The following is a 57,671-nucleotide window of genomic DNA, read 5'->3' as shown; positions in this document are numbered from 1 at the left end:
GTATCGTTCCATCTGAAGGACTACGAGTGCATGGGGATGAGAGCCCGATAGAGTTAGTGACATTGCGAGTTTCCTTCTATGTCCGTTATGATAGGTGTAACTAATTATGGGAGTGAGTGAGAAGATGGGGAAAAGCGTATCTACGCAGCAATCACTGGAACAATTGAAAGCGTTCTATTGGAAGCATATGAAGGAGCAGCTGCTCCCGTTCTGGCTGGAGCGAGGCATCGATGAAGAATTCGGCGGCTTCTTTACCTGCTTCGACAATAGCGGCAGCACGCTCGTCAGTACGGACAAGTATACGTGGTCGCAGGGGAGGATGGTATGGCTGCTTGCCAAGCTGTCGAGTATGGACGGCTTTGCGCCGGAGGAGCGCGATCGGCTGCTGGCATTAAGCGGCGAAGGCGCACGCTTCATGATGCGGCATGCCATTATGGGGGATGGCTGCTGCACATTCGTCACGGACCGCGAAGGGAATGCGAAGCGCCTGTCGTCGGATCACGACTACGCCGCCAGCATCTACGCGGATTGCTTCGTGCTGCTTGGCTTGTCCCGCTATGCGCGGGAGAGTGGCGATGCGGAGTCGCTGCATGCGGCGAAGAAGCTCTATGCTTCGATCCGCTCGCGGATTGCTTCGGGGACATATCGCACGGAGCCATATCCCATTCCGGCAGGGTATCGCACGCACGGCATTCCCATGATTATGCTGAACGTGTCGCATGAGCTTGCGGAAGCTCTCCAGGCGGCGGAAGAGGCTGGAATCGCTGAAGGCGGCCAAGAGGAGTGTGCTGACGGGTGCTGTGGGAATGAAGCCGTCAGTGGGGGAGAAGTTGTCAGTGTGGGAGAAGCCAGCAGTGGGGGAAATGGTGATGCCCTTGCCATACATGCTGCTGACATCCATGCCTCCGAAGTGAGGGAAGCGGCGCGTGCTTATATGATGGAGATTATGGATGATTTTGTGACGGATGACGGTACGCTGCTGGAGATGATCCCTATAGGAGGATCGGCAGGAAGTGTAGGAGAGGTCATTGGCGGAGATTCGCATAGTGGGGAGACGCTGCTTGACCGCTACGTGAATCCCGGTCATACGATTGAGGATATGTGGTTCGTCATGGAGCTGGCACGCCAGTTGGGGGACGATGCGACCATCCGGAAAGCGGTGCGCGTACTGAAGCGTGCGCTGGAGCTGGGCTGGGACGTGGAATACGGAGGCATCCTGCTGTTCGTAGATCGCGATGGCGGACAGCCGAAGGGCAGCATGGAAGGGATCGCCGATGACGCCATGGCGAAGAAGGTGTCGAACGACTGGGGAAGCAAGCTGTGGTGGCCTCATTCCGAGGCGCTGTATTCGACGGTGCTGGGCTACAAGCTGACGGGCGATGAGGAGCTGCTGGTCTGGTATGAGCGCGTGCATGCGTATACATTCCGCACCTTCCCCAATTCCGATAGCAGCGTTGGCGAATGGATACAGATTCGGGACCGGGAGGGGAATCCGCAGTCGAAGACAGTGGCGCTTCCCGTGAAGGACCCGTTCCACATCATCAGGAATTTGATCCAGTTGGTGGAGGAGCTATAATGGTGAGGGGCTATGTGATCATTTTGAGCGATAGCGCACACTTTTCATGGTTGAACAGGTGGCTACGTGACCAATATGAGCGATAGGAAGTTGCTTTGGGGCGTGCGAAGCTCGATTGGTGGGGTTGGAAGAGAAGATAGATGTAGCGTATGCTACATACACAGAAGCGAAGATAGCGGGCAGGCGAGACGCCCCTTGATATGGAGAGGAAGAAAGCTATGGCTGAGACGTTTGCGGGAAAGTATACAGAGGCTTTTTTGCGCCAGTTCGCAGATAAGGTGAAGGGGCGTTATGCTGCGTTCGATGAGGAGCAGTTCATGCGTCTCATACAAGATGAACACTGGGAGCAGGAGCAGCTGAAGCAGCGTATTCGGCACATTAGCGTAGCGCTGCATGAGACTTTGCCCCAGTCTTATCGGGAAGCATTGGACGTACTTGGAGACATCGCTCCGCAGTGCAGGGGAGTAGAGTATCTCTTCTTCCCGGACTTCGTAGAAATGTACGGGCTGGACGACTGGGAGGTCTCCATCGCGGCATTGGCGCGGTTCACGCCTTATTCCAGCTCGGAGTTCGCTGTCAGACCGTTCATTCTCGCCGATCCCGACAGGATGATGAAGCAGATGCTGGAGTGGACAAGCCATTCCGACCATCATGTCAGGCGGCTGGCGAGCGAGGGGTGTCGGCCGAGATTGCCTTGGGCGATGGCGCTTCATCCGTTCAAGGTCGATCCGTCACCGGTACTGCCTGTCCTGGAGCGTCTGAAGGAAGACGAGTCGGACTATGTGAGGAAGAGCGTGGCGAATAACTTGAACGATATCGCCAAGGATCATCCCGAGGTCGTGAAGGATATCGCACGGAGGTGGCATAGCAAGCATGCCGGGACGGACTGGATTCTGAAGCATGGCTGTCGCGGGCTGCTGCGGAAGGCAGACCCTGACATCCTGTTCCTGTTCGGCTTTCCGGACAAGCCGGAGGTGACGGTAACGGAGTTGTCCATCAGTGAACCGACTGTCGAGATCGGGGACACGCTGAACTTTACATTTGCTATACGTTCAACGAACGATTCCCATCCCCAGCGGCTAAGAATCGAGTATGCGATAGACTTCATGAAGGCGAACGGCAAGACGTCGCGGAAGCTGTTCAAAGTGGCGGAGCGGGACATCGATAGCACGGAGCTGCAATACACCAGAGCGCACAGCTTCAAAGACTTGACGACACGCAAGCATTATCCCGGCAAGCATCGGCTCTCTATCGTAATTAACGGTGTCGAGCTGAGGGGGGAGGACTTCTGCGTGAATGATCGTTAATCTACGCTGCAAGATTGAACTTAACTTTTGTTGAGAACGCAACGCTTAGAGATGAGTCGGTCATGGTCATTGCGCAGCGTTGGTGCAGTGGTCGGTGGCGGCGCTGTGGGCGTGGGCGCAGCGGATGTCGCAGTAACGTTGGTGGCGGTGAGCTTGGTGAGGCGGGCGTCTGTGAAGCGGGTGTCGCAGTGACGTTGGTGGCGGTGAGCGTTGGTAAAGCGTGCGTCGCAGTGGACGATGGTGCAGTGGTCGGTGGCGTCGCAGTGGACATTGGTGAAGCGTACGTCGGTGTTGAGGCTGGAGTGTTAAATGGAATTAGTGTATTTGTTTCAGTTTAATCGTCGTTGTCGCATGTTGGTAATGGAAAAAGTACATTTAATTCGAAGCAATAGCACACTATCTCATCAAACGGTCAAATTAGTATCAAGAAATCCATTTGATTGCGCCAGTTTGGTGGATATTGGTAAATTAAAGTCATGAAATCCATTTAGAGTTACAGTTAGGGTTAGAATTAGAATTAGAATTAGAATTAGAGTTACAGTTACAGTTAGGGTTCGAGCCAGATGTGCTAGTGCTAGGTGTAGTGAGCAGCAAATAAAGCCTCCGGAACCATTGTGTGTCGATGGTGCCGGAGGCTTTACACTGTCAGTCGATGGTTCCGGAGAGTTCTGAAGACTCTAGTTTATTTCGTAATATCGATAAACCCTTCGCCGAAGACGTCGCGGACGTCGTGGATGGTGATGAACGCATCTTTGTCGATTTCTTTCACGATTTTTTTCAGTGCGGATACTTCCTGCTTGCTTATGACGATGTACAGAATGTTCTTGGCTTCCTTCGTATAATAGCCGTGACCGGAGAATACGGTAACCCCTCGATCCATCTGCACGATGACGCGACTTGCAATATCGTCGTGACGCCGCGATATAATGTTGACGGCTTTCTTCGTATTCAATCCTTCGATAAGGAAGTCCATCACCTTCGTTCCGACATACAGCATAAGAATCGTAATCATGAGCTTCTCCGCCCCGATGATGAAGAAGGAAGAGAAGGCGACGATCAGATCGAAGAAGAGCAGCGCGTAGCTGATGTTCCAGTCCAAATATTTGTGCGCGATCCGGGCGAGAATGGTCGTGCCGGCTGTCGTGCCGCCTACGCGGATAATGAGGCCGATACCGACACCGGCGAAGATGCCGCCGAATATCGCGTTGACGATGAGCTCATTGGAATCGATGCTCCAGCTTTTTGTCAGATGCAGGAAGATCGAGTTGAATATAACGGCCAGAATCGTATAAGCAACTGTAGATCGGTCAAGGAAGCGATAGCCGACGGTGAGCAGAATCGCATTGATGATGAAGTTCATGAGGCCCGGCGACCACTGGAACACATAATACAATATAATGGTGACGCCGACGACGCCGCCTTCGCCGAGTTCATTGGGAATGACGAACAAATTGATGGACAATGCGAAGATGAGTGCGCCAATCATAATCATCACGATATCCAATAGTCTTTTCTTCATAGAAACGTGTACACCTCGACCTTGTCTGTATCTTGTTCATACATAATACATACTATTGCTAGGATAGCTCTCTGTGCAGAAGAAAATACCCAAGCTCTCAAAACTTGGGCATCGACGCCATTCATGTCACCGATAGCCATGCAAGCATCCTCATTGTACACGATTAGCAATTGAGGGTGAAGAGGAGCCTGCTACTGCTTTAACGCAGCGCACAGCTAATCGCGTGAACCGCGGAATTGCATGGGCGACATGCCGGTCGCTGAAATACTGACACCCCCCTGGTTAAAGTCATGTCGTCCGAGGGATAGCTCATATATGCCGCTATCTGTTCCGGACTCGTCTGATTCTGCCGGAGGAGCGGGAGCTGAAGCTGATCGTCGGGATGCTACAGCGCCGCAGTCCGCGGGCGAACCGGGAAGCTTCTATTATTATACGGGCGTATTGTTCCATATCTAACGTTGGGGGCGGAGTCGCGACAGCTGCTATTCCGTCTCGCCACTTTCGACAACCTTCTGCCAAAAAAGATTACAATATAATACAGTTATGGGATACTAGAAATATATATCTAAAGTCCTATATAACAATTGTTTATCATGAAGAAAGTCACGTTTTCTCTTTTTTTCTTCCAATTCCGCCTATATTAAGCGGTAGTAGCGTTTGCGATAGAGTCATAAATGGCCTATACAAATTATTTATGTAATCGTTTTCTTGCTAACTTTTACCTTTACATTGCTGTAAAAGGTGGATATATTTATAAGGAATCTGTCGAATATCTGAAAAAAGGATGTCTATCGACATCTCCTGTGGTAGAATGAAGTCGAACGCACATGTAGAACTTGTACGAAGCCGGGATGTGATTGATATGATCGATATACATACGCATATACTACCTGGAATCGATGATGGCGCGTCCACGTTCGATGACACCTTGCAGATGGCGCAAGCGGCCTATCGGGAAGGGATATCTACCATTATTGCAACACCCCATCATGCCAATGGCAAATATATGAATCTAGCAGACGATGTCCGTAAGCTGACAGCCGAGACGAATGAACGGTTGCGCGATGCGGGCGTTCCTGTTTCCATTGCTTGCGGTCAGGAGATTCGCGTGCACGACGATCTGCTGGATGCCTGGCATCGAGCCGAGCTGCTGACGCTTGCGGATTCCGCCTATCTGCTGCTGGAGATGCCTTCGTCCCGCGTTCCATCCGGCATGGAGGAGCTTGTGCATGAGCTTCATATTATGGGCGTACGTCCCATCATCGCCCATCCGGAGCGCAATGCGGATATCGTCCGCTCTCCGGAAGCCCTGGCTGAGCTGGTCGATGTCGGCGCTTATGCGCAAGTGACGACGCATTCGCTGCTGGGCGGGTTCGGCAAGAAGATCGAGCATGCCTCATGGACGCTGATGAAGCGGGGGCTGATTCATCTGTTGTCATCGGATGCCCACCATGTGGAGCGCCGGGGCTTCCGAATGCAGGAAGCTTACGAGGCGGTGGAAGCGCGCATGGGCAGGGAATGGGTGGATTACCTGCAGGACAATGCCCGTCAGGTGATGGAGAATGGCGCGATAGCGGCTCCTCCCGCATATGCCGCCAAGGGGGCGGCGAAGCGGTTGTGGTCCAGACTGTTCGGATAGTTGAACGTTCCATCCGGTTGTTCCAGTCATTCGCCGCAAGGCGAGTGCAATTATACAACAATATTAATAGAGGTGAGAGAAAGTGACATTAAGAAGAAAAATCGCGGCATCTACGATCGCGGCAAGCCTTGCAGTAACAGCTTTCGCCGGTATTCCGCTGAGCAATAAAGGTCTGGCGGAGAAGCTTGGCGCAAGCGCAGTCGTGTATGCGGCAGACGCATTCCCGAGTTCAGATGTCATCAATAAGGTGAAAACACTTCGCGAAGCGCTTATCGCTACTGGCGGCCTGGACGAAGTGAATGCGCTGCGCACAGCCATTCAAGGCTTGAGCATTGCAGATCGCCAGACAATCGCAGGACCCATTATCAATAAGTTGGTATCGGAATTTACCGGTACTGAGCAAACAGATCTGAAAGTAAGCTTAAGCAATCTGTTGGTCGACGCAATAGGCATTACATATGACGCAGATCTTACGAAGCTTGAAGAGTTGCGTACGAATTACCATGACGATCTGCAGAAAATCGCTACAGCTGCAGAAGTTGATGATTTGACGGTTGACGATATTGTAGCCTACTTCCTGAAAGTGCAAGATGAAGTAGTGGATGTCGTCAGCTCCAAGTCGTTGTTGGAACTGAAGCAGCTGCTGAGCGATGCGGATGGATTCAATGCCATCATGGAGGAAGCGCTGGCTTCCATTACCGGATCGTATGATATTGAAGACATCTTCCTGTACTATGGTGTGACAACCGAAGATGTGAGAGATGCAATGAATGCTTTGAAGGATGCAGTATCTGACGCTGACTTGTTCGAGGATGCAGCGCTGGCGCTGTATGGCGCGTACGCTTATATCTACGAGAACAGCAAGGTTCCGCCAATCGGTGGCGGCGGCGGAGTTGCTCCTGGTGTAGTAGAAGAGCTTGTGAAAGAGCTTGAAGGACTGAAAGACAAGCTGGCGAATGCTACTGACGAGGAGAAAGCCGAGCTGATCGCCGATGCGGTGAAGAAGTCGCAAGAAGTGATCGGGAAGGCTACAACGTTGAAGAATCTGACTGCGAAGATCGTAGACGGCCTGAAAGTGTACGAGCTGGATGCGAAAGAAACTGTGAAGATTCTGGAGAACGTGAAGAAGGTTGCGGATCAACTGAAAGAATCCACTGGCGTCGAGCTTGAGCCGGTTAGCCTGAACGTCGAGCTTGGCGAAGTGAGCGAGAACGGCGTAAGTGTATCTCTTGTGAAGGAGATCCTGGAAGCAGCTGCCGGTACAATCGTGAGCGGCGTCAATGTTACGGTGAACGGCCTCGGCGTGACCATTCCGTTCGGTGGCACATTCAGCGACGATCTTGATCTGAGCATCAACTGGTCCGAAGCGGAAGACGGTATGGTAGGCGGACTTCCTGCCGCATCTGCCATCTACGACTTCAACCTGTCGGTAGGTGGAAAGGACACAACGGAATTCAGCCACCCCATCATTCTGGATCTGCCAATCGGCACAACTGCTTCCTTAGATGAAGAGCTGCTTACTGTTGCGAAGGTACTTGAGGATGGTACGCTTGAGATCCATGGCGGACGCCTGACGGGCGCACGCATTGTCGAGAACCGTCCGACCTTCTCCTCTTATGTCGTAGTGGAGAATAAGGTATCGTTCGAAGACGTCGCGCGCGTCGAGGCATGGGCAGGACGCTCCATTCAAGTAATGGCGGCGAAGGGAGCAATCATCGGCAAGTCCGAGGGCAAGTTCGCGCCGGACGACAAGGTTACTCGCGCCGAGTTCGCGAAGATGCTTGTTCGCGCCCTTGATCTGGAGAGCAACACGGCGAAGGAAGGCTTCAACGACGTATCCGCTGACGACTGGTTCGCGTCTTACGTTGCTGCGGCAGTCGAGAAGGGCGTCATTAACGGTCGTTCCGAGACCAGATTCGCACCTGAAGCTACCATTACCCGCGCCGAGATGGCTACTATGATCGCTCGCGCACTGGGCGCCGACAATTCTATCGATGTAGACGCTGCTCTGGCAGACTTCTCCGATGCGGATGAGATTCTGGACACACTGAAGGCCGGCGTTGCATACGCAGCGGCTAACGGCATTGTGGAAGGCAAGGGTGCCGGCAAGTTCGCTCCTAACGACAATGCTACCCGCGCACAAGCGGCAGTTATCATTCATCGCGCACTGAACAAGTAATTATTAGTACGCCTAAGCTAATAATACTTCCGACAAAATCTTCCTCTCATGCAGATGGGAGGAAGATTTTTTGTTAGGTGATGTAGATATTTGGAGAAAATTAGGTTACTATGTTTAAGGGTGTAGTGCCCCGGGCCTATAACTTAATGTTTAGTCTTGCTAACTGGAGGAATAATCAGTGTCTAATGAACTAGAATTGCGGCATTATTTGACTATAATCCGTAAGAGATTAGTTTTTATTCTACTATTTGTTGTGTTATGCTCGGCTGCTGCGGCCATCTATAGCATCTACTTCAAGGACAAAATGTACGAAGCCTCTACGAAGATTATCGTCAACCAGACGGCTTCGCAGCTTGCAACAGGCCAGCTTGATATTAATCAAATCAACTCCAATATCAAGATGATCGAGACATACAAGGAGATTATCAAGACGCCTGCCATACTGGATAAGGTGGCCAGCCAGTACCCTCAGTTGGAACTGACAACAGAGCAGTTGGCGTCCAAGATCCGTGTCAGCTCTGTCAATAACACGCAAGTGATGACACTTGTTGTTCAAGATATACAATATCGCAAGGCGGCTGAGACGGTGAACGCCGTATCGCTCATTTTCCGGGAGGAGATTCAGAAAATATTCAAGGTGGAGAATGTGTCGATATTGAACAGTGCGAACCCGGATGCGAATCCAGGCGCGGTATCGCCTAATGTGCCGCTGAACATTGCCATTGCATTCGTCGTGTCGCTCATGCTGGCCGTCGGTGTCGTGTTCTTGCTTGAATATCTTGATGATACGATCAAGACGGAAGCGGATGTGCTGGAATATCTCGGTCAGCCTACTCTGGCCATGATTTCGAAGATGAATACAGAGGAGGCCAAAGCAAGCAGCAAGCAGGCATCCAATCAAACGTACAAGGCAGGTGAATTCGAGCGTGTCACGATTGAAAAGTAAACGCCAGCTTATTACGCTCCTCAATCCGCGATCGCCCATATCGGAAGCCTATCGTTCGCTGCGCACCAATATCGACTTCTCATCCATTGACGAGAAGCTGCAGACGATAATGGTTACCTCCGCAGGACCGGGCGAAGGGAAGTCGACGACGATCACGAATCTCGCCGTCACCTATGCCCAATCCGACAGGAAGGTCGTCCTGATCGATGCCGATCTGCGCAAGCCTACTGCACATCGTACATTCGCCCTGTCCAATCGCTGGGGACTGTCCTCCGCTATTGCGCAGCAATGCACCATCGAAGAGTCGATTCAGATGACGACGATTCCGAATCTGGACGTCATCACATCGGGGGATATCCCTCCTAACCCTTCGGAGATGATGAACTCCAAGCGAATGACGGCCATGCTGGAGCAGCTGCGCTCGATATACGACATCGTGCTGATCGATACGCCTCCGCTGCTGGCGGTGACAGACGCCCAGATTGTCGCGACGAAGTGCGACGGCGTCATCATGGTCGTCGATCAAGGCAAGGTGAAGCGTGACATTGCGAAGAAGGCGATACAGAATCTGGAGAACGTCAATGCCAGAATTCTCGGCGTCGTATTGAACAACGTCAAGCGCAAGTCGAGTGAAGAGGCTTACTACTATTATTACGGGAATCAGGAGTAACAGTGTGTCGAGGTTATGCTCGTAGAGTATATGGAGGGAACAATGGAATGAGCTATCGGATTAGGATGTTGATTTTACTGGCGCTGGATATCGCGATTATATGGGTGGCTATCGGAGTCTCCTATATGTTCCGCTTTAACGGCGACATCCCTCCTGGCTACGAGTGGAAGATGTATATATTCGCGCTTGTATCTACGGTTGTATCAGGATTCTGTCTGGCCTTCTACCGGATGTACAAGCGAAGCTGGCAGCATGCCAGCATCGGCGAGATTGTGGAGCTGTGCAAGGCGATACTGATCGGCTCCGTCTTGTCTTATCTCGTCACATGGCTGCTGTGCGGCGAGAGGGTGCCGCTGTCCATCGCGACACGCACAATGGAGATTATGCTGCTGTTAATGGGCGGGTCCAGATTCGTATGGCGGCTTATACGGGTCAACCGGTACAAGAAGTCGGAGGTTGCGACGAATATGCTGGTCGTAGGTGCCGGGGACTGCGGAGCGCTTATTGCCAAGGAAATAATGACGAGCGAGCGCTTCAAGGGCAGCCGGCTGATCGGCTTCGTCGACGATGACCCTTATAAGCTGAATATGCGGGTAGCCGGTCATCCTGTCATGGGAGACAGAAGCTGCATTGATGCTATTGTCAAGAAATACGATATTCATGATATTGTCATCGCCATGCCGTCTGCAAGACGGGCTGAGGTGAAGGATGTCATTAACATCTGCAAGCTGACCAGCGCCAAGGTGAAGATCATCCCCGCCATTAACGATCTCATTACGGGCGAGCTGGCGGTGGAGAAGCTGCGCAGCGTAGAAGTGGAAGACTTGTTAGGCCGCGATCCGGTACGAATCGATATGCAAGGCGTGCTGGACTATGTGAGCCATAAGGTGGTGCTCGTCACAGGGGCGGGAGGCTCGATCGGATCGGAGCTATGCCGGCAGATCGCTTCATTCCAGCCGGAGAAGCTGCTGCTGCTCGGTCACGGCGAGAACAGCATCTATACGATTGAGATGGAGCTGAGAGAGAAATTCCCCGATACCTGTCTGGAGACAGTGATCGCAGACATACAAGACCGCGAGCGGATGGCAGAGGTATTCCAGCGCTTCCGGCCGCAGGTCGTCTTCCATGCCGCCGCTCACAAGCATGTGCCGCTTATGGAGCGCAATCCGAGCGAGGCGCTGAAGAACAACGTATTCGGTACGAAGAATGTAGCCGATTGCGCGAATCAATACGGGGCGGAGAGATTCGTCATGATCTCCTCCGACAAGGCCGTCAATCCTACCTCTGTCATGGGCGCGACGAAGCGCATCGCAGAGATGTACATACAGACGATTAATGAATCGAGCAACACCCAATTCGTGGCGGTCCGCTTCGGGAACGTACTGGGCAGCCGCGGCAGTGTCATCCCGCGCTTCCGGCAGCAGATCGCGGCAGGCGGGCCTGTCACCGTCACGCATCCCGATATGGTTCGCTACTTCATGACGATCCCGGAGGCGGTGCAACTCGTTATACAGGCCGGTGCATTCGCACAGGGCGGCGAGATCTTCATCCTGGACATGGGCAAGCCCGTCCGGATCAAGGATCTGGCGCAAGATCTGATTCGCTTGTCCGGCTACGAGCCCGATGTCGATATCGAGATCAAGTATACCGGCATGCGGGAAGGCGAGAAGCTGTTCGAGGAGCTGCTTACGGAAGTGGAAGCGACGACTGCGACCCAGCATGAGCGGATCTTCGTCGGCCAGCCGAGCGAGATTAGCCGGTCGGATCTGGATATGCAGTTCCGGCGGCTGGAGAAGGTGCTGGGCGAAGACCAGGCGTCCGTCCGCAGCGTCATTGAACGCATCGTTCCATTCTATTCGCAGGTGTCCTGATTCAATCTGAGCATATGGAGGCCATTACAATGCGTAAGACTAAGTGGAAAAAGATTATCCTATGGACAGCATCCATCGTCATCCTTCTCGGTATAGGCGGTCTATTCGCAGCGAATTACGCTGTGGATAGGCTTCTTGCTTCATTATCGGACAGTTTAGGGGAAGAATTAATAGCAGATAATGCTAATCCGAACGATTCTTCCGAAAATAATGGCACTACATCCCAACAACCATCAGATGACAAACAAACATTACCAGATGATCCTGAACAAATTCTAAACAATGACAAAGATTCAGCAACAGATGCTGATGGGAATCCATCCTCTTCCAATAACGGAGAAGAGGACAAATACAATCCTGAGATCAGCACGGATAAGGCGAAGGATGTGCAGGAGAAAATCACCGTCAATGAGAAGGCGAAGTTGACGGCTGTCTTTCTGAAAGAGCTAAGCATGGATGATCTGAAGGCTCTTCAGGAGCTGGCTAGTGGCGGGTTGTCGAAGGAAGAGAAGAAAGAGGCAAGGAACTTGATTTTAGAGAAGCTCTCTCCTGAACAATACGATGATTTAATCGAAATCGCCAAGAAGTATGGATTGAGCCAAGGAAAGAGTTATGAAGAGGTATCAAAAGATAAATAGTTTTAATAAGGTAAGTGAAGAAAAACAGGATGGAGGACGAGAAATGAAGGTCAGAAAAGCCATTATTCCTGCTGCGGGGCTTGGAACCAGATTCCTTCCCGCAACGAAGGCGATGCCGAAGGAAATGCTCCCGATCGTAGATAAGCCGACCATTCAATACATTGTAGAAGAAGCCGTTGAGTCCGGCATAGAGGATATCATTATCGTGACTGGTAAGGGCAAACGTGCAATCGAAGATCACTTCGATAACTCTTTCGAGTTGGAGCAAAATTTGCTGGAAAAGGGAAAAATTGATCTGCTGAACGAAGTTCAGAAGTCCTCCAAGATGGTCGATATACATTATATAAGACAAAAGGAAGCGAAGGGGCTGGGGCACGCGATATGGTGTGCCCGGAAGTTTATTGGGAATGAACCGTTCGCTGTATTGTTGGGCGATGATATTGTGCAAGCCGAAAAGCCTTGCTTGAAGCAGATGATTGAGCAATATGATCGGTACAAATCGTCCATCATTGGCGTTCAGAGTGTGGAGGAAGATGAAGTATCACGATATGGTATCGTTGATGGCCAAGCTATTCATGATCGGTTATATAACGTTAAGAATTTAGTCGAAAAGCCCAGCCAGGAAGATGCTCCATCGAACGTAGCTATTTTAGGTAGATACATTCTTAGTCCTTCAATCTTCGACATCTTAGAAAAACAAAAACCAGGCGCAGGCGGGGAAATTCAACTCACTGATGCGATAGCTCAATTGAACAACACTGAAGCGGTTTACGCTTATGAATTTGAAGGAACAAGATATGACGTTGGTGAGAAGATAGGGTTTATTAAAACACAGCTGGAATTTGCCCTTCAGCGTGACGATTTGAGAGATGAACTGATGGAGTACCTAAGAGGTGTAGTTGAATCAAAAAACTAACATGTAGGTGATAACATGAAGTTTTACAAGGGTGTTAAGTTTATAGTTGATATTTTATTATCATTTGTAGCAATCGTGGTCCTATCTCCAATTATGATGATTATAGCACTCTTAATAAAATTTGATTCTAAAGGTCCAGTATTCTTTAAACAAAAACGAGTGGGAAAAAATAAAAAGCATTTCTATATTTTAAAATTCCGAACTATGCGTACTGATGCGCCTAAAGATACTCCTACACACATGCTGCAAAATCCTACAGCATTTATCACAAGATTAGGTCAGTTCCTGCGAAAGTCAAGTCTTGATGAATTGCCTCAAATTATCAATATTTTAAAAGGTGAAATGAGTATTATTGGACCACGTCCAGCCCTCTGGAACCAATACGACTTAATTGAAGAGCGTGACAAATATGGTGCCAATGATATTTATCCAGGCCTGACTGGTTGGGCACAAATTAATGGACGAGATGAACTTCCTGTTAAAGTTAAAGCAAAGTTGGATGGGGAGTATGTGGAGAAGCTTGGAGTAAGGATGGATTTTAGGTGTTTCCTTTTCACTCTTGTTAGTGTTTTAAAAAGAGAAGGTATTGTTGAGGGTGGAACTAGGGCTTCAAGAAAGGAAGCTACAGTATCAAATATAATGGACTGACTAATGAATTAAGACAATTATGAGTGAAGAACCGAAGTCATACAGAACTTGTGCCAATTGTTTATAGATGACCTTAAAAAGCATCTCGAGAATGAGAACGAAACTGAACTGACAACATTCACTACTAAACGGTACAAGTGTAATGTGTGAGTTGGGGCTTGTTTATCTAACCTGCCCCACTTCTGTGCAATCGCAACAAAAAATATAATGCATCGCATCTACCTATATTTGCTTCGAGGCTTGACCATCGTGCGGTCTAATCATATATTTGGTTGTTGGGTAGGGTACATTCGTTTACGACAAGATTGGATGTATCTTGTTGTTGTTATAAATCAGTAGTCTCGTTATAACTTAGCCTTGGTAAACTGGATAACAGTTTCGTTTATACCACAGCATTAAGTAATAAGAAGTCTTTCTCATAACTATGTACAACTATACGGGATTGTACGAAATCTGTAGTGCTACAATTATTCAATCTGTGGCTTATCAGACTTCAGCTTTTATGTACAGGTGAATCTTATATTCTCAAAATGGTGGGCGTTAATGTTCTTATGTTGTTATCTTTATACTAATCGTGGCCTTATCTTTAAGCCTAAGAAAGTTATAATAATGTCTTGACTTCATTTGCCAATAGAAAAAGATAATTATCGGTAACGTATAGGAGATAAAATAGCATGAATGAAACCATTGAAGAACAGCATTATGTAATTGGATCGGATAAAACAAATAATATACCAAACCCTATTGTGAGCGTGATTATTTCAACATTCAGAAGAAAAGAAACATTAAAAAAAGCCATGTTATCCTTAGTTGACCAATCATATGCTGAAATAGAAGTTATTGTAGTTGATGATAATGCAAATGATAACTGGAACAGGGAAGTAGTGAAGATTATTCAAAAAGTGAGGCCACTACTAGACTTTGAATTAATTTATATAAAAAATGAAGAAAACAAAGGCTCTGCAATGACTAGAAATATCGGAATAAGTAAAGCAAGTGGAGAGTACATTACATTTCTTGATGATGACGATATATACTTGCCTGATAAAGTGAAAAATCAAGTTATGCACATGATAGAAAGTAAATCAGATTACTCTATAACCGATATATACTTGTATAATGAAGCGGATAAATTGCTTGAGAAACGTTATAGAAAATATCTTAAATTTTTCTCTGAAGATCATCTGTTTAAATATCATCTTAAGTATCATATGACAGGAACTGATGTAATGATGTTTAAAAAGCAATATTTGAAGATAATTGGAGGATTTCCGCACATAAATATAGGTGATGAGTTCTATCTAATGCAGAAAGCCATTGAGGGTGGTGGAAAATTCAGCTATCTCCCAGTGTGTGATGTTAAAGCATATGTTCACACAAAGTATGAAGGATTGTCAAGCGGAGAGAGTAAAATTTCAGGAGAAAATGATCTGTATGAGCATAAAAAAAAATATTTTGATGTATTATCATCGTATGATAAAAGATATATTAAGATGAGGCATTATGCTGTTTTAGCGTTCGTTGAGTTAAGGCGGAAACGTCTGTTTATTTTCTTAAAATATGGGTTTAAATCATTGCTTTCTTCTCCCACTGATTGTTTAATGTTATTAATAAAAAGAAGATGATATCTTGATAATTTATGAATCTTATGGAGGAGAATTATGAGTCCATTAAAAATAGGAACGTGCGCCTATTATGGTGATGCAACGACTGTTCCAAATGGTCAAACTATACGATCAATTAATGTAACACAAGCTATTATTGAACATTCAAAACAAAGTTCAGTGATTCAGATGAGCTATCATCAATGGAGAAAACAACCGTTAAAAACGCTTATAAATTTCATAAATCTAGAAAAACAGAGTAACGCATTAATTTTATTTCCTGATGCTAATGCAGTTAAATTCATAGTTCCAATTGCTGTGCTATTTAAAACAGTTTTAAAAACAAAGGTTTATTATAATGTAATCGGCGGTTGGTTACCGAACTTTTTAAATCAGAACAAGTATTTTGTGGGAATTTTAAAAAGATTAGATGGAGTCTTCGTACAAACAAACTATCTAAAGAATGAACTTAACAAAAAAGGAATCAAAAATGTTTATGTTTTTCCCAACTTTAAAGCAATAGAAATTCTAAAAAAAGAAGAGTTAGATCCTAATATTACCAAACCCTTGAAGATATGCTTTATTTCTAGAGTTACTTCACAAAAAGGGATTGGAGATTTAATATCCGTGATTAAAGAAATTAATAAAGAAAAGGAAAAGTATCATTTAGATATATATGGTCCAGTTGATAATGAATACAAAGAAGAGTTTGATAGAATAAGGGGAAATTTTCCTAGCTATATAATGTATAAAGGCGTAGCAGATACAAATAATGTCGGAAATATCCTTAAAAATTATTTTATGCAAATATTTCCCACTAGATATAGAACTGAAGGATTTCCAGGTTCAATCCTAGACTCATTTTGCTCAGGTGTTCCTGTATTAGCATCCCGATGGGATTCTTACTCAGATGTAATTAATGATGGGGTAGACGGATTGACATACGAGTTTGGTAACGTAAGTGATTTGAAAATTAAACTTGAAGAAATTTATGGAAGTCCTGAAGTAATCTTACAGATGAAGACAAATTGTATTTTAAAAGCTGAAAATTTCAAACCAGAAAATATAATAAGAATTATGTTAGATGTAATTGAAAATGATGAAATTATCTAGGGGGTTAATATATGAATTTATATAAGGACATAGTAAAAAAAAAAGAGAAGATATCGCTTGTAGGACTAGGTTATGTGGGTATGCCAATCGCGGTTGCATTTGCTAAGAAAGTAGATGTAGTTGGTTTTGATGTAAATAAACAAAAAATTGAACTTTATAAAAACGGTATTGATCCAACAAATGAAGTGGGAAATGAAGGGATTAAAAGCACAACTGTTGATTTCACTTCAGATGAGACGAGACTTAGAGAGGCGAAATTTCATATCGTGGCAGTACCTACACCTGTAAAAGATGATCATACACCTAATTTATCACCGTTAGAATCCGCAAGCTGTACTTTAGGTAGAAACTTAACAAAAGGCTCAGTAGTTGTCTTTGAATCAACTGTTTATCCAGGAGTAACGGAGGATATTTGTATTCCGATATTGGAAAAAGAATCCAGCCTTAAATGTGGTGTGGATTTTAAAGTTGGTTATTCACCAGAAAGAATTAATCCTGGAGATAAAGTTCATAGACTAGAGACTATTATTAAGGTTGTAGCAGGCCAAGATGAAGAAACATTAGATGTTATATCGAAAGTATATGAATTAGTTGTTGAAGCTGGTGTTTATAAAGCAGCAAGTATTAAAGTGGCCGAGGCTGCAAAGGTTATAGAGAATTCTCAACGTGATATTAATATTGCTTTTATGAATGAACTTTCTATAATATTCAATAAATTGGGCATTGATACAAAGGAAGTATTAGAAGCTGCTCGGACGAAATGGAACTTTCTTAACTTTTCTCCAGGTCTGGTAGGTGGTCACTGTATAGGGGTTGATCCTTACTACCTAACATATAGAGCAGAGCAAATGGGCTACCATTCTCAAATAATTCTTTCAGGAAGAAAAATAAATGATGATATGGGGAAATATATTGCTGAAAGTGCAGTAAAAAAAATGATTAAAGCAAATAAGCAAATTAATGGTGCCAAGGTGGCTATATTTGGTGTTACATTTAAAGAGAACTGTCCGGATGTTAGAAATACAAAAGTAGTAGATTTAATAAGAGAATTAGAGGAGTATGGAGTAGACGTCAAAGTAGTCGACCCTACAGCGAATAAAAGAGATCTATGGAGTGAATACAGAATTAATCTCTCTGAAATAGAAGATATAAAAGAAATGGATGCAGTAATCTTTGCAGTTCCACACAAAGAGTTTAAAACTATACAATTTGAAGATGTGAGAATGATGTTTGGACCAAATAAAAATGCAATCCCAGAAGTTATGAATGAAGTAGCCACTACATCCGAGTTTAAGTTATATTCCGATAATAGGAATGATTGTGTATTGATGGATCTCAAAGGGTTATTTGATAAAAAAGAAGCGGAAGATAATGGATTTGTGTATTGGAGGCTATAAAAAGATGGGATATGAATATTTAAAGTTTCCAGAGGGGTCAAAATTCTTAGTGACTGGATCGGCAGGTTTTATTGGGTCAAATTTGGTAGAAGCAATACTCAAATTAGGTTATCAAGTTAGAGGGCTGGACAATTTCTCAACTGGGAAAAAAGAGAATGTACAAGACTTTTTAGATATTCCCAATTATGAATTTATTGAGGGAGATATTCGTAATCTTGACACCTGTATGAAGGCGTGTGAGGGTGTCGATTATGTTTTGAATCAGGCAGCATGGGGCAGTGTTCCAAGAAGTTTTGAGATGCCATTGTTTTATGAAGAAGTAAATATAAAAGGGACCTTAAATATGATGGAGGCAGCGAAGCAAAACAATGTGAAGAAATTTGTTTATGCTTCAAGTTCATCAGTTTATGGTGATGAGCCTAATCTTCCGAAAAAGGAAGGAAGAGAGGGGAATGTATTATCACCTTATGCTCTAACCAAAAAAGTAAATGAAGAATATGCGAAACTCTACACAAAAATGTATGGGCTTGATACTTATGGAATGCGTTATTTTAATGTATTTGGTAGAAGACAAAATCCGAATGGTGCCTATGCAGCGGTTATTCCAAAATTTATAAAGCAATTGCTAAATAATGAGGTCCCAACGATTAATGGCGATGGGAATCAGAGTAGAGACTTTACTTATATTGAGAATGTTATAGAAGCAAACTTAAAGGCTTGTAATGCATCGCATGAAGCAGCAGGACAAGCTTATAATATTGCTTTTGGTGGAAGAGAGTCTTTAATCGATATCTATATACAGTTAATGAATGCATTAGGAAAAGATATTCAACCAAATTTTGGGCCTGATCGTAAAGGTGATATTAAACATAGTAATGCTGATATTAGTAAAGCTAAAGCATTGCTAGGGTATAATCCTGATTGGAGTTTTGAGAGAGGAATTGTAGCAGCAACTGAGTGGTATAAGGAGAATTTATCTTGAATATAGACTATATAAGATCAATAATATGTTGAGTTTTTTAAATCAAGTAATTTCAATTTAGTTTAAAGCTCAATTTTATATAACAATTCATTAGATTGTGATGGTGTTTTAATGAAAAGGAAAATTGGATTACTAATTCCTAATTTACTTCATGGAGGGGCTGAAAGAGTATTGGCCCAGTTATCCTATATCTTTTCTGAGGACAATGAAGTCTACGTTATCTTATTCGATGGTGAGAGAATTAGCTATGATTATGAAGGGCAACTAATAAATCTTGATTGTCCCTCCAATATAACTAAATTAGGAAAGATAAGCAATGTATTTAAAAGGGTATACAGACTTAATAAAATGAAAAAAGAGCTTAAGTTAGACTTAGTAATTAGTTTCTTGAGGAGTGCCAATATTGTAAACTACCTTTCTAGTAACTTAGGGAAGAAGATAATTTCTTGTAGGGGATATACTGAGTTTAAAGAATCAAATAAAATGTATGCAAAGATGTTGAAAAAATTAGATGGAATTATATTTCCATCAGAAACGATGAGTCAAGAGTTTTTAGAACAAAACAGCTTGAGCAAAGAAAAAGTCTTTACTTTGTATAACCCATTAAATATCGAAAAAATTAAAGATTTAAAAGATCATCCGGTATCTGATGAACTATATGAGTTTCTAAGAAGTCATAGAACTATATGTACTCTTGGTTCGTTTAAAAAAGATAAAGGGCAATGGCACTTATTAAAAGCCTTATCCTTGTTGAAGCAAAAAAATTCAGATATTGGCTTGGTTTTTATTGGAGATCAAGGTGAATTAGAAACTGAAATTAAGAAGATGGCAGCCGAAAGTGGGTTTGCAGAAGATATTATTTTTGTGGGTTATCAGAATAATCCGTATAAAATTCTTTCAAAATGTGATGTATTTGTACTACCTTCAGTACATGAGGGGTTTCCTAATGCTCTAATTGAGGCTATGTCCTGCAATATTCCTCTAATATCAACAGATTGTAAGTCCGGACCAAGAGAGATACTACATGTTAACTTTAATAGTTTAAGTATTTTGGATGCTGCAGAACAAGTAGACTTTGGAGTATTAGTGCCGGTATTAAGCAATACTGTGGATTTTAATTATAAAAATATAAGTAAAGAACATAATATACTAGCAAGATCCATAAATGAAGTATTATCAAACAACATAAAATTCGATAAAGAAGTCCTATTAAAAAGAGCCAATAAGTTCAGTACAACTGTTTTTAAGGAAAGCATATATAATATAATAAATATTGTTTTAAAGAATAACAAAACAATAAGGAATGAGTAAAAGATGGCTCTATACTTATTTAATTTAGTCCTAGTTCCATTCTGGAGTTTCTTTGGTTATGGAATAAATGATCATGTCCGTAGAAACCAAATTATATCTTGGATTTTATTTTCGCAGTTATTCATTTTTATGGCGTTCAGATCTCCATATATCTCGTATGATACTCAAAAATATCTTGATATCTTTTATAATGTGAAAAATATTGATTTTTTAGATTATAAATCACTATTAAGTGTTACAACATTTGAAATTGGTTATTCATACATCAATAAATTGCTATCATACGTAAGCTTAAGTAGTTTTTGGTATATTTCTGTTATGTCACTTCTTACATTATATCTAATTAAAAAGAGTATTGATAAGAACTCTAAAATTATTTGGTTAAGTTATTACCTATTAATTAGTTTAGGCTTTTATACTAGTTTTTTTTCCATGATTAGACAAGGTTTAGCTATGGCGCTTATCATGTATAGTTATAATTTTTTGTCAAAGGATACAAGATATAAATTTGTTTTCATAGTAATAATAGCTTTTTTTATACATCAGACAGCCGCTATTTTTTTTATTATGTATTTAATCATTGATAAAAAAATAAGCAATAAGACAATAGTATTTTCATTCATAAGCATGCCTATAGTTTACGTGTTTGGAAGTGATATCTTAAATTTTTTATTTCAGAACACTAAATATAGCACTCGTTTAGAGCGAGCACTATCTGGTGAAGGGCAATTGCTCTTGTTAATTTATATAGTAATATTCATTGCGGCTATACTTTTAAAAAAACAGGTGGTAGAAAAAGATAAAAATGATAATACTCTTTACTACCTTGCGGTTTTCTCTATAATATGTCAACTACTCGCGCTGAATTTTTCACTTTTTAGCCGTGTTGGATTATATTTTAGTATTTTTCAAATTTTATTGATTCCAAATGCTTTATCTAGTATAAATAATAAAATGCTTAGAATTATTTCTATTTATTTTGTGATACTAACTACCCCCTTGCTATTGTACGTTAATTTGGAAAAAAATCTAGGTGGAATAGTGCCGTATTTGTTTTTATGGCAGTAATAGATGAATTAACAAAATAAAGTAATGACTTTATAGAGATTTTATAAGTTGGAGGGAAAGACTATGTTCGAAAGGTATGATTTTCTAGGTGCAAATTATCCAAGTTATAGGAGAAGCGAGGGAGGGATGACCCTTCATAATAAGATAGTTAATTCCTATAATGATAATTATAATAATGAAATTGATGCAGTATCAATTATGGAGTACATTAATTATGGTTGGGTATTAGGTGACAGAACCATGATTAAGGGAGTATACAGAGTTCCTTGGTTATCTAAACCTAGTGAAATAAGAGGTTGGCATCATGCTTCTATTAATAAAACTATAATAGATGATAATGAGGATCCTACAAATAGAATAATAGAAAAAACACTAAATGAATTAAGGGATTTTACTGCTCACAAAAAAATAATTGGTATTTTACTTTCCGGAGGAATGGATAGTAGAGTATGTGCTGCAATGTTAAACAAGTTAGTAAAAATTGGAGACTATTGTGGTAGTATTGTAGGTATTACTTGGGGAGTTGATGGTTGCAGAGATGTTGAATATTCAAAACGTATATGTAAAACTTATGGATGGGAAAATTTGAGACTTCCTATTAATGCAGAACTATTATTTAAAAACATTCAATATTCTGTAGATACAGGCGCAATGGTTTCACCGATCCATTTTCATAACATGGATGGGGTAAGGAAGTTGGAAGGAATTGACGGAATAATTGCCGCAAGTTATGGTGATAGCATGGGAAGAGCAGAATACTCAGGAAAACATGTTTCAAAACTTAAAGATTTATCACAAATTAGTCAACATAACCATTACAATATTATGAATGACAATGTATTTCAACAAACAAAGGCTTTTGCAAAAGAGGATATAAGAGAGTACTTTTATAGAAAAGAAAGATGGGAAGATTATATCGAATTAGATTATCAAGCATTTTACATGAGGAATAAATTGCAAGTTTGCCTAAATTATATCGAAGACAAAATACCACTCCATCAATTATTTACTTCACCAGATGTCTATTCATATGTTCTATCGCTAAATCATCAACTAAGGGGAGATAAATTATATGAAAATATTCTAAAGCGCATAGCACCAGAACTCCTTTTAATTCCGTGGTCTAGAACAGGAATTACATATGGGACAAAGAATAAAAATCCTGATCAATTAGCAAAGAACTTTCATGAATATCATTTATGGATTCGAAAGGATTTAAGAGAGGAAATAGAAAAACTAGTTTTCTCGAACGAAGTGGACAAACTAAAAGTATTTAATATGGAGAAATTAAAGATTCTATTCAATGTATACCCTAGATATAGTGGGAATTATGTTGTACCATTAGATGAAATTTTCATTTGGATTGCTTCAATTTCAAAATTAAGTAAACAGTATAATGTATCATTTGATGAAAAAATTAAACATACTTGTGATAAACCTATGAATTTTAAGTCAAAAGTGATATTTGAAACAGAGTTTAAAATAAAAGAAAATTACAAAAAACTATATAGAAGAATTGGTCATATATACAAAAAAATACTATAGTAAGTTGTTAATTATAAAAAGGCAGGGGAATGTATGGATACAGAAAGAAGCTTTATGTTCACCATTCTTACAGCAACCTATAATAGAGCTAATACTCTTGAAAGATTATATGAGAGTATATTATTGCAAAATTATAGAGATTTTGAGTGGCTAATTATTGATGATGGTTCTAAAGATAATACTGAAATAGTAATTAGAGAGATTATGGAGAAAGCCCCGTTTAAAATAAGATATTATTACAAAGAAAACGGAGGAAAACATACAGCCCTGAATTACGCATATAATTTATTGAATAGTACGTATGTAATCATAATGGACTCTGATGATGAAATGGCTCCAGGAGTTTTATGGAGAATGGGAGAAATATGGAAAGAGATTCCTAAAGAAGAGTATGAACGATATTCAGATATATCGGGAAGGTGTATTGATTCTAAGACTAAGAAAATTGTAGGGAGACCTTACCCAAATAATATAAATAAATTGCTAGGGAATAAGAAGAAAAGAACAATCGTAAGAGCAGCTGGGGAAAAATCTACATGTAGAAAAACAGATATTCTTGTGCAATATCCTTTTCCAGAATTTGACGATACCAAATTTGTGGTAGAAAGTATAGTATGGCAAGCGATTCACAAAAATTATGATCAATATTGCGTCAATGATATATTTAGAGTATACCACCAAGATCTACCTGATAGTTTGAGCACAGGGAATATGCATTCAAAGCAAAGAAGTACAAGTTGGTATTATATGTCTCAATATTACATTAATGATAATATTGAGGCTTTTCTATACAACCCAAAAAAAGTTCTATTTCACTTTATTAATATTTCTAGATGTGCTATTTTATCTAGGAAGAAATATCCAGAAGTAATTAAATCGTTGAATAAAACATACAAAAAGATTTTTGTAACGTTCGGATATCTTATCTCTTGGTCGTGGATTCTAATATTTGCCAGGGAGAGGTACAAAAATGTAATTAACAGTGATATAGAAAGAAGAGGATAGTTTGCAAAGGCTTAAAAAAATATCAGCCCCATTACAAGCTTCATTTTGGTTTGTAATAGCATCATTTTTGAATAAAGGCGTAAGCATGCTAACTACCCCCCTTTATACAAGATTAATGTCCCCGACTGATTACGGAATAGTATCGTTATATAATACTTGGAGTGGTGTATTTAGTGTAATAATAACATTATCAATTGCAGCAAATGCATTTCACAAAGGTATGGTTAAATTTAAAGATAATCGCGATACATTTATTTCATCTATGATTGGTCTAACCGCAGTGCTTGTTATTATCGGACTTATTATTTTTAAGATAGGTGAGGACTTTTTTGTAAAATTCACTGGTCTATCTAATGACTTATTTTACATAATGTTCGCCGGTTTATTCTTAAATGCAGTTTTGGGGTTTTGGACTCTTAAGAAAAAGTTTGACTATGATTATAAAATGGTGGTTGGTGTTAGCCTCGCTCTAACAATTATCTCGCAAATAGTAACATATGTTGCGATAGTTAATGCGAATGAAAATTTAGCTCTAGTTAAAATTTTTTATAGTGCATTACCAGGATATATTGTTTCGATTATTTTTGCAATTGAATTAGTAGGGCGTGGTAAAGTTATCTTCAGGATAACGTACTGGAAATTTGCTGTACTATTTTGCTTTCCACTATTGCCACATTATTTGTCCAATCACGTTTTGAATCAAATTGACAGAATTATGATTGCAAATTATTGGGGAACAGCGGAAACCGCAGTATATTCAGTAGCATATACACTATCTTCTCTAATCTCATTGTTATGGGGGGCAACGAGTGGAGTATTTGTGCCTTGGTTATATAGAAAAGTAGAAAAGAATGATTTGGTCAAAATAAAAAAAGTCGTTTCATACTCTATTATTGTCCTAGCTTTAGCAAGTTTGTCACTTATGTTATTAGGACCAGAAATAATGTCTATTTTAGGTCCTAGCACATATGCAATAGGTGTTTATGCAATACCTCCCGTGATTGCAGGAGTATACTTATCAATATTAATAATGATCTATTCCAATATAGAAATGTACCTGAATAGTAATTTAAAAATTAGCATTATTACAATTCTAGGGGCGATAATTAATTTAATATTGAATTTAATTTTAATTCCCGAGTATGGTTTTGTTGCGGCGGCCTATACAACTTTAGTTAGTTTTTTTATTATGCTTTGTTTTCATAGATATAACCTAAAAAGAATTAGTGAAAATAGATATTTTAATGATGTAATTATCAATTCGCTTATTGTAATTGTCGTGATCTTTAGCGTTATTGTTCAGTTCTCATATGAGTATACCTTCTTGAGAGTAATTCTAATAATAATAGTATTATTGATTTTAGTTTTCAAAAGAAAAGATATTTTAAAAATGATAAATGAGTTTCAAAATTAAATCAATAGACAATGAAAAGGTGACCAGCAATATGAATAATCGTATAAATTTTGTATATAGAATCCCCCGATTCCTAAATCGATTAATATATACTTACAGAATGCCAAAGATAAATTATATGGATATAGAAGAAACGATTGAACACGTATTAGAAAAAAGAAAATCGATTATAAGATGGGGTGATGGCGAAACTGATTTATTTGAAGGTTATAATATTGTATATCAAGAGTTTAGTGAGAATTTACGAAAAGAGATGCTAGAGTTTATCGTAGATTATGAAGAAGAATCAGCATATATAATCGGTTTACCAGTTAAATTTTTAAAAATGTCAGGTTGGGAATCAATTAAAAATAAAAGAGCTAGATTATGGATGAGAACAAGAGAGTTATTTAAGAGATATTTTAATCATAATTCAATCTACATTGATGCTTTTATCTTTGGTATAGGGCTTGAAGATAAATACAAAAAGCTATGGAATTTAAAAGAAAATTGTATATTCGTTCATAATAATATTAAGCATGCAGAAAATTTCGAGAAGAAGTATGGAATTAAAACTTATTTTGTAGAGGTGAAGCCGAGTAATTCGTATTCCTTAATTGACAAATATGAAAAACAAATAATGAATACCCTAAAAAAATTTAACTTAAATAATGACAATACTGCAATCCTTATTTCTGCAGGACCAGCAGCGAAAGTTTTAGTGTATAGATTATCTAAAGTTGGAATAGTCAGTTTCGACACAGGACATTGTTGGGATAATCCACTAAACCCGGAGTTATTTACTCGGTTTTAGTCAACAACATAGATACTCGCAAATTTTTGATATATTCGCTGTCGACTACCCTAGTCATCTAAAGATTAGCAATTGGATGCTGCTGCGCTAGATGGAAAAGAAACAGGGAGGATGAACCAAGCAACGCGAAGTTTGGTAGCGGAGCGCTTTGCATGGGATAATGATGCGTAAGAGCGAATTGACACGTTAGGCAGTTGAACACGTTTTCGGAGACTGTGCTCTTACCTATCCAAAATCGTTGGAGCCAGAAGGAAAAGTTTCGGTAATAGTGATAAATTAGCATTAAACTAACTGGTGTTTGGTGTTTTCATCATACAATTTAGAATTGAACCCCGAATTGCTCCAGCAGTCCCTTGTAGAAATGTTTTCAGTCAGCTTTGAGTCGGATAAATTAAGCGATGTGAACTTGGCTAGGTCAGTACTTGTTTCACTCGAGCAATTATTTATCTCTTTACTGTACCCGTAATACCTTAACAAGGGGGAGCTACCAGCGTAGAACTTTCCAGTACTTTTAGCATAGGTTGTATGAGAAGAATATTAAGGAGCAACTAATATTGAACAAAAAACTACTAATCACAATCGCCTCTCTCCTGATTGTAGGGCTTGTTGTCTTCGGAGGAGTGAGGCTGTACAACAAGCTGAATGAAGTGAGGGATTTGAAGTCGACGATTGCTGAGGAGAACGGGGGAGTGGAGGCTACCTCCAAGCCGGAAGACGGGACCGATAATGGCGACGGGGACGGCTCCACTGACGCCGGTTCGGGCGATAATACTCCGGACAATGGCTCCGATGGCAGCGGGAATGATGGCGAAGGTGTCTCCAGCCAGCCGGGAGAGAGCCAGCAGCCAGTCGACGATCGTACGGGCGCTACGGCCAAGCCCGGCACATCCGGGGACGGCGGGACGGCTACGGAGAAGCCCGGCACATCTGGTGGCGGTACAGACGTTACCGCCAAGCCGGAAGCGACGCCATCTCCCTCAGACGGCTCCGGAGGCGGGATATCACCCGGAACGACGCCGACACCCAAGCCGACTGAGCAACCCTCTGCCGAGGAGCAAGAGAAGGCGAAGCGCGAGATCGATGCCGCCATTACGACGAAGATGGAGCAGCTGAGCGCATCCTGCAAGGCAACAAGCGACAGCTTGGTGCAGGAGATTGCGGCGGAGCTGACGGAAGACCCCGATGCCACGCTGGATACGATCCAGAAGAAGTTTCTGGTGAAGGTATTCGCGGCGGAAGCGAATTGCGACAGCAGCTTCACGACGCTGCTGAACGAAGCCAAGGCCGCTTATTCGCAGGCGGGCCTAAGCGAAGAGCAGATGCCGGGCTGGGCCGCCCAGTACGAGAGCGCCAAGGCGCAAGCGCGGAAGGACGCAATCAGTGCGCTTGCCAGCGCTTTGCAGTAGTCGGGTACTCGCAATTGGATAGATCACTCACCATGATTAAAGCTCGCCAATACGGCGGGCTTTTTGGTATGATGAGGGGGTATGACGCTATAGAGCAGAGATTATAGAGATTGGCAGCGGCAGGCCAGCAATTGCTTCGTGCTAGTGTTGTCCATACTGCAAGAATGCTGTCAGAATGCTGAAGGTATGAACCATTCACTCATGGAGAAGAAGGAGAGTCGTCTATGTCTTTTTTCAATCGGATGATGGCAAGTGTCGGAATTGGTGCGGCGAAGATAGATACGCTGACGGAGAAGTCGGCTTACGCACCCGGAGAAGAGATACGCGGTATCGTCCGCATTCAGGGCGGTTCGGTAGAACAGCAGATCGAAGGCATCGATGTGTCTGTCATGACTTATTACATCAAGGAAGTTAACGATACGAAGATGAAGCACAATGTCGTGCTCGCCAAAGCGCGCGTCACACCCCCGGTAACGATTCAGCCCAATGAGAATAAGGAGCTTCCATTCTCCTTCATCCTGCCGCCGAATACGCCGCTGTCGATCGGCAGAACGCCGGTATGGCTGCACACGGCTGCAGACATCCGCTCGGCCGTGGACCCGACGGACAACGATCATATCGAGGTCGTACCGACTCACGCGATGAATATGGTGCTGCAAGCGTTCGAACGCCTCGGCTTCCGCATTCGCGAAGCGGAGACGCTCTATGCGCCTAAGCTCGGCGACACCTCCCCTTATGTCCAGGAGTTCGAATGGGTACCGTACGGCGGCCCTTACGCCGGACGCCTCGACGAGGTGGAGCTGGTCTTCCTGCGCAACCGTATCACGGAGGTGGAGCTGCTGCTGCAGATCGATCGCCGCGCGTCGAATCTGTTCGGCATGTTCGCGGAAGCGATGGATATGGACGAGAGCTTCGTCCGTATCGTGATCAGCGAGAGCGATGTGCATAACGGCCCCGAGTTCGTGGCCAACCTGCTTGACGACGTGATTTCACGCTACACCTAGCCGTATCCTATCCTCATCATTGCTTATCGAGCCTCATGTGCCGTATTCCGCGGTGTGTGAGGCTTTTCTCTTGCGCGTGTACACCTCTCTGCTCTAACTGGTCAGACCTCGATTTAGATTGTCTCGCATACAACATGTGTGAATGCCCCGACCAAAGTCCGGGCACAGCATTGGACGCGGGTCTGTTCTGCTTGCTTTCATCTCCCCCTATAATGAAGAAGTGCCAGGCAACAGGGGCAGCAGCTATAAGACATAGAGAGATACATAACGGATAGACAGGGAGAGTTCGAGATATGATGAAACGCAGTAAAGCTAGTCGAATCAGCATGATGGCGGCGGCATCGCTGCTGGCTCTTATGCTGGCGGGATGCGGAGAGACGCTGACGGGTGCAGCGGGCGGTGTAGAAGCGAAGGTCATGGGAGAAGGCTCGGGATCGGGCGAGCTCGTGACGGTCGGCAAGGAATCATTCCCTTCCGGCCAGTTCAAGAGCGTATCCGTCACGGCGGAAGCCATGGTGATCGAGGTGAGCCGCGGCAGCGGCGACGAAGCCGAGGTGGAGCTGATCGTGGACAAAGGAATTACGAAGGATATCAGCATGGAAGCATCCGTGCAAGCGGATGTGCTGGAAGTGAAGGTGGATGAGCGCAGCAGCAATCTTCTGGGCAAGGATAAGGTGTTCGGCGAGCGGAAGCTGAAGCTGTCGCTGCCCGATAAGCTGTACGAGGAGCTGAGCATCCGGAACAAGATCGGGCAGATTATAGCGACTGATGTGCAGTCCGGCAGCCTGCTCATCGATGTGGATGTAGGCGAGATCAATCTTCAGAATGTATCGGCCGATATGGAGCTGACATCCCGTATGGGGGAGATATCGGTCGAGAATGCCGACTTCCCGAAGAAGCTGAACGCCAGTGCGGAAGTGGGCAGCATCCGCATCGGCCTGAAGGAAGAGCCGGATAACGCCGAGCTGGACCTGCGAAGCGAACTTGGACAGGCGGATACCAGTCTGCGGAATGTGGACTATGAAGTGAAGACGGGCAGCGAGAAGGTAGGCAAGATCGGGAATGGCGACAAGCAGCTGCACGCCAGCGTGAAGGTAGGCGACATCAAGGTTGACGCCCCTCGCTAACCTTATTCCGCCCCGCACGCTTGGCTTCATATAATGCGGCGTCGGCATGGCGCAGCAGCTGCTCGATCGTATCGCAGTCCGGACTGAGCGCCGCCACTCCGAAGCTGGCCGTGACGCTGCGGAGACCGTCCGGCGCCTGGAATGGCTCCGCTGACAGAGCCGCCCGCAGCTGCTCCGCATAGTCAGCCGCTTCGCGAAGCGCCATCCCCGGCAAGAGCAGCACGAATTCCTCGCCGCCGTAGCGTGCCAGCATACTGTCGCCGGTGACGAAGCGCTGGCACACCGTGACGACATGCTGAATGACACGATCGCCGGTCTCGTGTCCATACGTATCGTTCACTTCCTTGAAGCGGTCGATATCGAACAGTACGACGGAAGCCGCCATCCCGCGCCCCCCATGCTTCTCCAGCAGCTCTCTGGCGTGGAGGATGAATTGCGTGCGATTGAAGATGCCGGTCAGTCCGTCGTAATAGGCCTGCACCCTCAGCTTCTCCTGCAGCTGCTTCAGCTCCGTAATGTCGATGAACATGAGCAGCTTCCCGACAGAGTTGCCGCTGCGATTGCGAATACCGGAGAAGCGAACTTGATAGTAATGGCAATCCCCCGTGCGTGCATCCAGCCGCGTCATCTCCTGCATATCGTTCGAAGTGTCCGACAGCGTTCCCGGCAAGGGGGCCTTCATGCCGATGAGCTCCTGCCACAGCCCGGCCATCGGCTTGCCGATCGCAATCTGCCACTGGCCGGGGAACATCGCGCGCACCGCTGCGTTGTAGTCGATCAGCCGGCCCTTCAGATCCAGGACGATGACGCCCTCGCGCATGCTCTCGACGATATGCTCCTTCGCAATAGGGGAGATCGTCATAAGTCCGCTGGAACGCATCGCCCATATATATAGCGCTGTCGTCAACGATAATACGAACGGAACAAGATCCATCCCGTAAGGGCTCTTGCCGATGACATACAAGAAGGTCGTCACGATCGGGATGAGCTGTCCGCCGAGCAGCGCGACAAGCTGTCCCTTATACGTTCTCTTCGTCCCCCGCCATTGCTTCAGCAGCAAGACGATGCCGACGAGCAGGCAGCTGAAGGTGTAAGCGCCGTGCACGATATACCAGTAGCCATACTGTACATCGACAAGCGGCGTGGAGGTGCCGGGCCGGAAGTAGACGGACTTGTAGAAGATATGGTGCCAATCGTTCGACGCGACAAGCAGCAGGGTGACGGTGGGAATGAGGAATAGCGAGTACAGGGCTGCCCGGGGGAGCATCCGGCTCGTATATTGCAGCACCAGCAGCAGGCCGACTACCGGTGTATAGGCAATGCCGATATATTCGACTGTAATCCAGCGCTTGATGACGTCCAGCGTATCCCCGGACAGCTCGAATGCGAAGGCGAAGATGTAGATGCCTTGCAGGATCGTGATCGCGACAAGGGTGCGGGCCGCTACAAGCTCATGACGCTTCGCATAGGCGTACAAGCCCAGCAGGAAGTTAATCGATCCGGAGGCGGTTACAAGCGTGAGATATACGGCAAGTTGAGTATCCATCGTCTGTGTCCTCATTGTGTGTGAATGGGTGGTGCGCGTGTCGAATGGTGAATGATAATGTCGATATATCTATGTTAGCACAAGCGGCCTGGAAGGCATAGAAGGGTCTGCAAGGGAGACGTCACATGGAAGAAGAGACCTGCGGCATAGGCGGCAGGCCTCTTCTTCATGCTGGTGCGTAGACGGCAATCCGGGCAAGATCAAGTGGGATGAATGCCCTCAGTGCAAATGCTGCTGATCGTGATGCTCGGATATCTCGCTCAGCGCTTGTCCCGCATCCTGTTCCGTCGTATTGCCCAGCGCCAGATCGCCCAGTGCGATGACGCCGACGAGATGGCCGTTCTCCACGACCGGCAGACGGCGGATCTGATGCTGTGCCATAATCGCCGCAGCCTCCTCCGCATCGGTATCCGGCGATGTGGATATGAGCTGGTCGCTCATTACCTCGCTGATCGCCGAAGAGCCGGAGCGCTTCTGCGCATAGCCGCGCACGACCAGGTCACGGTCGGTAACAGCTCCGATCAGCTGGCTTCCGTTGCCTTGATCGACGACAGGCACGAAGCCGATATCGTTCTCGGCCATGATGACGGCCGCTTCATAGATGTTGTCCTGAAGCGTCACCGTTTTGCAATCTTCCGACATCAATTCCCGTACTTGCTTCATGAGCTTCTCCTTTCGACTGCTTCCAATATAATTGCGGGAACGAGCCGTTCCCATCCTGCATAGCTTGATCCAATACAGCGTAATTTATCCATAATCGCCAGCTATCTTGTCCGCGGTTCGTCATAAGGTGATGAAAGCGACGAAAATGTGCGTATAATCGCCTAAATCATGCATATTCTTGTTGATCGTTGTACTTTAGTGAAGTAGAATAGACAATGTGAAAGCGGTTATTCATAACGTCAGCCAGAACGACTACAGAGGATAGTCTGCTCGCTGGCTTTTTTCGGTTCATGACGGGCGATTGCGTGATTATCACTGACACCGCTTGGGGAATTCCACCATATTGCGAAAGTCGGAAATGAGGCGCAGGATGAATATCGAGATACTGATACAGAATTCGAAAGAAAGATGCAACAGGTTAGGCATAAATCCGCGTACGGTACCGGACTTCTCAAGCGTCTTGACGAACGAGGAACTGGAGCGCAAGAGGGAAGATTACGACGAGATTCTGTCCGTCATTCATTTCTTCGTGAACAAGATGCTAGAATTGATGAAGGGGCTGCCGCTGCTTATTCTGATTTCCGATGAGAAGGGCTGTATTCTGGAGATGGCCGGCGATGAGGCGATCAAGAATATTGTTACCCAATCCGGCATTAGGGAAGGTCTGCAATTCTTCGAGGAAGAAGCTGGAACCAACAGCATTAATTTGGCACTAGAGCATCGACTGCCGATTCAGCTCATCGGAGGAGATCACTTCTATCATTTTCTGGAAAATAGCGCCTGCTACTCTGTCCCGTTCCAATATACGGACGTAAGCGACTTGCTGGGGACCATTACGATCATGACGACGATCGATCAGCATAATCCGTTCCTGCTGGCGATGCTGTGCACGGTCGTGGATTCCATCGAGCGGGAGCTGCTGCTGAAGAAGCAGAACAAGCGGCTCCACATCCTGAATCAGGTCGTCATCGAGACGACGAGGAACGGCATCATTATTACCGATCGCGACGGCAACATTACCGAATATAACGAGTTCGCAGAATATATTACCGATCTGAAGAAGCAGGACGTGCTGAACAAGTCTATCGTGGAGCTGAAGGTAAGCCAATATATCGGCGAGGTGCTGCACAACGGCATGGTCTATGAGGATATGGAGCTGAACATCAAGCCGAAGGGACAAGACGAGAAGCTGGTCTGCCTGTTCGACGCGTTCCCCATCTATGATGAGAATGGGGGCATTATGGGGGCTTTCGCCCAATTCCGCGATATTACGGAGCGCTCCAAGGTCGAGAAGCAGATTAATTATCTGGCCTATCATGACGACCTGACGGGACTGCCTAACCGGAGATACTTCACACAGCATCTGGGCAAGCTGCTGGAATCGTCCAGGCACGGCAACAGCCTGTTCGCCGTCATGTTCCTTGATCTGGACAGCTTCAAGAAGATTAACGATAACTTGGGCCACAACAACGGCGATACGCTGCTGAAGCATGTAGCGGATCGGCTCAGAGAATGTACGAGAGCGTCCAAGCATATTGTGTCGAGAATGGGGGGCGATGAGTTTACAATTCTGCTCAGGGATATCACTAATCAGGAGGAGGCTATTCAGGTCGCGAAAGATGTGATGGACGTCTTCGACGTCCCGTTCGAAGTCGAGGAGTATGAGTTCTTTATAACGGCCAGTATCGGGATTGCCCTCTACCCGCAGGACGGGCTGGATGCGGAGACGCTGATGAAGCATGCCGATATGGCCATGTATCTGGCGAAGGATTCCGGGAAGAACAATTATGCGCTGTTCAAGGCGGAGAAGACGAGTATGGGCATGGAGCAGTTGACGCTGGAGAACTCTATGCGCCGGGCGCTGCACAATAACGAATTCGTCTTGTACTATCAGCCGCAGATTGATGTGGAGACGGGCGAGATGATCGGTGTCGAAGCGCTGCTGCGCTGGAACCATCCGACGCTCGGACTCGTTCCCCCCGGCAAGTTCATTCCTATCGCCGAAGAGACGGGCCTTATCGTCGCCATCGGAGAGTGGGTGCTCCGTACGGCATGCAGGCAGAATCAGGCATGGATTGACGCGGGCTACAAGCCGATCAAGATATCCGTCAATCTGTCCACCAGGCAGTTCCTCAAGCGGGATCTGGTGGACAATCTGCAGCAGATCCTGCTGGAGACAGGCCTGGAGCCGCAGCTGCTGGAGCTGGAGATTACGGAATCCATGACGATGGATGTGGACTTCGCCATTGAGGTGCTGGGTGAGCTGAAGAAGCTGGGCATCGGCATCTGCATCGACGATTTCGGCACAGGCTACAGCAATCTCTACTATATGAAGCTCTTCTCTATCGACAGGTTGAAGATCGATCAATCCTTCGTACGGGATATTATGACAGACTCCATCGACGCTGATATTGTTGCGACAATCGTCGCCATGGCTTACAACCTCGGCATTGACGTCATCGCCGAGGGCGTGGAGACGGAAGATCAGCTGAATTATCTGAAGCGACTCAGGTGCCGGGAGGTGCAGGGCTACTATTATTATCGCCCTATGCCTGCCGATGAATTGGCGCCGATGCTGGGCAGTAACGGGGGAAAATAATATGTGGGCGGAGGAGCAATGATGAAGAAAAGAGTGTACTCCATTATCGTAGATCATCTGAAGAGCTGGGGAGTGAAGCACGTATTCGGCATTCCGGGCAAGTCCATCTCGCCACTCATGCTGGAGCTGGACAGCCAGGAGATTCAATATGTGCTAGGCCGTCATGAGACGGGCTGCGGCTATGAGGCATCCGGCTATGCGCTCGGCTCGGGCACGCTCGGCGTGGCGATAGGCACATCGGGGCCGGGCGGCACGAATCTGATCACGGCGGCCGGACAAGCGCGCGAGTTCCAGCTGCCGGTGCTGTTCATTACCGGACAGCCGTCGATGCAGGATACCGGACGGGCGCTCAGCCAGGATTCCAGCCAGTTCGGTACGGATCTGGTGAAGATGTTCGAGCCGGTCACGCTGTTCAGCGCCCGCATCGAACGCGGCGATCTGCTGCCGCTCTATCTTCGGCATGCGATCGAGAAGGCGTACGCCGGGGAGAAGGGTCCCGTCCACCTGTGCATTCCGTTCGATGTGCTGATGGAGGAGATCGCGGACTTCCATATTCCTCTTCCTGATTACGCGGGCACGCTCGTATCGGATCATCTGGAGCGGGCGGCCGACATGCTGGAGCAGGCGAAGCGCCCCGTGCTCTTCCTGGGCAAGGGAGCGATGATGGCGGACGCGCTGGAGGAAGTGCAGGTGCTGGCCGAGCACTGGCGGATTCCGGTCGTGACCGCGCCTGGCGGCAAGGCGGCCTTCCCGACGACGCATCCGCTCTATCTGGGCGGCTACGGCCTGGGCGGCACGAAGCAGGCGATGGACTACATGAAGTCGGGCATCGACCTGATGGTCGTCGTCGGCAGCAAGCTGTGCGATATGTCGCTGTCGGGCTTCACGGAGGAGATGGAGCCGGAGCGCATGCTGCAATTCGAATATGCCCTGACCTTCGCCGGGAAGTCCGTTCAGGCGCCGACGGAGATCGTCCTCGGCGATATGAAGCGGAATCTGCAAGGCGTCATCGCCCTGGCGGGCGCGAGAAGGCGGGAAGAAGACTACCGGCCTCTGCCATTGGCGCCATTCCAGCCGGACGCTGGAGATCATACATATCTGTCCGCTCGCGACACGTTCAAGGCGCTGCGCGCCGCGCTGCCGGATGACGCCCTGCTGTTCGGCGATGCGGGCAGCCATTCCTTCTATGCGGTGCAGCATCTGGACATCGTGGAGGCGGGAACGTTCTACTTCGACGAAGTATTCATCGCCATGGGAGCGGCGATCGGCTATTCCATCGGCGCCAAGCTGGCACGTCCGGACCGCACGGTCGTCTGCATTACAGGCGACGGCTGTATGCTTATGCACGGTACGGAGATCTCGACGGCGGTCAATCATGGCGCTGGCGTCATCTTCTTCGTGCTGAACAACGGCCGTCTGGACATGGTGGAGAAGGGGATGTCCTACAATACGGGGCGCGCGGTTGGCGCGGTATATGAGCGGCCTCTTGACGTGTGCGGGTTCGCGGCGTCGATGGGCGCAGATGTATACTGCTGCCGGAATACCGCCTCGATTGCAGAAGCGGTTCAGGCGGGAATGGCCAGCGGCCGCGCGACGGTCGTGGAAGTGATGGTCGATCCGCAGGAGATTCCGCCGATTTTGACCAGATTGCTCAGCCTGGAATAAGCTTTTGTAGTGGACTGGAAGGCGGACAGGCATTATAGCGGTATTTTGATAGAATAATAGCGGGATAGATGGAATAGATGGTTAAGAAGGATGGCAGACATAATTCATAGAGCAGAGAAACAGAGGAAAGGCGGGACAGGCAATGGATTCGAAAGCTTATGAGAGAGGCATGGAGATGCTGCACAAGATGGTAGGTCCGGATGTGATGAAGGGAACGGTGGAGCGCGTCGCCAAGTTCAGCCCGGATATGGCGCGTCTGGTCGTGGAATTCCCGTTCGGCTCACTGTATTCGCGGCCGGGTCTCGATCTGAAGCAGCGCTCGCTCATTACGATCTCGTCCCTGGTGACGCAAGGAGCGGTGGATCAGATGGACTTCCATATTCATGCCGCGCTGAACGCGGGACTGACGCCGAATGAGATCGTGGAAGCGGTCATGCATTGCTTGCCTTACGCCGGATTCCCGAAGTCGCTCGGCGCGCTCGGCGTCGTCATTCGTATCTTCGAGGAGCGGGGCGTGACGGTGGAGGCATAGGTTGGAAATAATGTTCTTTAGCTTGAATCAGTTACGGCTCTAATGGATTGCCGCCCAACTTCTGTTCACAGAAGTTGGGCGGCTTTTTTGGTTCAATAGGGTCGTCGATAATGAGGTAATCGGGATCGAGAATGTCAAGCCGCCATGTTCCATGTTGTACGAATGCTCATGCCAGAATACGGCAATGATAATAATGCAATTGTATCCAATTACGCGAGGAGATCAGGATGAGACAACATTCAGACAACAAGAGCCAATCGGAAGATATGCCGGTGTACGTTATGTTGGAATATAACCGGAAGCATTTCGAGACCGTTTTTGCCGAATGCGGAGACCTTGCCATTCATCCGTGGAGCTACGGGCCGGAACTGGAACAGGAAGCATTCTCCGTCTACTTCAATACACTGATCGATCCCGCGAAAAAAAACGATTTGAAGGACGCGCTGGAAAATCTCATCTTCGTCGAAGATAAGCCGGCCATATCGGTTACAGTCGAAGACGTACGCCGTTTCTTTGAACAAAACGGAGCTTCCTCGCCTACCATTGCGGTGCTGGATACGTTGGAGCAGGCTGTGAACGGCGTATTGGACGGTAAAGTTGTCCTTTTTTTTCAGCATTGGAACAAAGCTCTCGCTTATTCTGCGCTGGATATCGAGCAAAGACAGCCGTCCGAGCCGATTACGGAACCGAGTGTGCAAGGCCCGCATGTCAGCATGATCGAGAATCTGGAACGCAACATCGGTGTACTAAGAAATCTGCTGAAATCGCCCAAGCTGAAATTTGAGTTTATGACGGTTGGACAAGAAAGCCGCAGAACGATTTCATTCGGTTATTTGGACGGTGTCGTCGATCAAGAGGTTTTGGCGGTGTTCAAGGAACGGATCAACCAAATCGGTAGGGAAGAAATCATCGATACGTCTTACTTGGAAGAATGGATCGGAGACTCCCGTTATTCTCCATTTCCCCAAGTTCGCTATACGGAAAGGCCTGACACAGCCGTGCTTTCTTTGCTGGACGGGAAAATTCTCGCATTGGTTAACGGCAGTCCGTCCATTTTAGTCTGTCCGTCCAATTTTTTGGAATTTTTCTCTTCGAGCGAGGATTATTATTTTCGCTCTGTTTTTTCTTCGTTAATCCGTATGCTTCGCATGACTGCATTCATCATCGCATTCATGCTGCCGAGCACCTATATCGCGTTATCGACTTTTCATTCCGAGTTGATCCCGACCGTACTGCTGCTTGCCATTCTGAAGACGCGTGAAGGCATTCCGTTCCCCGCCATGCTGGAAGCGTTAATTATGGAGTTTTTCTTCGAATTGCTGAGAGAAGCCGGCATTCGATTGCCGCGCCCCATCGGTTCTGCCGTCAGTATCGTGGGCGCGCTCGTGATCGGCCAGGCCGCCATTCAGTCGCAGATCGCTTCCCCCGTCATGGTCATTGTCGTCGCATTGACCGGGATCGCGTCATTCGCGTTCCCCCAGTACAATATGGCCATCGCGATTCGCATTCTGCGGTTCCCGCTTATGATTCTTGCCGCGACATTCGGAGGACTTGGCATTATGGTCGGGTTGCTGCTCGTGTTTCTTCATTTGGCCACTTTGCGTTCATTGGGACAGCCTTATCTGGCTACGATCGCTCCATTCCGGCTGAAGCGGTTAAAGGATGTGTTCCTGGATATATCGAGGCATACGCAGGCGGATGCGCAGCGAAGCCGGCATCTCCGCAGGAAGCTCAGGAGGGGAGGTTGACACGGTGAAGAGGAGGCTTGTTGCCGCTGTCGCAACCTTCCTGCTGCTCGGCTTCTTGACGGGTTGCTGGGACAATAAGGAACTCGATGAATACGGTTATGTACAGGCTGTAGCCATTGACAGCGCCGAAGCGGGGAGGATTAGCTTGACGACGCATTTCTATAATCCTGCAAGCAAGACGGAAATGACGGGAGAAGCGGGGCCCGGAACGAAGGGAATCAATATCCGGACGAGCGGAGAGACTGTGTTCGATGCCGTTCGCGATATTCCTCTGTATTTCGGACGCAAGGCCAAGTGGGATCATATCCGGGTTATTCTGATGGGAGAGCAATTGGCAAGAAGTCAAAATATCGGCGAGGTATTCGATTACATGTCGAGGGATCATGAGCCGCGCGGTACGGTGCTTCCGCTGATTACGGAAGGGAACGCAGCCAAATATCTGGAAATAAAACCGTTCATTGAACAGACAATCGGCCAGCAGTATAAGAAAATGGAAACGCAAAGCGCCAGATATTCGGCGAAATCGTCGAATATTCCCTTGTATGAGCTGGCTATACAATTAAAGGGTGTAACTGAGGTCTCCGTTCTTCCCCATATAAGCAAATCGGGAAACATAGCAGTCGTATCGGGAGTAGCCCTGCTGAAAAAAGGAAAGCTGTCCTATACGCTCGGAGCCAGGGACACGGAATCTTACATGATGCTGAGCAATCAATATAAGGAAGGGATTTTGGAATTTCCTTGTACAGGCAATGCGCTCGCGGAAGGGCAAGTTCAGCGGAAGGAGTCATTCGAGGTTTTTACCCTCCAATCCCGAACGACCCCGCATGTCAAAGACGATACTGTATTGGTAGATGTCGGCATTCGAATTAGAGGTGTGGTTGGAGAATTGCGCTGCTCATCCATCAATACGATCCCGGATATGAAACGATTCGAGGAGAAAATAGAAGCGCAAATCGAACGGCAAATTCGTCATACTATTTCGATTTTACAGCAACAACGTCTGGATGCCATCGGAATCGGCACTAAAATTTACCGCAAGGACCCGACGTTGTGGAAGCGCTGGAAGCCGACATGGGACGAACGATTCGCAAAAATCCGATTTGATGTCACCGTTGACGTCCAGGCACTGAATTCGGGACTGAATGTAGGAACGCCATTCGGGAAAGAGGAGAATGAAAGGCCATGAACGATAAACTGATTTGTATATTGCTGCTCATAGCCGCTGTTCTGGTGTCCGACATTCCGGCATATCGAGAGGCATACCGCAAGGAACGCATCGTATATGGCGTGCTCTGGGTTCCGCTCCTGTACCTTAATTTTTTGTTTATTACGGATTTGCCGTGGCCGAATCTCGATATGCTGATTGATCTGTTTGCGGGTCCGGCTGCGCAATTCGTTCATTGGCTCAAAGCATAATGATAGCAAGCGATTCCATGGGATTCCGGTAGGAGGAGGGTTCGATGAAGCAGCAAGAATATATAAGCTCGATTCAGATGTCGAGAATATTCCTATTTTTCCTGACCGGATCATCCATCGTGATTATCCCTTCCCCGTTGACCCACATTGCCGGCAACGGTGCCTGGATATCGCTTCTGATCTCTCTCATGCTTGGAATGCTGTTGCTGGCCTGCATGATGTATTTGTATCGGATTTATCCGGGAATGTCCTTCATCGAATACAGCCGGGCCGCGCTAGGGAAGTGGATTACGCTGCTGCTGCTGATCCCTTTCGTGACGGTCATGTTCTGGCATGTAGCAGGCATCGTAATTGAGATCGGCTATTTCTTCAAGAGCACGATGTTGAAGGAGACGCCGACCTATGCGGTCAATGCCCTGTTTTTTATCATGATCGCGCTGACGGCCCGTGCCGGAATTGAAGTGATGGCCCGCATGGCGGCATTTTTGCTGCTTCTGATGTTCGGTTTCGTCATTCTGGTGCTGGTGCTGGTCAGTAATTTGTATCATTTCGAATATCTTCTTCCTGTCATGCCGGACGGAATCAGGCCGATTTTGCATGCTTCCTATATTTCCTACGGGTTCCCTTATGCCGAGCTTGTCGTGTTCGCCATGATCTTGCCTTATGTGCGGAAGCAGGATACGTATAAGGTGAGGAAGCATTTATTCGCCGCTCTGGTTGTGAATGGGCTTATTATTATGCTGTCCATAATTGGCAGTATTCTGGTGCTCGGACCGCTGGCCGGAGATCTCAAATATTCGCTGTATCAGCTTGCCCGGTTAATTTACATACAAGAAATTCTTGAACGGATTGAATCTGTCATCGGATTTTCGCTTATTGTCGGCTTCTATTTCAAAACCGCCATTTTGCTGCTCATCTTAATGAGAGTGCTGGCGGAGCTGCTGAAGCTGCGGAATGATAAACTGCTGACCTTTCCCGTTGCGTTCATCTGCTTTATGTTGTCCGTTACGACTTATACGGAAGAAGTGAAGATGGAGCAACTCGTCAATGTGATATGGCCGTTTCTCAACAGTTTTGTCTATGTGCTGCCGATGCTGCTCATTGCTGCCGTAACGTTCATCAAACGATGCTTGAAGTGAACGGAAACGGCTTCGCAGCCTGTCGAATTGTCGTATTATTCTTCTTCACGATTGGAAAATTCTTTGCGATATTCCGTCGGGGTCATTCCTGTATATTTGCGAAACATGCGAATGAATGGATTTTTGCTTTGGTAGCCTACCTGGCTAGAGACATCCTGTATTTTATTATCGGTTGTGGCGAGTAATTGTTTGGCTTTGTTCATTCGCAGTTGATTCAGGTAATCTTTAAAGTTGGTGCCGGTCTTCTCCTTGAAATAGGTGGACAGGTAGCTTGTTGTAATATTCAGGCGGTCGGCGATCATCTCCTGAGATATTTCTTTGTCATAGTTTTTGTTCAAGTAGTCGATGACCCCTTTAATCCAATCCTCTTGCCGCCGCTCCGGAATCTGGTTAATGATGCCTTCAAGGAGCCCATCCAGCAAAGCTTGGAATTGTTCATAGCTATAACAGCTTTCAATTTGCTTTAGCACCTCCTCGGCATCTGAAATGGCAATACCGAGAGGGTGCGTGATCTGGATCACTTTATTGATAATCAGATTAGCGAGAAGCTTGTACTGATGGCGTGCGGCCTGCCTGGATGCCAGTCTGGAGAGCTTGTCGGCGATCCATTCCTTGGCTCTGACCAGATTGCCCGATGAGATGTATCCTTGTAATTCTTGCTCCATAGCGGGCGTCAAATACACGGCCTCGGGCTTCTCGTTGTAATCAATGATTTGCAGTTGATCATTTAGTTGACGAAGCTGTACTCTGTTCTGCGCTTGTTCGAAAGCTTCCGTTAAAGAGGCGGAATCATCGTATACTTCACTGATGGCAATCGTGAATATACAACTTCGGCTGTCCCACTCCAATGTATTGGCGATTGGGGTCAGAAGATTGTCAATTTGCCCTTTATATTGTTCTGGGCTGTCCGACTTTTGCAAAAAAACAATGGATGAAATTTGTTGCTTTTCCATCTGAAAAGTCAGCGATGTCTGAACAGATAAACTTTGGCGCACAAACTCGCAAATAAAGGAGCGCGCTTGCTCTTCCTTAAACGCTTGATCCGTATACATTGGCGGTTTGAAAAAAACATCAATCACAATAAATAGATAAGGCGTATCTGTAAAATCGCTTGGAAAAGAAGACATGCCGGGTGTCCTGATTTCTTTCAGCCTGTTGGTGAATGCATAGTAATTGAGCAAGGAACCGCTCTCATGTACATGGCGGCTGATCGATTTGAATTCCGTGATGGAATGGGATACACGCGCTACCGGGTCTTTGATCGCTTGCAATATATGTCTGACCGGATTGCTGATTAGACGGCTGAAGAAGACCGATCCGAACACACTTACGGCTAAAGCGGCAATCAACGCGGGAATCAGCAGGAAATACAATTCGGTCAATTCTTGCTCTACCAGGCTTCGATGAACTTGATCGGTATAACGCAGACCGGTATAGGACCCTTCCTGGGCAAAATAGTAGTTATCGCCAATTCGCGCATAGTCGGTAAAATCTTGCTGCAAAAGGATATCCGGAGTGTGACTGACAGAACGCTGCGCCCGGTCGTGAATCCAGAAGTTGGAGCTGAATTCATGCTGATAATGACGGGTACTTTCCTCTTCATTAATAAAGGCTATCATAAACAGATTTTCCATCAACGGATTTTTGAGGATCAGAGCGATGACCGGGATGTTATTGTTTTCGTTATTTCCAATATCCACTGCAGACGTATTTAATGTTGCATGAATAATCTCGAAGTCATCGGATTGTGAAAAAACGTTCTGCCATTGTGAATGGGAGAAGCGGCTTGGATTTAACGTGTACCGATCAAAGATCAAGTTGGCATCTGTCATCCCGTGCTTGGAGAGCACGGTGTCAGGATTTTGAAAGACGACATAGATGTTTTCGATCCACAGATGCGGGTTGCTCCGAATCGTATCCTCCAGTTCAGTATGAATATATTTTGCAGTTAATGGATTGAACTTCCATGTATCGTACTGCAAACTGGAATTAAGACTTATAATCGATTCGTTATTATAGAGATTCAACAGAACATTTCGGGTCGCCATGAACGTATACTCGTACTGCTCGACCGTTCGGTTGAGGTTCATTTGGTTATAGGCGATCATTCTATCTTGATATTTGTTCTTAATGATGTAGAAGGAAATGAAGAAAACGGAAACCAGAGAAATCGTAATAGCAAAGAAACTCAATAATAACCGATTAAACAGAGAAAGCGATTTCATGAATCATCCTCCCTTGGCTGCGGTCCGATCACTTTATTCACATCTAAATTTCCATTCGACATCCTGATCGTGATATCCTTTTGCGGCTTAAAGATTGGGGAGTACCAATTATTTAACCGGGTATCTCTTCTTTCACTATTGCAAGAATAAGCGCCGAACCAATGTTTTAAAGCTTGAGCCTCCTGGGGGCAATGGATAGTATGGGGGTAGACACAATTCTATATCAATAAAAAAGGGAAAAGGAAGGGTGCAAAAATGAAAAGATTTCAAAAACGACTGCTGACAACATCCATGTTAATCGTCCTTTGTATGATTTTCGTCGCTTGTTCAAACGAAGCTCCTCCAAGTTCAAGTTCGTCCAACACTCCGCAAGCTTCACCTGCCACCAGCAGTCCAGATGTTTCTGAAGGAAGTGAAAGCGCTCTCAAACTGCCTGAACCGGTCACCGTCAGTTTAATGACGATCGCTGCTGAATTCAATAACGATTTGCCGGTGTATAAGAATATTTTTGAAGCGACAAATATCCGTATCGACGGACACTACCCGGCAGGAGATTATGCAGCCTCGCTTGCTCTTACGATGGCCGGCGGGGATATTCCCGATATCATTTTTATTAACGACAACAAATTGCCCAAGAAATACGGCTCTCAAGGAGCCTTGGTCGACTTTAATGAACATTTGGATCAAATGCCTAACCTGAAAGCCTTCTGGGAGGAAAGGCCGGATTTGAAGGAGAGGGCGACTAACTATGATGGGAAAACCTATCAAACGATTGTGGACGGTTTGAGTTACACCAACAATCTGGTGTGGATGTACAGAAAGGATATTTTTGAAAAGCATAATATTGAAGTCCCTGCCACATGGGATGAACTGCACGAAGTATTGCGCACATTGAAAGAGCTGTATCCAGATAGTTATCCTTTTACTTTCAGAGATAAATTAGGGGCGATCGATAATCGCATGCTCCCATCATTCGGCATTGTTAATAACGTTAGCAACCGATTGGGCACTGACGAGCTTATTTTCGGACAGGTGCAAAATGAATACCGTGATATGCTGGGCTATCTTAATCAATTCTATACCGAGAAACTAATGAACCAGGATTTCCTGTCGACCACGGTACAGCAGTGGAGTGAAGTCATGACAACGGACAAGGCGTTCATTACAGTGGATTACATCGGCCGGATGCAGACGCTGACAGATGCGATGCAGACCGAAGGAGCGCAATTGACGATGATGCCGCCTCCGGCAGGGACTGACGGACCGGCTTATGTAGCCAACATGAGTTATATGCCTGGCGGATTCACCGTGTTCAAAAATTCACCGAATCTGGACGCCGCTCTTCACTATGTCGATTTTATGTATTCAGATGAAGGTTCGGAGATCGTGAGCTGGGGTAAACAAGGCGAGACCTGGGATATTGTCGATGGACAGAAGAAGATGATTGTCGGTGAGGATACGTTATCGCTGAGACAGGAGACTGGCATCGGGGGATTTGGCTCTTATGGAAAGTTTGATTCGCAAGCGACGATGACTTTACTGCCGAAAGAATACTTGCCTTATTATGAGGAAGTGTTGGAGTACGTTTACCCGGAAGCGTCGGTCCCTTCCTTTAACGAAATAGAGACCGAAAGGCTCGCCGTACTGGAAGATCAACTCACGAAGCATAGAGAAACGGCAGTATCCCAATTTATTATTGGGGATCGGCCGCTCACGGAGTGGGATCAGTATGTTCAGGAAATCGAACGGTTGGGGCTTCCTGAAGTACTGAATCTCTATAAAACGGCATTTGATCGTATGAAAAACTTTTAACTGCTATAGGGGCAAGGAGGAAAGTGCATGAAATACAGCCAAGGCATCATGAAGAGAATCAAGCATGATCGGATTCTTCTTTACATGCTCGTTCCTGGTATATTATATTTCTTGATTTTTAAGTACCTTCCTATGTTTGGAGTTCTGGTAGCCTTTAAAAACTTTAATATTTTTGCCGGATTTATGGAAAGTGAATGGGTAGGGCTGCGATATTTTAAGATGTTTTTTAACAATCCGGATGCCTGGCCGATTATTCGCAACACATTCTTGTTAGGCATTTATCGCATCGTGTGGGGGTTTCCTGCGCCTATCATTCTGGCTTTGCTGCTTAATGAAGTGCGGGTCCATCTGTTCAAACGGTTTGTTCAGACACTCAGCTATATGCCTCATTTTATTTCAACCGTCGTCGTAACCGGCATGATGATCATGTTTTTATCGCCTACGAACGGCATCGTCAATTTGTTTCTGGGCAAGCTCGGTATTGAACCCATCACTTTTTTGCAAAATGCGGATTGGTTCCGAACAATCTATATCGCCTCGGATATTTGGCAAGAAGTAGGATGGGGTTCTATTATTTACCTCGCTGCGCTGACTACAATCGATCCCAGTCAATATGAGGCTGCAGCGATAGACGGGGCAAGCCGCTGGAAGCAGACGATTCATGTGACGCTCCCCGGGATTATTCCGGCGATTGTGATTTTATTCATTCTACGGGTAGGGAATGTGCTGGAGACAGGCTTTGAGAAAGTGTATTTGCTGTATAATCCCGCCACCTATGAGAAGGCGGACATTATGGCGACCTATGTCTACCGTGTAGGACTTACGCAGGGGAATTATTCCTACGGATCGGCCATTGATTTGTTTACCGGCGTGATCGGTCTGATCTTTGTCGTAGCAGCCAATTATATGGGCAGGAAAGCGGGGGACAACAGCTTATGGTAAATCGAAAAATGACCTGGTTTGACTACGCCAATATCGTCTTTTTGTCAGTGCTGAGCTTGTCGATGCTTTATCCGTTCATTTATATGACAGCTGTTTCCCTCAGTGACGGCGCTGCTGTGCTCCGCAATGAGGTCACGATTTTTCCGAAGGGATTTTCCTTGTCCACCTACAAGGCGGTGCTCAGTGACATTAACGTGCTTCGCGGCTATCGGAACACGATCCTGTATGTTGGATTAGGAACATTCATTGCGATTGCGTTAACGGCGTTAACGGCCTATCCCCTCTCAAGAAAAGGATTGATTTTCGGCAAGAGCGTCACGTTAATGATCGTATTTACAATGCTCTTCACCGGCGGGATCATTCCCACCTTTCTCGTCGTCAGATCGCTCGGAATTATGGATACGATCTGGGCGATGGTTTTGCCGGGAGCGCTCAGTGCATGGTTTCTGTTTGTTATGCGAACTTTCTTTATGGGCATTCCGAATGAATTGATTGAATCGGGCAAGATGGACGGGCTGAACGACTTTGGCGTGCTGCTTCGCATTGTGCTGCCCTTGTCCAAGCCGGCGCTTGCGACGATCGGCTTGTTCGTTGCCGTAGGGCTGTGGAACAACTTTATGTATGCGCTGTTGTATCTGCGTTCGGAGAATCTGTTCCCGCTTCAAGTTATCATTCGACGATTGCTGGAGACAGGATTATTGACCGGACAGATGAACGGCGGCGATGAGGATATGGTCGATCAAGGGTTGAAATTCACTACTATTATGGTAGGTACTCTGCCTATATTAGTGGTCTATCCGTTCTTGCAAAAGTACTTCGTAAAAGGAGTGCTGATTGGATCGGTCAAGGGTTGAACGAGAAACGGGAGGTGATTGTGGTGCTTGCAATAGGGATGAAGGAAGTTGTCATTACTCCCCCGCTGGGGGTGAACATTCCCGGTCAGTTTAAAAGTCGAATATCTACAGGTATACGCGATGAGCTGTATGCAAAGGCGATGGTCGTGGATGATGGTCAGAAAATGCTCGCTTTTATTGTTCTGGATGTCCTGGACTTATTGAGGCCGGCTGTTGTTCAAATTCGCGAACGAGTAACCGCGCATACGGGGATTGCCGAGGACTGTGTGATGATATCGGCGACTCATACTCATCAGGGGGCTCCGGTCAGAGCAGGCTTTTCTTTAACAGTTGATGAGGATTATACGCCATACATGGTCAAAAAAGCGGCGGACGCTGCTATTATGGCGTTTCACGACAGGCGGGAAGCCGTGCTTGGACATGGCAGGGGGGCAGAAGGAGATATTGCATTCAATCGCCGATTTCGGATGAAAGATGGCACGATTAGAACAAATCCCGGCATTGGCAATCCAGAGATTGATAGATCGGTTGGTCCGATAGATCCTGAGGTTATCGTGCTGCGGATTGATGATCTTGAAGGGAATCCGATCGGTGTAGTTTCCAACTATGCTTGTCATACGGATACCATTGGAGGAACCGAATACAGTGCCGACTTCCCCGGAGAAATCAGCCGGACAATCAAGAAAAATTTAGGTGAGCATGTCGTTAGCCTTTTCTTGCAAGGGGCATGTGGAGATATCAACCACGTTGACGTAAACGGAACATCAGCAACGAAACCTCCGGATCACTATGTGAAAATGGGTCGTATTCTGGCATGGGAAATTCTCAGAGCCCGAGAAAAAGCCATTCCCGCACAGGATCACCATGCGGATATCCGGATTGCGCATGTAACGGCCAACTACAGAATTCTGACAGAGGAACATATCAACCGGCTGCAGGAGCTGATGAGTTCAGGAAATGAAGTGGAGCAGATGATCGCGCGGCAGGATATCACATTGCTGGATCAACAAGAACGCACAACGGAACTGGAAATACAAGTAGCCAGGCTGGGAGAGCTTGTCATTGTGGGACTGCCCGCCGAGAATTTCGTTGCATTTGGCTTGGAGATCAAGCAGCGTTCCCCCTATTCTTATACGATGATTAATGAACTGTGCAACGGGTCGGGTTCGGGCTACATATGTACCAGAGAGGCTTACCGGCAAGGAGGGTATGAGCCGACAATTCGACCTTGGAGCCGGCTGGACGAAGATACCGGGGAGCTTCTGGTAGAAGAGAGCTTGCGGTTACTGGAGCAAATCAATCATGAACATCCAGGTAGATGAGAGTTTTAATGTACGAGGGGGGAAAAGCTTTGGACAAAGTCCCTATTCGTTGTGCTGCCATGTCAGCCTGCACGCTTGAGCAGGTGTTATTCATTCGCAATCGGGGGTTCGAACAATACTACAGCGATATGACTACATCGATGGAAAAGCTGCTTCGCAGTTTTGTGAACAATTCCATCTCGCCTGAACATTCGGTTATTGCTTTTGATGCGGATGAGGATAAGCCGATTGGATTTGTATTCGTGGCCATCAAGGAGGTGAATGGCCGGTTGCTTGCATGGAATGGAGGAACCGGCATCATTCCAGAATACCGTGGACGCGGACTGTCCAAGCAACTATTGGGTGAGGTAAAGAGAGTCATCGTGAAGGCGAACGTTCATAGAGCCTGGTTGGAAGTCGTCTCTGCCAATAAGCCCGCTATAGCGGCTTATCAAAGCATTGGCTTTGATATCGTTGACAACTTGATCGGAATGACCGCGAAAGAAGACTGGAATCCGCATGCCTGGGCAGCGGATGAAGCGGATGGGAGACAAGTGCTGGAGATGGATCCGGAGCAATGCAGCCGACTGCCCTTCTACAGGGAGGATGCGGCCTGGTGCGGTCAATGGCATGTTCTGAAGAGCAGAGGAGGCAGGGGAATATGTATTCGTAATGGCTCCAATGAAATTGCCGGTTATGCGCTTTACGAAATGCAAACGGATCGGCATGGTCTGGTAAACTCGTCCACGCTGTACCAACTCGAAGTCGCGCCGGGTGAAAGAGATAAAAAAGCGACGATCCAAAGGCTGCTATTGGAAGTATTCTCATCTGAGTCGCCAGATTGCGCTCGCACCGTTGCAGATTTGAGTTGTTCGGAGCCGTTGACGCTGGAATTGCTCACAGGCGGCGGGTTCCGGGAGATTTATCGGCAGTATTTATTAGCCTTGAACCTGTAAAATGCAAGATTCCGAATGAACCAGGAAGGGAGATAGCAATATGGAAAAGCGTCTGAAAATGAGTGTAATGACATGCTTAACCAGTATTCTGCTTCTATCATCCATTGGGCTTACTCCGAATGCAAGCGCTGACAGCGAATCTCAAACAACGGGGGTCATCCCTCAGCCGATTCAATATGAATCTGACAAGTGGGCCGTTCTGCCGAAAGTGCATCGGACGCCGTCCATTGACGGGGTTCTTGATGAGGATATGTGGACAAGAACGGCTGAAATTCGAAACTTTCAAACAGCTTATTACAATCAATCCCTGAACGATAGTGTGAAGTACCAAGTGGCATACGATAATGGCCATGTATACATCGGTGGCAGCATCGCAAGGGAGGAGGCGGACAGCCTTGCCCAAATCGCAGTCATTCTGCAGCCGCAGGGCAGTGAAGAGTTCTACGCGATTGAGATCCCGATGAATACAGCCGCGTCTCCGAATTTGTCGCCGATATGGAATCCGTCTCCGGATGTGAGCAAGCTGTGGGACGATATAGGCAAAGTGGCGATCGACTCCGCTCAGCATGCTTCGTCCGCAGATGAGGAAGAGGTGTATGTAGAGCTGGCTGTTCCCATTGCGGACATTGTGCCTGCAGGAGTCGAACCGGGGGACGAGTGGCAGATGAACATCGTGCATCTGCACAATCTCTATACTCGTCCGCTTAGCTCTTGGGTGCCAATACGCCATTCTGATCAGTGGCATCAGAATGGGCCCGAGGCGACTGTCCGCATCGGACTTGTCGATGAAGAACGATTCGGCAGCATCATGTTCTCGCGATTGCCCCTCAGCTTGGCCGATATCGGGGGAGACAGTCTCCTCTCCGGTCAATCGGGTCAATTGCAACTCTTGTATAACGGCTTTACGGAGAAGAGGCTTTCTATCGATATGAGCTCCTTCTTCCAAAGGGGAGAAGCGCTCAAGACGACGAATAATCCGGGATTGGAGCTTCAGTGGAAAGAACCCGGACAGCCCTGGACGAGCTTGGAACAGCAGGAATGGAGCTGGAACGGCCAAGCATTGGAGCTGGAGTTCCAGCATCCCGCTCCCATGAAGCGCGGCTTATATCAGCTGCGGATCGTCCTGTTCCCGGATCTTCCGATTGCGCGAACGATCGCCATGCTAAGCTTCGACCGAGAAGCGATCATCGCTGCCGGAGAAGCGGCTTATGACATGGGGCAAGGCAGCGACAATGGAGCATCGCTGCAACAGCTGGAATGGAGCGAAGCTTCCGAAGAAGTGGAACGGATTATGGCGCTCATCCCGCCGCAGCCAGGGTATCGCTTTGTCGGCTTGCCCGAGCTGCCGGAGCTTTACCCAAGCGGGTTATATCAGCTTTCGGAAGACGGACATAGCTTGACAGCCCCTCGTACAGGCACTGTCTATCCCAATGCTCAATTTGCGGAAGATAATTCGCTCTCCTTGGAGAACGGAAAGGGAGAGAACGTAACAATCCCTTATTACGAGAATAACGAAGGTCAGCGCTTCTTCATCACTGCCCATATGTGGTACCTGCAGAAAGCTCGGGCGATTACTCAAACGGGGGCGCTGGGAGAGTCCGATCCGCTTGGAGCTGCTCGCTTGCTCTATGCCTTCGCGCAAGCCTACGAGGGCTACAATCCGACCGTTGACCGTGTTGGCGGGAGCAATCATGCCAACTTGTCTCTCGACAAGCGATCCGGACCGCCGTTCCCTTATTGGGGCGGAATATGGGAGCGCTGGTGGTATAACGATCTTCCGACAATCAAGCCGTTGCTTCGTCTCTATAAGGAGCTGAAGGGAACGAATGCGTTCCAATTGCTCAGTGACGAGTACGGGGAGGATGTCGAACAGCGCATCGTTCAGAATATGATTGTGCCTTCAGCGGAATTCGTGCTGTCGCGTCCCGAATATCTTGGCAACATGTCGTTCCAGACGTGGAAAGGGTTGATTGAGGTAGGGATGGCGCTTGATGAGCCGGAATATATTCATCGCGTCCTGGAATCGGTACAGGAGCTTGTGGACACCATGTTCCTCTCCGACGGCTATTGGCAGGAGGTAACGCCAAGCTATCATATTCAGACGATAAGCGGACTGTTGGCGGTAGCGGAACTGCTGCAGGGATGGAGTGATCCTGCAGGCTATGTATCGCCTCGAGACGGCAAGCGATTCGATAATCTGCAAGTGGAACAGCAATTCCCGAGCATTGGGCGAGCAATTGAGAATGCCAATAAGCTGGTATATCCGGATGGGAAAGTGCTGCCGATCACCGATACGTGGGCGAATCAAGTACGATCGAACCCGCTGCTGGATGCAGGCTCGTTCCTGCTGCCGGCAGCCAAGATCGGGAGATTAACCGGAGGAGACGGAGAAGAGCAGACGCAATTATATATGGGTTTTCAACCGAAGTACGGACATGCCCATTACGATCCTCTCAACCTTAGCTTGTATGCGCAAGGACAAGAGCTGATGCCGGATCTCGGCTATACGCACAATACGTTCTATCGCTGGTTCGCCTTGTCTACGATGGCGCATAACACGGTTGTTGTGGACAGCGCCAATATGGTGAACGGCGAACAGGCGAAGCATGGAGGCAATATCTCGGCCTTCGTAGAGGAAGGCCATCCGTTCCAAGCGATGCGCGCCGACTATGATTCCGCCTACGAAGCAACGGAGACGTACAGTCGCGAGCCGTGGTTCGTCCCGTTCGGGGGCGGCAGCGGTGAGCAAGGGTATGTATTGGACTTGTTCCGCGTTCAGGGAGGCAGCCGGCATGAGTATACGCTGCAAGGCGATGCGAACCGCGATGCCCGATTCGAGACAGATGCGCAGCTCACCGACTACGGTCCATACTTGCTGCCTCCGGGCACGGAGGTCGTGCTGCCGACGAATAATAGCGACAGCGGCAGCGCGGAGGGGCATTATCCCGGTTATATCTACGTGCAGGACGTACAGCAAGCAGAGCTCGACAGTGAGCAGTATGAAGTAACGCTCGTAACGGAAGATGAGGGTGCTCCAGGGGCGAAGATGAAGGTGACGGGCTTGCTTGAATCCGGTCAGAATGAGCTGTTCCTGGGACGTTCGCCGTCACTCCGATCCATCCGTCTGCAGGGAACTAAGGTAGACAACAACGACGAAGCAGTGAAGTACACGATGCCGAAGCTCGTATTGCGCAGAGAAGGCACCGATCTGAACAGCACCTTCGTAACGCTTATGGAGCCCTACAGCGGTGAGCAGACTCGTATAGAGGCGATCGACCGCTTGCAGCTGGATCAAGCGCCGGCAGGAGCCGTCGCCGTTAAAGTCGTATACGGCAATACGACAGATATCATTGTGAGCAATCCGGAGCATCCGGATGAGCCTGTGACAACGGCTGATATGACGATGGTCGGAGAGATGGGCTTCATCCGCCTTGTGAACGGAGAAGTGTGGAGCCTGTCGCTTGTTGGCGGTACGCTGCTGAGGATGGGAGAGCAGGAGATCCATGGCGACGGCGATGTGACGGGGGATGTCATCGAGACAAGAAGCGCAGCGCGCGGAGATGCGATGGACGCGATAGTCGTGACTGGTGTTGTTCCTGAACATATGGCGGGACAATACGTTACCGTTCGTCATCCTGATCAAAGTACATCCGGGTATAAAGTGGAAGCCGTTCAGCATGAATCGGGAAATTCGGTCCTCGTCCTGGCCGAGCATGATCCCGGATTCTCGATCGGGGAAAACGGCACGTCCCGGCAAACCTATTATCCGGGGCTTCAATGGACGGGAACGCATACGATAAGGCTGCAAGGCAGCGTAAGCGCGCAAGTGCAAGGCGCTGCTCCCGTGAAGGACAGCGTCATTACGGGAACAGTGACGGATGGAGACGGCAGCCCGCTGGCAGGCGCAACGGTGAATTTGAGCGGATATGCCAATATGGCAACGAATACGGATACAGAGGGGACATTCACACTTCAGGTTCCGGCTGGACAGCATCGTGTGACGGTCCTGGCGAATGGCTATGCGAGAACAGTATCAACGTCGGTATACGCTGCGCATGGAGAGACCGCTAACCTATTCATCTCGGTAACGGCAATGCTGCCGCCAGTCATTACCGATGCGACGCTGATTGGTCAGCGTATTGGCGGTGCGATCACAGCGACAAGCAATGTCGATGCTGCTATCCATTTGGTGCCAGCAGATACGCCGGTCGACAAGGGCGCGATTGAAGCAGCCAGCGCAAGCGGCAGCGGCACAAGCATACAGGCGACCAGTAATAGCCCTGCGGAATTGAATACCGCAGGATTGAGCGAAGGCATCTATATGCTGTATGCCATAAGAAGCAATGGATTATTGTCTGCGGGCCATCGTATGGTCTTGCTGCCGCAAGGCTTGACCGCTATTGACGATGACAACCCATTCGTGACGTATACAGGGAACTGGAGAACATTTCAGAACAATAGCTATGCAGGAGGCACTCAAGTCATTGGAGTAGGTTCACAAGATGTTGTGGAGATTCCCTTCTACGGGACTTCCGCGACGCTGATTGCCGATCGGCATACAGCACGGGGCAAGGGCAATGTATACGTAGACGGCGAGTACGTGACGACCATTGACTTCTATAACTATCCCATTATGTATCAAGTGGAAGTATTCAATACGGGCGAGCTGATGGAAGGGATGCATGTTATTCGATTGGAATCCATCTGGGAGAAGTCTCCTCAATCTTCCAATCCATTCATTTCCTTCGATGAACTGAGGATCACTACCGATTAACCAACCCATCTATTCAGAGGAGAAATAAGCATGAACCAAATTCGGGCAGTTATCGTAGGCGCAGGCGCCATATCGGAAAATCATCTGAAGGCTATGCAGGTTAGCAGCAGGACTGAACTGCTTGCCGTTGCCGATCTGGATCAGCAGCGATTGGATCGGTGCGCCGCAGCTTACAGCGTCAGAACTTATCGCGACTATAAAGCTATGATTCGACAGGAGCGTCCGGATGTCGTCGTCATCACGCTGCCTCACTTCCTTCATAAGGAAGCGGTCATCTGGTGCGCGGAGCAAGGCTGCCATGTGCTTGTCGAGAAGCCGATGGCCATGAACGTCCAGGAGTGTCGGGAGATGAACGAGGCGGCGGCAAGGAACGGCGTCATCCTGGCGGTGGGGCATATGCAGCACTATTTCCCGTCTATGATTCGCGCTAGAGAAATTTTGCGCTCCGGCCGGCTAGGCAAGGTAATCATGATGAATGACCGACGATGGTGCAATTATTTCCATCCCGATCGTCCGGCCTGGTTTCTTGAGCGCGCGAAGTCGGGCGGCGGCATTGTCGTTAATCTCGGCAGCCATTCTCTCGACAAGCTGCAGTGGCTGACGGATAGTCGAGTAGATAAGGTGAAAGCAAGCTTGACGTATTATGGCGATCGGGGCGATGTGGAAGGGAGCGCCAACCTGTTCCTGGAGACAACGGAAGGCGTGGCGGCAAGCGTATCGCTCTGCGGGTATGGTCAGCTGTACCTGAACGAGACGGAGTTCCTGCTGACAGGCGGTCAATTGAAGCTGCTAGGAAGCGATCAGCTGCGGATATATGACGGACATTCCGGCGAGTACGAAGCAGTCGATACGAGCGACTTGCCGGAGACATTCACGGCGCAATGGGAGGACATGCTGAATGCGGTTCAGCACAGCTCCGAGCTTGGCATATCCGCTGAATACGGACAGTCCATCACTGCCGTCGTGGAAGCGATATACCGTTCTCATGCTACCGGTCGGGAACAGGCAGTCACCAATTGAATACAAGTGCTGATATACAGTAGAAAAAAGATGGGCGTTGCCAAGGCAGCGCCCATCTTTTTGCAGCGAACAGTGTGGTATAATGGGATCAGATTGTCCCATACTGGGAATATTAGGAGGCGGTTGAGTTGGAACAGATGAAAAAGCTGCCTATCGGGATAGACAATTTTAAGGAATTGGTGGAAAAAGACTGTTATTACGCGGACAATTCGTCTTTGTTGCAGCAGTTGGAAAATAGCGGCGCAAAAGTGACCTTGATCACCCGCCCTCGCCGATTCGGCAAAACGTTGACGCTCAGCATGGTCAACTGTTTTTACAATGTGAAAGAAAACTCCCGGGGGTTGTTCGCCGGATTGCAGGTAGAGGGGCAGCCGATTTTCGCTGACGCGGCATATTATCCGGTCCTGTTCTTCAGCATGAAGGAGTTGAAAGACTCCGCATGGGAAACGACATATAGAGGGATACAAATGCTGATGGCCGATTTGTACACACAGAATCATGAGGTCATGAGCAAGTTGGAAGAGCATGAACGCTCCTATTATACGAAGATTATGCAGCAGACAAGCGATGAGAAAGAGCTGCAAATGTCCCTTAAAAAACTGACCGAGTATCTGGAGAGATATTATCAGAAAAAAGTGATCGTGCTAATTGACGAATACGATACCCCGATCATCAGCGGATACAGCCACGGTTATTTTGAGCAAGTCATCGGATTTATGAGGAACTATCTCAGCGCTGCGCTGAAAACCAACCCCAGCTTGAACTTTGCGCTGCTCACCGGGATCACCCGGGTCAGCAAGGAGAACATTTTCAGCGGGTTGAATCATCTGAAAATCGCTTCCGTGATGAACGGGGTTTATGGGGATCAGTTGGGCTTTAGCGAGCGGCAAGTGGAGCAAATGCTCGACTACTACGGTCTGGGCGACAAGAAACGAGATGTAAAGAATTGGTACAACGGCTACAACTTTGGAAAATATGAGGTGTACAATCCTTGGAGCATCCTGAACTTCATTGATCGCCAAGGTACGTTTGGGTTGTATTGGGTCAACACGAGCAGTGAGGATCTGATCAAGCTTGTGCTTCGGAAAAATGTGGACTACTGCCGTGCCGAATTGGAGAAGCTGATCGCGGGAGACACGATCGAGACGGTCATTGACGAGCATGTGAATTACAACATCTTGGAGACGGAGAAGGAAAAGGTTTGGAGCCTGTTCGTCCAAAGCGGCTATCTGAACATCGCCCAACATAAAGTCACGGCAATCGATGATCCGAACTGGGGGCAACTGGAACAAACGAGCCATATCGTCAAAATCCCCAACAGAGAAATTCGGATTCTGTATATCAACATTATCAGGAAATGGCTGGACGAAAGCGCGGGAAGCACTGTGATCAGCAGGATGCTCAAGGAACTGACCGAGGGAGATCTTGATGCATTCCGGGAAATGTTCAGCGACGTCGTGCTGCAATACTTCAGCTACTATAACGTGTCCAGCGACAAGAGCGAGCAGTTCTACCATGCGTTCGCTCTGGGATTATTCGTGCAGCTCGTTGATCGATACGAGGTAAGGAGCGAACCGGAAAGCGGATACGGCCGCATCGATTTGCTGCTAACCCCACGAGACAAGTCGAAACGGGGCATCATAATCGAACTGAAGCGGATGAAGGCAGCCGATCGGGATGTAGAAGCGGCGGCCCGGGACGCCTTGGCGCAAATTGACGTCAAGCGGTATGAAGCGGAGTTGGTCAAGACGGGCGTGTCCAACATCGTCAAGATCGGGATCGGATTTATGGGAAAGTCTTGTACGGTACTGATATCGTAGGTGCTGCTAGTGAAGTATACAGGCGAAGGAGTAGGCGGCTGGGTACCCATTGGAAGTGAAGGGTTATAAGGCAGGAAAAATGTCAAATTTATCGTAAGCGGCGCCATAGAATATACAGAAGTGCACATGATAGCATAATAGCTAAGATACTGGTTACTACTTAGCTACTAAGCAAGTAGGGGCTAATCGCTCAAAATGGTCACATAGAATCGGAAAAATAGAGAAAAGTGTGCGCTATCGCTCATTTTGCTCACATAGCCCCGCCAAGCGTGCCTCGTACCGCCGAAAAGTAGGAGCCATCGCTCAAAATGGTCACATAGAAGCGGGAAAATAGAGAATAGTTTGTGCTATCGCTCATTTTGCTCACATAGCCCCGCCAAGCGTGCCTTATGCCGAATGGACATAAGTAGTAACAGATACTGAAACTAAATAGAATGAACAATTGAATGGCCATCTTGACGTGATACACCGGCGGACGACTGACTGGAAAATGTACAGTTAGATGTTCGCGCAATGAACTGTAGTTTTTCCAGTTATCGCCCACATTTAGGCCGTCCGTTGTCCGCACGGTTAGCATGGGTCATTCAAGGGTTCAACCTATATAGATGAATTGCAGAGGTCGTTGCAGAGGAAGTTACGGCTTCTGTTCAAGGAGATGTTCTTCTATGAGGGAGAGACCCAATATACTGTTTTGTTCCCGGATCAGCACAGAGGAGATTGGATGCCTTATCCTGATCATGTGCAGCAATCTCTGGATATGGAACGACTGCCGCTAGAAATGCCGAATATGAAAAAACTGATGCAAAGCGGTGTTACTTTTACTCGCACCGTTACCCCTTCTCCATTGTGCAATATGATCACCGATCCGTGGGGAAATAACAACTTGGCATCACAGCGCCAGGATATCGTTCATTATTTGAAGTCTATAACAAATAGCGAAAGTTAAGTTAGTATTGATCGATGAGCTTAAAAACGGTTAGG

45 protein-coding genes (1 of these 45 running past the window's edge) are annotated in these 57,671 nt (G+C 46.9%); 41 read left to right on the top strand and 4 right to left on the bottom strand.

The features are described from left to right. From M6D81_RS08620 to M6D81_RS08610, 3 genes are all read left to right on the top strand, one after another. On the top strand, positions 1-51 hold the 3' portion of the coding sequence (locus tag M6D81_RS08620) for a serine hydrolase domain-containing protein (RefSeq protein WP_262676458.1). It extends 1,377 nt beyond the left edge of the window; the window shows 51 of its 1,428 coding nt (coding positions 1,378-1,428); its start codon lies off the left edge, out of view; it ends in the stop codon at positions 49-51. Positions 52-124: 73 nt separating this feature from the next. Beyond that, positions 125-1,576, top strand: coding sequence for an AGE family epimerase/isomerase (locus M6D81_RS08615; RefSeq protein ID WP_262676457.1), 1,452 nt, complete (start codon positions 125-127; stop codon positions 1,574-1,576). Between the two features lie 218 nt (positions 1,577-1,794). After that, complete coding sequence (locus tag M6D81_RS08610; RefSeq protein WP_262676456.1) at positions 1,795-2,883, top strand: DNA alkylation repair protein; 1,089 nt, start codon at positions 1,795-1,797, stop codon at positions 2,881-2,883. A gap of 682 nt (positions 2,884-3,565) precedes the next feature. Here the strand turns inward: M6D81_RS08610 and M6D81_RS08605 are convergent. Continuing rightward, positions 3,566-4,402 (bottom strand): YitT family protein, encoded by an 837-nt coding sequence (locus M6D81_RS08605; RefSeq protein ID WP_262676455.1) that lies wholly within the window; start codon positions 4,400-4,402, stop codon positions 3,566-3,568. Positions 4,403-4,717: 315 nt separating this feature from the next. On the opposite strand from M6D81_RS08605, the gene M6D81_RS08600 reads away from it, so the two are divergent. The 22 genes from M6D81_RS08600 to M6D81_RS08495 all read left to right on the top strand — a co-directional run bounded on the left by M6D81_RS08600 (position 4,718) and on the right by M6D81_RS08495 (position 29,678). After that, positions 4,718-4,858, top strand: coding sequence for a hypothetical protein (locus M6D81_RS08600; RefSeq protein ID WP_262676454.1), 141 nt, complete (start codon positions 4,718-4,720; stop codon positions 4,856-4,858). A 406-nt stretch (positions 4,859-5,264) separates the two neighbouring features. Then, positions 5,265-6,041 (top strand): tyrosine-protein phosphatase, encoded by a 777-nt coding sequence (locus tag M6D81_RS08595; protein WP_262676453.1) that lies wholly within the window; start codon positions 5,265-5,267, stop codon positions 6,039-6,041. Between the two features lie 82 nt (positions 6,042-6,123). After that, positions 6,124-8,220, top strand: coding sequence for an S-layer homology domain-containing protein (locus M6D81_RS08590; protein WP_262676452.1), 2,097 nt, complete (start codon positions 6,124-6,126; stop codon positions 8,218-8,220). A 178-nt stretch (positions 8,221-8,398) separates the two neighbouring features. Next, complete coding sequence (locus tag M6D81_RS08585) at positions 8,399-9,166, top strand: YveK family protein (protein WP_262676451.1); 768 nt, start codon at positions 8,399-8,401, stop codon at positions 9,164-9,166. After that, positions 9,147-9,836: a CpsD/CapB family tyrosine-protein kinase gene (locus M6D81_RS08580; protein ID WP_262676450.1), complete on the top strand. Its 690-nt coding sequence runs from the start codon at positions 9,147-9,149 to the stop codon at positions 9,834-9,836. The genes M6D81_RS08585 and M6D81_RS08580 overlap by 20 nt, the downstream gene beginning before the upstream one ends. Before the next feature lie 47 nt (positions 9,837-9,883). Continuing rightward, positions 9,884-11,707 carry a polysaccharide biosynthesis protein gene (locus tag M6D81_RS08575; protein ID WP_262676449.1) on the top strand — a complete coding sequence of 608 codons (1,824 nt, stop codon included), beginning with the start codon at positions 9,884-9,886 and terminating at the stop codon, positions 11,705-11,707. A 29-nt stretch (positions 11,708-11,736) separates the two neighbouring features. After that, entirely contained in the window at positions 11,737-12,345 is a 609-nt protein-coding gene (locus M6D81_RS08570) for a hypothetical protein (RefSeq protein ID WP_262676448.1), read from the top strand. A gap of 43 nt (positions 12,346-12,388) precedes the next feature. After that, positions 12,389-13,261, top strand: coding sequence for a UTP--glucose-1-phosphate uridylyltransferase GalU (galU, locus tag M6D81_RS08565; RefSeq protein ID WP_262676447.1), 873 nt, complete (start codon positions 12,389-12,391; stop codon positions 13,259-13,261). 15 nt (positions 13,262-13,276) lie between these two features. After that, entirely contained in the window at positions 13,277-13,909 is a 633-nt protein-coding gene (locus M6D81_RS08560) for a sugar transferase (RefSeq protein ID WP_262676446.1), read from the top strand. A gap of 674 nt (positions 13,910-14,583) precedes the next feature. Continuing rightward, positions 14,584-15,534: a glycosyltransferase family 2 protein gene (locus tag M6D81_RS08555; protein WP_262676445.1), complete on the top strand. Its 951-nt coding sequence runs from the start codon at positions 14,584-14,586 to the stop codon at positions 15,532-15,534. 36 nt (positions 15,535-15,570) lie between these two features. Then, complete coding sequence (locus M6D81_RS08550) at positions 15,571-16,626, top strand: glycosyltransferase (protein WP_262676444.1); 1,056 nt, start codon at positions 15,571-15,573, stop codon at positions 16,624-16,626. 11 nt (positions 16,627-16,637) lie between these two features. Next, entirely contained in the window at positions 16,638-18,023 is a 1,386-nt protein-coding gene (locus M6D81_RS08545; RefSeq protein WP_262676443.1) for a nucleotide sugar dehydrogenase, read from the top strand. A 4-nt stretch (positions 18,024-18,027) separates the two neighbouring features. Then, the gene (locus tag M6D81_RS08540) at positions 18,028-19,005 is read left to right on the top strand and encodes an SDR family oxidoreductase (protein ID WP_317259107.1); all 978 of its coding nucleotides are present in this window, start codon (positions 18,028-18,030) and stop codon (positions 19,003-19,005) included. A gap of 111 nt (positions 19,006-19,116) precedes the next feature. Continuing rightward, positions 19,117-20,316 (top strand): glycosyltransferase, encoded by a 1,200-nt coding sequence (locus M6D81_RS08535; RefSeq protein ID WP_262676442.1) that lies wholly within the window; start codon positions 19,117-19,119, stop codon positions 20,314-20,316. Positions 20,317-20,319: 3 nt separating this feature from the next. After that, positions 20,320-21,384, top strand: coding sequence for an EpsG family protein (locus M6D81_RS08530; protein ID WP_262676441.1), 1,065 nt, complete (start codon positions 20,320-20,322; stop codon positions 21,382-21,384). 63 nt (positions 21,385-21,447) lie between these two features. Then, positions 21,448-22,929 carry an asparagine synthetase B family protein gene (locus M6D81_RS08525; protein ID WP_262676440.1) on the top strand — a complete coding sequence of 494 codons (1,482 nt, stop codon included), beginning with the start codon at positions 21,448-21,450 and terminating at the stop codon, positions 22,927-22,929. Between the two features lie 33 nt (positions 22,930-22,962). Beyond that, the gene (locus tag M6D81_RS08520; protein ID WP_262676439.1) at positions 22,963-23,934 is read left to right on the top strand and encodes a glycosyltransferase family 2 protein; all 972 of its coding nucleotides are present in this window, start codon (positions 22,963-22,965) and stop codon (positions 23,932-23,934) included. Position 23,935: 1 nt separating this feature from the next. Next, complete coding sequence (locus M6D81_RS08515) at positions 23,936-25,348, top strand: lipopolysaccharide biosynthesis protein (RefSeq protein WP_262676438.1); 1,413 nt, start codon at positions 23,936-23,938, stop codon at positions 25,346-25,348. 118 nt (positions 25,349-25,466) lie between these two features. Beyond that, positions 25,467-26,141 (top strand): GT-D fold domain-containing glycosyltransferase, encoded by a 675-nt coding sequence (locus M6D81_RS08510; protein WP_262676437.1) that lies wholly within the window; start codon positions 25,467-25,469, stop codon positions 26,139-26,141. Between the two features lie 554 nt (positions 26,142-26,695). Continuing rightward, complete coding sequence (locus tag M6D81_RS08505; RefSeq protein WP_262676436.1) at positions 26,696-27,547, top strand: hypothetical protein; 852 nt, start codon at positions 26,696-26,698, stop codon at positions 27,545-27,547. Positions 27,548-27,771: 224 nt separating this feature from the next. Continuing rightward, positions 27,772-28,551 (top strand): sporulation protein, encoded by a 780-nt coding sequence (locus M6D81_RS08500; RefSeq protein WP_262676435.1) that lies wholly within the window; start codon positions 27,772-27,774, stop codon positions 28,549-28,551. Between the two features lie 293 nt (positions 28,552-28,844). After that, positions 28,845-29,678 carry a DUF4097 domain-containing protein gene (locus tag M6D81_RS08495; protein ID WP_262676434.1) on the top strand — a complete coding sequence of 278 codons (834 nt, stop codon included), beginning with the start codon at positions 28,845-28,847 and terminating at the stop codon, positions 29,676-29,678. Here M6D81_RS08495 and M6D81_RS08490 read toward each other — a convergent pair. Together M6D81_RS08490 and M6D81_RS08485 are read right to left on the bottom strand one after the other, a co-directional pair. Then, on the bottom strand, positions 29,656-31,224 hold the full coding sequence (locus M6D81_RS08490; RefSeq protein WP_262676433.1) for a histidine kinase N-terminal 7TM domain-containing diguanylate cyclase: 1,569 nt from the start codon (positions 31,222-31,224) through the stop codon (positions 29,656-29,658). The two genes, M6D81_RS08495 and M6D81_RS08490, sit on opposite strands and share 23 nt — an antisense overlap. 219 nt (positions 31,225-31,443) lie before the next feature. Then, the gene (locus M6D81_RS08485; RefSeq protein WP_262676432.1) at positions 31,444-31,887 is read right to left on the bottom strand and encodes a CBS domain-containing protein; all 444 of its coding nucleotides are present in this window, start codon (positions 31,885-31,887) and stop codon (positions 31,444-31,446) included. A gap of 370 nt (positions 31,888-32,257) precedes the next feature. Here M6D81_RS08485 and M6D81_RS08480 point away from each other — a divergent pair, with 370 nt between their 5' ends. The 7 genes from M6D81_RS08480 (at position 32,258) to M6D81_RS08450 (ending at position 40,986) form a co-directional block, all read left to right on the top strand. Beyond that, complete coding sequence (locus M6D81_RS08480) at positions 32,258-34,486, top strand: EAL domain-containing protein (protein ID WP_262676431.1); 2,229 nt, start codon at positions 32,258-32,260, stop codon at positions 34,484-34,486. 21 nt (positions 34,487-34,507) lie between these two features. Then, positions 34,508-36,151 carry a thiamine pyrophosphate-binding protein gene (locus M6D81_RS08475; protein WP_262676545.1) on the top strand — a complete coding sequence of 548 codons (1,644 nt, stop codon included), beginning with the start codon at positions 34,508-34,510 and terminating at the stop codon, positions 36,149-36,151. 142 nt (positions 36,152-36,293) lie between these two features. Next, positions 36,294-36,683, top strand: coding sequence for a carboxymuconolactone decarboxylase family protein (locus M6D81_RS08470; protein ID WP_262676430.1), 390 nt, complete (start codon positions 36,294-36,296; stop codon positions 36,681-36,683). A gap of 227 nt (positions 36,684-36,910) precedes the next feature. Continuing rightward, complete coding sequence (locus tag M6D81_RS08465; protein ID WP_262676429.1) at positions 36,911-38,431, top strand: spore germination protein; 1,521 nt, start codon at positions 36,911-36,913, stop codon at positions 38,429-38,431. 4 nt (positions 38,432-38,435) lie between these two features. Next, positions 38,436-39,617 (top strand): Ger(x)C family spore germination protein, encoded by a 1,182-nt coding sequence (locus M6D81_RS08460; RefSeq protein WP_262676428.1) that lies wholly within the window; start codon positions 38,436-38,438, stop codon positions 39,615-39,617. Beyond that, complete coding sequence (locus tag M6D81_RS08455; protein WP_262676427.1) at positions 39,614-39,847, top strand: hypothetical protein; 234 nt, start codon at positions 39,614-39,616, stop codon at positions 39,845-39,847. Before M6D81_RS08460 ends, M6D81_RS08455 begins: the two co-directional genes overlap by 4 nt. A gap of 44 nt (positions 39,848-39,891) precedes the next feature. Further along, positions 39,892-40,986, top strand: coding sequence for a GerAB/ArcD/ProY family transporter (locus M6D81_RS08450; protein ID WP_262676426.1), 1,095 nt, complete (start codon positions 39,892-39,894; stop codon positions 40,984-40,986). A gap of 35 nt (positions 40,987-41,021) precedes the next feature. Here M6D81_RS08450 and M6D81_RS08445 read toward each other — a convergent pair whose 3' ends face one another. Beyond that, the gene (locus M6D81_RS08445) at positions 41,022-43,211 is read right to left on the bottom strand and encodes a helix-turn-helix transcriptional regulator (protein WP_262676425.1); all 2,190 of its coding nucleotides are present in this window, start codon (positions 43,209-43,211) and stop codon (positions 41,022-41,024) included. Positions 43,212-43,466: 255 nt separating this feature from the next. On the opposite strand from M6D81_RS08445, the gene M6D81_RS08440 reads away from it, so the two are divergent. The 9 genes from M6D81_RS08440 to M6D81_RS08400 all read left to right on the top strand — a co-directional run bounded on the left by M6D81_RS08440 (position 43,467) and on the right by M6D81_RS08400 (position 57,636). Beyond that, a complete protein-coding gene (locus M6D81_RS08440; protein ID WP_262676424.1) occupies positions 43,467-45,023 on the top strand; it encodes an extracellular solute-binding protein in 1,557 nt (518 codons plus the stop codon). Between the two features lie 27 nt (positions 45,024-45,050). Then, a complete protein-coding gene (locus tag M6D81_RS08435) occupies positions 45,051-45,965 on the top strand; it encodes an ABC transporter permease (RefSeq protein WP_262676423.1) in 915 nt (304 codons plus the stop codon). Further along, a complete protein-coding gene (locus M6D81_RS08430; protein WP_262676422.1) occupies positions 45,959-46,819 on the top strand; it encodes a carbohydrate ABC transporter permease in 861 nt (286 codons plus the stop codon). Before M6D81_RS08435 ends, M6D81_RS08430 begins: the two co-directional genes overlap by 7 nt. 23 nt (positions 46,820-46,842) lie before the next feature. Beyond that, a complete protein-coding gene (locus M6D81_RS08425) occupies positions 46,843-48,141 on the top strand; it encodes a neutral/alkaline non-lysosomal ceramidase N-terminal domain-containing protein (protein WP_262676421.1) in 1,299 nt (432 codons plus the stop codon). Positions 48,142-48,170: 29 nt separating this feature from the next. Next, positions 48,171-49,076, top strand: coding sequence for a GNAT family N-acetyltransferase (locus M6D81_RS08420; RefSeq protein ID WP_262676420.1), 906 nt, complete (start codon positions 48,171-48,173; stop codon positions 49,074-49,076). A gap of 40 nt (positions 49,077-49,116) precedes the next feature. Beyond that, complete coding sequence (locus tag M6D81_RS08415; RefSeq protein WP_262676419.1) at positions 49,117-53,850, top strand: carboxypeptidase regulatory-like domain-containing protein; 4,734 nt, start codon at positions 49,117-49,119, stop codon at positions 53,848-53,850. 30 nt (positions 53,851-53,880) lie between these two features. Further along, complete coding sequence (locus tag M6D81_RS08410; RefSeq protein WP_262676418.1) at positions 53,881-54,870, top strand: Gfo/Idh/MocA family protein; 990 nt, start codon at positions 53,881-53,883, stop codon at positions 54,868-54,870. 137 nt (positions 54,871-55,007) lie between these two features. After that, the gene (locus M6D81_RS08405) at positions 55,008-56,690 is read left to right on the top strand and encodes an ATP-binding protein (RefSeq protein WP_262676544.1); all 1,683 of its coding nucleotides are present in this window, start codon (positions 55,008-55,010) and stop codon (positions 56,688-56,690) included. 622 nt (positions 56,691-57,312) lie between these two features. Then, complete coding sequence (locus M6D81_RS08400) at positions 57,313-57,636, top strand: hypothetical protein (RefSeq protein ID WP_262676417.1); 324 nt, start codon at positions 57,313-57,315, stop codon at positions 57,634-57,636. The last annotated feature ends 35 nt before the right edge of the window (positions 57,637-57,671 follow it).

This window comes from Paenibacillus sp. J5C2022 (assembly GCF_025567625.1).
Classification (GTDB): domain Bacteria; phylum Bacillota; class Bacilli; order Paenibacillales; family Paenibacillaceae; genus Pristimantibacillus.
The sequence above is the reverse complement of the archived record's forward strand: the minus strand, read 5'-3'. Positions and strand labels throughout refer to the sequence as shown.

What these genes read in the sequence shown, in the direction of transcription:
- M6D81_RS08615 (WP_262676457.1), top strand. Translation starts at nt 125, where the DNA reads ATGGGGAAAAGCGTATCTACGCAGCAATCACTGGAACAATTGAAAGCG.
- M6D81_RS08610 (WP_262676456.1), top strand. Translation starts at nt 1,795, where the DNA reads ATGGCTGAGACGTTTGCGGGAAAGTATACAGAGGCTTTTTTGCGCCAG.
- M6D81_RS08605 (WP_262676455.1), bottom strand. Translation starts at nt 4,402, where the DNA reads ATGAAGAAAAGACTATTGGATATCGTGATGATTATGATTGGCGCACTC.
- M6D81_RS08600 (WP_262676454.1), top strand. Translation starts at nt 4,718, where the DNA reads ATGCCGCTATCTGTTCCGGACTCGTCTGATTCTGCCGGAGGAGCGGGA.
- M6D81_RS08595 (WP_262676453.1), top strand. Translation starts at nt 5,265, where the DNA reads ATGATCGATATACATACGCATATACTACCTGGAATCGATGATGGCGCG.
- M6D81_RS08575 (WP_262676449.1), top strand. Translation starts at nt 9,884, where the DNA reads ATGAGCTATCGGATTAGGATGTTGATTTTACTGGCGCTGGATATCGCG.
- M6D81_RS08570 (WP_262676448.1), top strand. Translation starts at nt 11,737, where the DNA reads ATGCGTAAGACTAAGTGGAAAAAGATTATCCTATGGACAGCATCCATC.
- galU (WP_262676447.1), top strand. Translation starts at nt 12,389, where the DNA reads ATGAAGGTCAGAAAAGCCATTATTCCTGCTGCGGGGCTTGGAACCAGA.
- M6D81_RS08560 (WP_262676446.1), top strand. Translation starts at nt 13,277, where the DNA reads ATGAAGTTTTACAAGGGTGTTAAGTTTATAGTTGATATTTTATTATCA.
- M6D81_RS08555 (WP_262676445.1), top strand. Translation starts at nt 14,584, where the DNA reads ATGAATGAAACCATTGAAGAACAGCATTATGTAATTGGATCGGATAAA.
- M6D81_RS08550 (WP_262676444.1), top strand. Translation starts at nt 15,571, where the DNA reads ATGAGTCCATTAAAAATAGGAACGTGCGCCTATTATGGTGATGCAACG.
- M6D81_RS08545 (WP_262676443.1), top strand. Translation starts at nt 16,638, where the DNA reads ATGAATTTATATAAGGACATAGTAAAAAAAAAAGAGAAGATATCGCTT.
- M6D81_RS08540 (WP_317259107.1), top strand. Translation starts at nt 18,028, where the DNA reads ATGGGATATGAATATTTAAAGTTTCCAGAGGGGTCAAAATTCTTAGTG.
- M6D81_RS08535 (WP_262676442.1), top strand. Translation starts at nt 19,117, where the DNA reads ATGAAAAGGAAAATTGGATTACTAATTCCTAATTTACTTCATGGAGGG.
- M6D81_RS08530 (WP_262676441.1), top strand. Translation starts at nt 20,320, where the DNA reads ATGGCTCTATACTTATTTAATTTAGTCCTAGTTCCATTCTGGAGTTTC.
- M6D81_RS08525 (WP_262676440.1), top strand. Translation starts at nt 21,448, where the DNA reads ATGTTCGAAAGGTATGATTTTCTAGGTGCAAATTATCCAAGTTATAGG.
- M6D81_RS08520 (WP_262676439.1), top strand. Translation starts at nt 22,963, where the DNA reads ATGGATACAGAAAGAAGCTTTATGTTCACCATTCTTACAGCAACCTAT.
- M6D81_RS08510 (WP_262676437.1), top strand. Translation starts at nt 25,467, where the DNA reads ATGGATATAGAAGAAACGATTGAACACGTATTAGAAAAAAGAAAATCG.
- M6D81_RS08500 (WP_262676435.1), top strand. Translation starts at nt 27,772, where the DNA reads ATGTCTTTTTTCAATCGGATGATGGCAAGTGTCGGAATTGGTGCGGCG.
- M6D81_RS08495 (WP_262676434.1), top strand. Translation starts at nt 28,845, where the DNA reads ATGATGAAACGCAGTAAAGCTAGTCGAATCAGCATGATGGCGGCGGCA.
- M6D81_RS08490 (WP_262676433.1), bottom strand. Translation starts at nt 31,224, where the DNA reads ATGGATACTCAACTTGCCGTATATCTCACGCTTGTAACCGCCTCCGGA.
- M6D81_RS08485 (WP_262676432.1), bottom strand. Translation starts at nt 31,887, where the DNA reads ATGAAGCAAGTACGGGAATTGATGTCGGAAGATTGCAAAACGGTGACG.
- M6D81_RS08480 (WP_262676431.1), top strand. Translation starts at nt 32,258, where the DNA reads ATGAATATCGAGATACTGATACAGAATTCGAAAGAAAGATGCAACAGG.
- M6D81_RS08475 (WP_262676545.1), top strand. Translation starts at nt 34,508, where the DNA reads ATGAAGAAAAGAGTGTACTCCATTATCGTAGATCATCTGAAGAGCTGG.
- M6D81_RS08470 (WP_262676430.1), top strand. Translation starts at nt 36,294, where the DNA reads ATGGATTCGAAAGCTTATGAGAGAGGCATGGAGATGCTGCACAAGATG.
- M6D81_RS08465 (WP_262676429.1), top strand. Translation starts at nt 36,911, where the DNA reads ATGAGACAACATTCAGACAACAAGAGCCAATCGGAAGATATGCCGGTG.
- M6D81_RS08455 (WP_262676427.1), top strand. Translation starts at nt 39,614, where the DNA reads ATGAACGATAAACTGATTTGTATATTGCTGCTCATAGCCGCTGTTCTG.
- M6D81_RS08450 (WP_262676426.1), top strand. Translation starts at nt 39,892, where the DNA reads ATGAAGCAGCAAGAATATATAAGCTCGATTCAGATGTCGAGAATATTC.
- M6D81_RS08445 (WP_262676425.1), bottom strand. Translation starts at nt 43,211, where the DNA reads ATGAAATCGCTTTCTCTGTTTAATCGGTTATTATTGAGTTTCTTTGCT.
- M6D81_RS08440 (WP_262676424.1), top strand. Translation starts at nt 43,467, where the DNA reads ATGAAAAGATTTCAAAAACGACTGCTGACAACATCCATGTTAATCGTC.
- M6D81_RS08435 (WP_262676423.1), top strand. Translation starts at nt 45,051, where the DNA reads ATGAAATACAGCCAAGGCATCATGAAGAGAATCAAGCATGATCGGATT.
- M6D81_RS08430 (WP_262676422.1), top strand. Translation starts at nt 45,959, where the DNA reads ATGGTAAATCGAAAAATGACCTGGTTTGACTACGCCAATATCGTCTTT.
- M6D81_RS08415 (WP_262676419.1), top strand. Translation starts at nt 49,117, where the DNA reads ATGGAAAAGCGTCTGAAAATGAGTGTAATGACATGCTTAACCAGTATT.
- M6D81_RS08410 (WP_262676418.1), top strand. Translation starts at nt 53,881, where the DNA reads ATGAACCAAATTCGGGCAGTTATCGTAGGCGCAGGCGCCATATCGGAA.
- M6D81_RS08405 (WP_262676544.1), top strand. Translation starts at nt 55,008, where the DNA reads ATGAAAAAGCTGCCTATCGGGATAGACAATTTTAAGGAATTGGTGGAA.